The sequence below is a fragment of the Achromobacter spanius genome, assembly GCF_039673305.1.
Lineage (GTDB): Bacteria > Pseudomonadota > Gammaproteobacteria > Burkholderiales > Burkholderiaceae_B > Achromobacter > Achromobacter spanius_F.
Genome location: NZ_JBDJLJ010000025.1, coordinates 1 through 56167, shown reverse-complemented (window position 1 = coordinate 56167; position 56167 = coordinate 1). Strand labels below are relative to the sequence as shown.

Sequence of the window (56167 nt, the reverse complement as noted above, 5' to 3'; positions counted from 1 at the left end):
GGCGAACGCGGCGATCTGGCAGGCGCGCTCCACGGTCAGCGGCGTGTCGCAGACCCGGATTTCCACCGTGCCGAACTCGGGCTTGGGGCGGATATCCCAGTACAGGTCCTTTATGCTCTCTGCCAGGCCATAGGCCCGCAGCTGCGACAGGTGAGCCTCGAACTGGTACCAGTCCTTCACTTCGGGCGGCATGTGGCCGGCCAGCGGAAAGCTGTTGACCGCATTCAGGCGCGAGCACGAGAACAGGGTGTCCACGCCCTCGCAGTACGGCGACGAGGCCGACAGCGCGATGAAATGCGGCACATACGGCGACAGGCGGCGCAGCAGCCTGATGGAGTCGTCGCCGCTCTTGACGCCCAGGTGGATGTGCTGGCCGAAAACCGTAAATTGACGCGCCAGGTAACCGTACATTTCGGCCAGGTACTGGAAGCGCGGGGTGTCCGAAATGGACCGTTCCTGCCAGCGCATGAAGGGGTGGGCGCCGCCGCCCGCGACCGATACGCCGACCGCATCGGCCGCCTCGACCAGCGCATCGCGCATTTCGCGCATTTCGGCCAGCAGGCCCATGGGGTGCTCATGCACCGAGGAGTTCAGTTCGATCATGGACCGCGTGATTTCGGGTTTGACGCGGTCGGCAATGGGGTGGTTGGCCATTTGGGCCAACAGTTCGTCGGAGGCTGCGGTCAGGTCAAAACTGCGGGGGTCGATCAGTTGCAGCTCGAGTTCGATGCCCAGGGTGTTGGGGGCCGACGAAATGAACGGGATCTGTTCCATCTCGGACTCCTTTGAATGTTTGGATGAAGGTGTGCGCCGTTCGACCTTGAAGCCCGGCAACTTCCCGGGGGGCACTAGACGGCGGCTTGTGAACGCATGATAGCCGCAGGTTTGTGGCAATACGATTGAAAATCGTGACATTTGTGTGCAACATCGCGATGCATCCGGTTTTGCCCTCTGAAGAAAAGCGAGCAAGCGCTTACAACGTAGGGATGGCGCGGCCTGCCGGCCGGCGACCCGCGCGAAGCCAGTGCTGGAGGGGCTTTTGAAAGGGGGTGGGATAACCCTTTTTAGGGTTATCCCTTATGAAAAACCGGGCGAAACCGGCTTACTTGCGCCAGAAAATCGGCGTGAAAAGGACCAGCACGGTCAGCAGCTCGAGGCGGCCGATCAGCATGGCGAAGGTGCAGACCCAGATCTGGAAATCGGACAGGACGGCGAAGGTGCCCATGGGTCCGACCGGTCCCAGCCCCGGGCCCGTGTTGTTGACGCTGGCGAAGACGGCCGAGAACGCCGTGATGGGATCCAGGCCGGACAACAGCAGCAGGCTGGTGAACACGGCGATGGACAGGCCGTAGAACAGCATGAAGGCCAGCACGGACGACATCGTCCGCGTTTCGACCGCCCGGCCGTTGATGCGGACCGGACTGACGGCATGCGGGTGCAGCATCGTCACCAGTTCATTGCGGGCCTGCTTGACCAGCAGGATCGCCCGGATCATCTTGATCCCGCCCCCCGTCGACCCCGCGGATGTCGCGAACCCCGACAGCAGCAGCATCGTCAGCGGGGCGAACAGGGGCCATTGCGCGAAGTCCGTATTGGCGTAGCCGGTGGTGGTAGCCATGGAAATCGTGTTGAACATGCCGTAGCGCAGCGCCTCCAGCGGCTCGCTGTAGACGCCTTTGACGAGCAGGTATGCCGAGATCACCAACCCGACGCCCAGCACGACGACCAGGTAGGGGATGGCCTCCGGGCAGCGCAGGTAGGCGCGCGGGCTGCGCTGGCGGAAGGCATTGAAATGCGTGGCGAAGTTGATGCCGGCGATCAGCATGAACACCATGGCCACCATTTCCACCGCCACCGAATCGAAATGCGCGAAGCCGTCGTCCCAGGTGGAAAAACCGCCCAGCCCCATGGTGGTGGCCATATGGCACCAGGCCTCGAACCACGACAGCCCGGCAAGCCGGTAGGCCAGGAAACAGAGGATGGAAAACACAAAATAGACCGCGTACAGGGCCTTGGCCGTGCTGGCGATGCGGGGCGTAAGCCGTTCGTCCTTCATCGGCCCGGGCGTTTCGGCCCGCACCACCTGGTGCCCGCCGACGCCGAGCAGCGGGAGAATCGCGACGGCCAGCACCAGGATGCCCATGCCGCCGATCCAGATCAGCGTCGCCCGCCACAGGTTGATCGACGGCGGCAAGGTGTCCAGGTTGGTCAGCACCGTGGCCCCGGTGGTCGTCAGCCCCGACATGGCCTCGAAGTAGGCGCCGGTGAACGACAGCGGCAGTCCCGCGCCGTGGAAGTAGAGCAGCAGCGGAATCGCCGCCAGCAGCGGTAGGCCGGCCCACACCGCCGACACCAGCACGAAGCCGTCGCGCGCCCGCAATTCGCTGCGGTTGCGGCGGGTCAGCGCGGCCAGTCCCCCGCCGATGCCCACCGAGATCAGGAAACCGTCCCGGAACGCATCCCGCGCGCCGTCGGCCCCCACATAGGCGATGAACAGCGGGATCAGCATGGTGAGCGCGAACATCACCATGGTGAGGCCCAGGATGTACAGGGTGGCCAGGACGCGCTTCATGGGGGCTTATCCGGCCGCGCGGGGCCCGCGCAAGGGGACGGGAGCGCGGCGCATCAGAAGAAGGACGCCGAAACTTGGAACAGCTTTTCCACGCGCGGCATCTGCTGGCGCGAGGGCACGAAGACAATCACGTGGTCGTCGGTTTCAATGACGGTGTCGGCGTCCGGCAGGATGATTTCATCGCCGCGCACCAGCGCGCCGATGCTGGCCCCCTTGGGCAGGCTGATCTTGCCCACGGGGCGACCCACCACCTTGGAGGTGGAGCGGTCGCCGTGGGCGATGGCTTCCAGCGCCTCGGCCACGCCCTGGCGCAGCCGGTGCACGGCGGCCACGTCGCCGCGGCGCACGTGGCGCAGCAGTTCGCTCATGGTGGCCTGCGACGGCGAGACGGCAATGTCGATATGGCTGCCCTGCATCAGTTCGCCGTAGGCATGGCGGTTGATCAGCGCGATCACCTTGCGCGCGCCCAGGCGCTTGGCCAGCAGCGAGGACATGATGTTGTCTTCGTCGTCGCTGGTCAGGGCCAGCCACGTGTCCATGTCCTCGATGTTCTCGCGTTCCAGCAGGGCCTCGTCGGTGCCGCTGCCGTGCAGGACCAGCACGCTGTCGGGCAGCTGGGTGGCCAGGTACTCGCACCGCTTGAGGTCGTGCTCGATGATGCGGACGCTGTACTTTTCCTCGGCCAGCTGGCGGGCCAGGCGCAGGCCGATATTGCCGCCGCCGGCGATCATCACGCGGCGCACCGCCCGTTCGGCGTCGCGCAGCTGGCGCACCGCACGGCGCGCGTGGTCCGAGTCCACCACCAGCACCACTTCGTCGCCCGGCGCGATCACGGTGCCGCTGCCGGCTCGCAGCGGCCGGCCGCCGCGCAGCACGTCGACCACCCGCGCCTTCACATCGGGCCAGACGTCGCGCAGCTTGTCGACGGAGGAATGCGCCATCGGGCTGCCGGCCCCGACCCGCACCGTCACGACGCTGACGCGGCCTTCGGCGAACTCCACCACCTGCAGGGCTTCGGGAAATTCGATCAGGCTGTGCAGGTAGGTGGTGACGCTGCGCTCGGGGCTGATCAGCGCGTCGATGCAGAAGCCGTCTTCGCTCATGAGTTCCGGGTGCTCGGGGAACTCGGCGGAACGGATGCGGGCGATGCGGCGGGGAATGTTGAATAGCTGGCGCGCGATCTTGCACGCGACCATGTTGGCCGCGTCGGAGGCCGCACAGGCGATGAACAGGTCGGTATCGGCGGCGCCGGCGTTTTCAAGCACCGACACCTGCGAGCCGTCGCCCAGGACGACGCGCAGGTCGAAGTGTTCTTGCAGGAACTGAAGCTGGGCGGGGTCGGAATCGATGACCGTGATGTCGTTCTGTTCGGACACCAGGTTTTCCGCCACGCTGGTGCCTACGCGACCAGCGCCCATGATCAGGATCTTCATGTGCTGCGCTTGCGCGCGGACTCGATGCCCAATTGCTTGAGCTTGCGGTAGAGGTGGGTGCGTTCCAGCCCGGTCCGTTCGGACACGCGCGTCATGCTGTGGCTTTCCCTGACCAGGTGGTATTCGAAATAGATGCGCTCGAATTCGTCGCGCGCTTCGCGCAGCGGCTGGTCCAGCGAGATGCTGCCCAGTTGGCCGTTGGACGCGGCCGGCGCTTCGTTGGTGGACACGGCGGCCAGGGCCGGCGGGTCGAGCTCGTCTTCCAGGGCCACCACCGGGCTGGCGACGGCCGGGTTGGCGGCGGCGGGCGCCGGATGCGGCACGCGGCCGCGCGCCAGGCCCGCGGCGACCGTCTTGAGCAGGCGCTGCAGCGTGATGGGCTTTTCCAGGAAATCCATGGCGCCGATGCGCGTGGCCTCGACGGCGGTGTCGATGGTGGCGTGGCCGCTCATCATGATCACCGGCATGTCGAGCAGGCCTTGCGAGCCCCACTCCTTCAGCAGGCTGACGCCGTCGGTGTCAGGCATCCAGATGTCCAGCAACACCAGATCAGGACGCATGCGAAGGCGTGCAGCACGCGCTTGCGCCGCATTTTCGGCCAGTTCGACCGTGTGTCCCTCGTCGTAAAGGATTTCCGACAAAAGCTCGCGTATACCGACTTCGTCGTCAACCACCAGAATTCTGGCCATAAAGCATCCACCTATTGCGTAGCCGCATTATCCTTTTCTTGCGCGGTCGCGTCCATAGTATCGGCCCCGGGAGCCAGCCGGGTCAACAAGATGGAAATCCGCGCGCCTCCTTCCTTGCGGTTCGCAAGGTCGATACGCCCGCCATGCTCTTCGACGATCTTGCGCACGATTGCCAATCCTAACCCAGTCCCGTGGGACTTGGTGGTTACGTAGGGCTCGAACGCGCGCTGCATGACCTGCGGCGGAAAGCCCGGCCCGGTGTCCGCAACCGTGAAGCGCAGCGCCTGATGCTCCACGCGATCCGGCTGTTCGCTACGCATGAGCTGGGTCGTGACGCTGACCCGCCCCTGCCCGTCCAGCTCCGCGATCGCATCGCGGGCATTGGACAGCAGGTTGTGGATCACCTGGCGCAACTGGGTCGGATCGCCTTCGATGTCGGGCAGGTCCGCGCCCAGGCTCACATCGAGATTCAGGGCCTTTCCGGTGGCGCGCGGCGCGCCGTCGGGCTCCCAGCCATAAAGCGAAAGCACGTCCGCCACCAGCGCGTTGAAGTTGATGCGCTGCATGACGGCCGGCGGCGTGCGGGCATATTCGCGGAAGTCGTCCACCATCTGCTTCAGCGAGGCCACCTGATTGACGATGGTGTTGGTGGAGCGTTCCACGATCTGGGCCTCGGCCGGGGGCAGCTTGCCCTCGAGTTTCATGGCCAGGCGCTCGGCGGACAGCTGGATCGGCGTCAGGGGGTTCTTGATCTCGTGAGCCAGCCGGCGGGCCACTTCGCCCCAGGCGACCGTGCGGTTGGCGGAAATCACTTCGGTGATGTCGTCAAACACGACCAGGTAGCCGTTGCCGCGACCGTCCACCCGCAGATGCGTGCCGCGCGCGAGCAGCGTGAGCGGCTGGGGCGTGGCCAGGCCATCGCCCTGCGCCGGACTGATCTCGAACTGCTGCTGCCAGTGCTGGCGTTCGGAGCCGACCGCCGCATGGGCGGAAAACGCCTGCCGCACGATATTGGCGAACTCGAGCATGCCGTCCGCCGTCTCCAGCGGACGGCCGATGACCGAACGCAAGTCGGCGCCCAGGATGGTCTGAGCGCCCTGGTTGACGGTGGTGACGCGGAACGACTCGTCAAACACCAGCACGCCGGAGGACAGGTTCGACAGCACGCTTTCCAGATAGACGTTGGAGCGCTCGAGCTGCTGGCGGTTGCTTTCGACCATGCGCCGCGCCTCGTCGAGCTGCCGCGTCATGGCATTGAACGAACGGGTAAGCTGGCCGACCTCGTCGCGTTCGGGCGGTTCGGGCAGGGGCCGGTAGTCGCCCACACCCACCGCCTGCGTGCCGCCCGCCAGGCTGAGCAGCGGCCGCACCAGCCGCTTGGACAGGGACAGCGCCACCGCGATCGCGCCGAACGCCGCCAGCAACAGGGCCAGCGTCAGCGTGATGCCGTAGAGCTTGCGCAGGCCCAGCCGAGACAGCGCCAGTTCCTGGTAATCGCGAAAGCCCTGCTGCACCAGGTTGGCGTTGTGCGCGATCTGCTCGGGCACCGGCTGCAAGAGCTGCAGCCACCGCGGCTCCGAGGCCGGACCCAGCAGGTTGTCGTAGCGGTCGGGACCATTCAGCGGGATCACCACGCGCAGGTGCAGGCCGCCTTCCGCGCCCGGCGCGACCGGATCGTCGGCCTCGGCGGCGGAATAGCCGCGCGCCAGCCGCAGCTGGTTCATGACGGTGGACGGCGGCATGGCCGGCAGAAGCTGGCCGTACTGGCTGGTCGAGAACGCCACCATGCGTCCGCTGCCCGTGAACACCATGGCTTCCTGTACGCCATTGGCCTCGCGCAGGCGCGTCAGGGCCAGGGTCACGCCGCTGTCGGTGCTGCGGCTCAGTTCCAGCGCCATGGAGCGCGCGCGCACGTCCAGGTCCGCCAGCAGGGAATCCAGCGCCGCGCGGCCCAGGTTCAGGCCGGCTTCCAGCGCCGTGTCCACCCGCACGTTGAACCAGGATTCGATCGACCGCGACATGAACTGCACCGACACGGTGTAGATCAGGGCGCCGGGCACCACGCCGATCAGGGCGAACGCCAGCGAAAAGCGCGCCGTCAGCCGCGCGCCGAACTGGCGGCGCCGGATCTGCCGGGCCAGCCGCACCGTCAGCGCCACCACCCAGATGAAGAGGGCCAGGGCAAAGATGCCGTTCAGGACCAGCAGCGTGTCGTAGTAACGCGCAAAGCGCGAGGCGTTGCCGGTGGACCAGGCCAACAGGCCCAGCAGCGCCAGCCCGCTCACGGCGCCGACCATCAGGGCCAGCCGAAGCAAAAGCCTCATGAGGGATCTTTCTCCTTGTCGTCCAGCATGAACGAAAAGTCCATCCACGGGGTCGCCTGCGCCCACGAACTGCTATTCAAGGCATTGACCTGGAACGGCCTGGGCAACAGCGACGTATCCAGGCGCAGGCGCAATTGCCCGCCGTACTCCACTCCCGAATCGAAGTCGCCGGCATCGGCCACCCTCCAGTTGCGGATATGCCGGATGACGCTCATGGCGTCGTCCAGCGATGCGACCGGAAAGGACAGTTCCCCCACCCCGGCGCGCCACTGGCGCGTCAGCGCGTTGTAGACGACGCGCCAGGTCCGGGACGTATCCACCAGGGATTTGTCGAACCAGTACCAGCGCTCGCGCGTAATGGTGACGTCCGCCGTGAAATACAATGGGACGCCGCGCTGGGCGGCGTCGCGCAACTGCTGGTTCAGTTCGAATTCGATGTCCGCGTCGATCTCGAGATTGCCGTTCCGCAACACGGGCTCCACCCGCGTGACCCGAGGTTCAGAGGCGTGCGCCTGGCCACCCGGCGCAAAGGAAAGCAAGGCAGATACCAGCAACAACCCAAGAAATAAGCGCGAAATAATGGACATACGGCACCGGAACTACGTCATGCCCCTATTCTTCGGGATTCAGGACTGCTTGGCAAACAAGGCGTAGAAAAATCCGTCGTGTTGCCGCGCCGGTGTTGCATCGACCGCAACTGGCAGCAATTGCCCCGGGGCGTCCAGCCGCGTCGCCTCGGGATGCCGCTGCAGGAATTCCAGCGCCTGGCGCGTGCCTTCGATGGGAAACACCGAGCACGTCACATAGAGCAGGCGGCCGCCGGGCGTTACCGTGGCCCACAGCGCGTCCAGGATCCGGGCCTGCAGGGTGGCGGTGCGGCGCAGGTCGTTTTCGCGGCGCAGCCAGCGGATGTCCGGGTGGCGGCGCACGATGCCCGACGCCGTGCAGGGCACGTCCGCCAAGACGGCGTCGAAGGGCTTGCCGTCCCACCACGCGTCCAGATCGGCGGCATCGGCGGCCTTCAGCCGGGCACGGTCGCTGGCCAGTCCGAGTCGTTCCAGGTTCTGTTCCACCCGGGCCAGCCGGTCGGCGTCGGTGTCCAGCGCCAGCAGGTCGATGTCGGCCAGCTCCAGCAGGTGAGCCGTCTTCCCGCCCGGCGCCGAGCAGGCGTCCAGGACCCGCATGCCGTCCCTGGGCGCCAGCAGCTCGGCCGCCAGCTGCGCGCCGGCGTCCTGCACCGACCACCAGCCCTCGGCGAAGCCGGGCAATTGCGTCACGGGCCTGGGCGTGGCGAGCACCAGGCCGGACTGACCCACGGCCTCGGCCGCCAGGCCCGCGTCCTGGAACGCGGCAAGCACCTGTTCGCGGCTGGCGCGCCGGCGGTTGACCCGCAGGGTCAGCGGAGCCGGCAGGTTGGCTGACGCCAGGATCTCCTGCCATTGCCGCGGATAGGCGACGGTCAGCTGCTTGACCCACCAGCCGGGATGGTTCCATTGCGCCTCGGGGCTGTCGGCCACCGCGGCCTGCAGCGCGGCGCGTTCGCGCAGGAAGCGCCGCAGGCAGGCGTTGAGCATGCCTTTGAACGACGCGAGGCTGCGTGAACCGGACGCCGCGGTCACCGCCTGGTCCACGACGGTGTGGGGCGCATACACCGGCATGCCGGGCAGGGCCTCGGCCGCCTCGCCCTCTTCCTTGAGCAGGGTCAGCGACACCAGCAGCAGGGATTCGAAGAGGACGCTGGGATAGCGCTGCACCATCTCGCGGCCCACGGCGTCGGCCCAGCCCAGATAACGCATGGCATGGAACGAGACCGCCTGGGTGGCGGGGCGCAGGGAGGATTCGACATCCGCCAGGGCGTCCGTGAGCGAACGGCCGTCCAGCACGCCCTCCACCACCCCCGCGCTGGCAAGAAGAACGGACGAAAGCGGAGGAGCCAGATTGGGGGAGTCGGAACGCGTGGACATGGTGCGAAATCAAAGAGTAAGACCGCTATGGTAGCCCGGACCTGGACGGACGGCGCCGGGAGGGGCACACTGGCCCCTCGTCCCGGAGCCCTGCATGACCCTTGCCACGCTGCTGCTTTTCATCCTGGCCTCTGCCGTCACCATCATCACCCCCGGCCCCACCGTCCTGCTCGCCATGAGCAACGGTTCGCGCCATGGCGTGCGCGCGGCCTGCTGGGGCATGGGCGGCGCGGTGCTGGCGGACCTGATCCTGATCGGCGCGGTCGCCTGCGGCCTGGGCGTGGTGCTGGCGGCGTCGGAAATCGCCTTCCAGATCGTCAAGTGGGCAGGCGCGGCTTATCTGGCCTGGCTGGGATGGAAGCTGCTGCGCTCGGACGCGGCGCTGGCGATGCCGTCCGCGCAGGCGGGCGCCGAGCGTCCTGCCGGGCTGGCACTGGGGCTGCGCAGCTTCGTCGTCGCCCTGACCAATCCCAAGGCGCTGTTGTTCATGTCCGCCTTCCTGCCGCAATTCATCAACCCGGCCGCGCCGCTGCCGACGCAGTACGCCATCCTGGCCCTGGTCATGGCGCTGATGAACGTGGCCGTCATGCTTGCCTACGCGGCGCTGGGCGCGCAGATGGTGCGCGCCTTTCGGGCCGGAGGCCTGCGCTGGCTGAACCGCGTCTGCGGCGGATTGATGATCGGGCTGGCGGGGACGCTGGCGCTGTACCGGCGGGCCGCGCCCTGAGCCGGGACTCCGCCGGGCCATTAAGGGACACACCAACCCGGCCTCTACCGCCACATACGGCAATGCCGTATAATTTCGCGCTACCCCGCTATCGCCCCCTGGTGCGGCCGCCGGCCTGAATTCGGTTGGCGAGGAAACGCCGCGCCATCCATCCCATTGATTGAGTTATGAAGAAGGCTGTCCCGCCCGCCCGGTCCGTCCGGTGGCAGGCGTCGCATATCAGCGAAGCGCGCAATCGTGTCGGCCTGCCGCAGGCGGATTTCGCGGAGTTGTTAGGCGTGAGCGTGCGTACCCTGCAGGATTGGGAGCAAGGCCGGCGCAACCCCTCCGGCGCCGCGCAGACGCTGCTGCGGGTGGCCATCCTGCATCCCGAGACGCTGCGCGAACTTTCCTCCCAGGACGCTCCCGCCTGGCCCTGAACATTTGACGATGACCCCGCCGCACCCCGACTGCGCGTGCGCGAAACTACGGTGAATTAGATTGGAAGTTTTTGAACATTCGCGGCCCGGCAAAAGCGCCGGCGCTGCCGCCAGCAACGGCAACAGTTCGACCCTCGACGCCATCACGGCGGCCGCCCAGGAAGCCAACCCGGGGCGCGCTCCGCGCGTCGGGTTCGTTTCGCTCGGCTGTCCCAAAGCCCTGGTCGACTCCGAACGCATCCTGACCCAGCTGCGCACCGAAGGGTACGAAGTCACGCCCGAATACAACGATGCGGACGTCGTGGTCGTCAACACCTGTGGATTCATCGACAGCGCCAAGGCCGAGTCCCTGGAAGCCATCGGCGAGGCCATTGCCGAAAACGGCAAGGTCATCGTCACCGGCTGCATGGGCGTCGAGGAATCCGTGATCCGCGACGTGCACCCCAGCGTGCTGTCCGTGACCGGCCCGCAGCAGTATGAAGAGGTGGTGCGCGCCGTGCACGATGCCGCCCCCCCCAAGAAGGACCACAATCCCTACGTGGACCTGGTGCCCCCGCAGGGCGTCAAGCTCACGCCGCGCCACTACGCCTACCTGAAGATCTCCGAAGGCTGCAATCATCGTTGCAGCTTCTGCATCATCCCCTCGATGCGCGGCGACCTGGTCAGCCGTCCGGTGGGCGACGTGCTGAGCGAAGCCGAGCGCCTCGTGAAGGCGGGCGTGAAGGAACTGCTGGTGATCTCGCAGGACACCAGCGCCTACGGCGTCGACATGAAGTACCGCAGCGGCTTCTGGAACGGCCGTCCGGTCAAGACCCGCATGACCGAGCTCTGTAGGGCCTTGTCCGAGATGGGCGTCTGGACGCGCCTGCACTACGTGTATCCGTATCCGCACGTGGACGAAGTGATTCCGCTGATGGCCGAAGGCAAGATCCTGCCGTACCTGGACATCCCGTTCCAGCACGCCAGCCCGCGCATCCTGAAAGCCATGAAGCGCCCCGCCTTCGAGGACAAGACGCTGGCGCGCATCAAGCGCTGGCGCGAGATCTGCCCCGATCTCACCATCCGCTCGACTTTCATCGTGGGCTTTCCCGGTGAAACCGAAGAAGATTTCCAGTACCTGCTGGACTGGATGCAGGAAGCGCAGCTCGACCGCGTCGGCTGTTTCCAGTATTCGCCGGTGGAAGGCGCGCCCGCCAATCTGCTGGACGACCCCGTGCCCGACGACGTCAAGCAGGACCGCTGGGAACGTTTCATGGCGCTGCAGCAGACCATCTCGACCGCGCGCCTGGCCCTGAAGGTGGGCCGCGAGATCGACGTGCTGATCGACGAAGTGGACGAAGACGGGGCCGTGGGCCGCAGCGCGGGCGACGCCCCCGAGATCGACGGCTGTGTCTACGTCAGTTCCGACAAGCCCCTGAAGGCGGGCGACATGGTGCGCGTGCGCGTCACCGACTCGGACGAATACGACCTCTGGGCCGACGCGCTGTAAGCGCAATCAGAGATACGCCGGCAGGCGCGGCTTGCGCGCCTGCCGGCGTTTTGTTTTGACCTGCCTGCTCGGCAGGCCATCAACACCCCATCAACAGGCCATCACGTCTTGGCCAGGAAGTCCGACATATCGTCGGCATGTTCCTCTTCCACGGCGAGGATCTCTTCCAGCATCCGCCGCGTGGTGGAGTCCTGTTCGCCCAGGTATTCGATCATCTGCCGATAGCTGTCGATGGCGATGCGCTCGGCGATCAGGTTCTCCTTGATCATCTCTTCCAGCGATTGGCCCTCGACATATTCGGAATGGCTGCGGTCGAGCAGTCCCTTGGGCGACAGGTTCGGCTCGCCGCCCAGCTGCACGATGCGTTCGGCCAGCATGTCGGCGTGTTCCTGTTCCTGCGTGGCGTGTTCGGCGAATTCGGCGGCCACCGGCTCGGCGTTCAGGCCGCGCGCCATGAAGTAGTGGCGCTTGTAGCGCAGCACACAGACGATTTCGGTGGCGAGCGCTTCGTTCAGGAGCTTGAGCACCGTCTGCCGGTCGGCGCGGTAGGTGTCGGTGACAGCCCCGGACTCGATGTCCTTGCGGGCCTTGGCGCGGATCGCCTGCACATCCATCTCGAAGGGACGGTTGGCCTGCTGCGGGGTGCGGGTTGCTTGTTCCATATCGTTAGCTCCTCTAAGTCAGTGAAAGCAGCACGACGCTGGACTTCCAGTCGTTTTCGCATATTCAGTCTACCGACCGTGCTGGAACATGCTGTGTCCAAACATTGCCCGTTTGCCTGATCGCGCCGCCGGACCGCCCGGAAGGCTCCTGCGCAACCTTGCGTAAACTATCGGCTTTCCGAAAGTCCGCGTGACGCAATCTGTAACGCGGCCGGCAATTTCCCACCTGTTTTATGACTCTGAAGAATATTTGCGTGTATTGCGGCTCCAACCCCGGCACCCGCCCGGAGTACATCGAGCAGGCGCGCGTGCTGGCGCGGGAACTCGTCAAGCGCGACCTGGGCCTGGTGTACGGCGGGTCGGTGGTCGGCATCATGGGCGTGGTGGCCAATGAAGTGCTGGCCGGCGGCGGCCGCGTGATCGGCGTGATTCCGGAACTGCTGCTGAAAAAGGAACAGGCGCACCTCGGCCTGACCGAATTGCACATGGTGCAGAATATGCACGAACGCAAGGCCATGATGATGGAGAAGGCCGACGGCTTCGTGGCCCTGCCCGGTGGCGCCGGCACGCTGGAAGAGTTCTTCGAGGTCTGGACCTGGGCCCAGCTGAACATGCACCAGAAGCCCTGCGGCCTGCTGAACATCGCGGGGTACTACGATGCACTGATGCAATTCATCGACCACTCCGTCGAGGAAGCCTTCATCCGCCCCCAGCATCGCGACATGCTGGTGGTGGAGGAAGACCCCGCCCTGCTGCTGGACCGTTACGCCATTTACGAGCCGCCCAATGTCTCGAAATGGTTCGATCCGGTCAGGCAGCCCTGACCATCCTTTCTTCTGAGACCTGAACGGAAGCCCCCGCAATGTCCACCGATTCGTTGTTCCCTTCCTGCACCGAGTCCGTATTGCGCGATTATTTTCACGCCAAGGACGAGAACCGCCCGCACTACATGGCCCGCGCATTCGCGCCGGATGCCGCGTTGAAGATGGCGCTGCGCACGCAGGCCATCGCGTTTCCGCCCGAATCGCACGGCCTGGCCGCCATCACGGATACGCTGGTGCGCAAGTTCGGCCAGACCTACGACAACGTCTACACCTTCTATCTTTCGCGGCCCGAGGCCGGCGCCCGCCTGCCCGAATACCAATGCGACTGGATCGTCGGCATGACGGAAAAGGCCACCGGCAACGTTCGGGTGGGCTGTGGCAGATACGACTGGACGTTCCAGCCCGACCCCTACCGCGCCACGCGCCTGACCATTACCATCGAGACCATGGTGACCTTGCCCGCCGGCGACACGGCCGCGGTGTTCGGCTGGCTGCTGGGGCTGGACTATCCCTGGACGAACGCGGCGCGCGTGGTCGCAAGCGCGCCGCCGCTTGAAGGGCTGGCGCCGGTCGTGCACTATCTGCTTCATCCCCAAGGCATGTAGGGTCCGCGCGAGGCATCTTTTGGCGTGTGCAGGCCCTGGCCGGCACGCCGGCACTGGATTCAAGACTTGAAATACGACATTGCAGCATTCGACTTCGACGGGACCCTGGCCGACACCATGCCCTGGTTCAATTCCATCCTGAACACCGTCGCGGACAAATACGGCTTCCGCAAGATCGACGCGTCGGAACGCGAGCAGCTGCGCAGCCGCGAGGCGTCCGAGATCCTGAAGTTCCTGAACATCCCCCTGTGGAAGCTGCCGGCGATCATGGCGCACGTGCGCTCCCTGATGCAGGAGATCGATCCCAGCGTCCAGGTATTCGACGGCATCCCGGATGCATTGGCCCGCCTGAAGGCGAACGGCCTGCGCCTGGCGGTGGTCAGCTCCAATTCCGTCGAGAACGTGCAGCGCGTGCTGGGCGCCGAAACCGCCGCGCTGTTCGACGACTACGAATGCGGCACGGACCTGTTCGGCAAGGCCGCCAAGATCGACCGCCTGCTCAAGCAGCATGGCACCGCGCCCGAACGCTTCCTGCTGGTGGGCGACGAGATGCGCGACATCGACGCCGCCCGCAAGGCCGGCGTGCGGGTCGGGTCGGTCGCCTGGGGCTACAACCACCTCGAAGCCCTGCGCGACCGCGGGCCCGATGAGCTCTTCCTGACGGTCGCTGACCTGCCCGACGCCCTGGCGTAAAACCGGAACCCCGCCATGCATACCGATCCCGCTCATCTCGTCACCGACGCCAGCGCGCTGCAGGCGCTTTACGGCTCGCCCGGCGAAGCCTCCATGAAGAAGGAAGTGGACCACGTGCATCCGCACTACCGCGCCTTCATCGAGGCCGCGCCGTTCGCGGTGCTGGCAACCTCGGGGCCCGACGGCCTGGATGCGTCGCCGCGCGGCGACCCCGCGGGATTCGTGGTGGTGCAAGACGAGAAAACGCTGCTGCTGCCGGACCGCCGCGGCAACAACCGCGTGGACAGCCTGCTCAACATCATCGCCGATCCGCGCGTGGCGCTGCTCTTTCTGGTGCCGGGCGTGGGCGAGACCCTGCGCGTCAACGGGTCGGCGCGCATCAGCGTGGATCCGGCCCTGCTCGCGCGCTTCGAGATGGACGGCAAGCTGCCGCGCTCGGTGCTGGTCGTCGATGTGCACACCGTGTATTTCCAGTGCTCGCGCGCCCTGCTGCGCTCGCGGCTGTGGGATCCGCAGACCCAGGTGGCGCGCAGCGCGCTGCCCAGCGTGGGCCGCATCCTTTCGGACCTGACCGCGGGCACCTTCGACGGCGCCGCCTACGACCGCGACCTGCCCGCCCGCGTGGCCGGTTCACTGTACTGAGCCGGGAAGACGCTCATGGCTCGGAATGTGGAAATCAAGGCGCGGGTCGACAGCCTGGCGGCCATCGAGCCCCTGGCTGCCGCGCTGTCCGGGCAGGAACCGGTCTTCATCGACCAGGACGACACATTCTTCGCGTGCGCCAACGGCCGCCTGAAACTGCGCGCCTTCGCGGACGGCTCGGGCGAGCTGATCTTCTATCAGCGCGCCGACGACTCGGGCCCCAAGGAAAGCTTCTACGTGATCTCGCCCACGGACGCGCCCGACTCCCTGCGCGAGGCGCTGACGCTGGCCTACGGCGCCGCCGGCCGGGTGAAGAAGCATCGGACGCTGTTCATGGCGGGACGCACCCGCATCCATCTGGACCGGGTGGAAGGCCTGGGTGAATTCCTGGAGCTCGAAGTGGTGCTGCGCGAGGGTGAAAGCGCGCACGCCGGCATGGAAGAAGCCCGCACGCTGATGGCGGGGCTGGGCGTCGGGCCGGAACAGCTGCTGTCCGGCGCCTACGTGGACCTGATGGCTGGCGGCGGCCAGCCCTGACCCGCCTTCAGGCCGGCTGCCAGCCGCGCACGAACACATCCACCGGCTGGCGCTTGCCGCCGGCCTTCTGCAGTTCAAGCAGGCGCAGCACGCCACGACCAGTGGCGATGTCGATGCCTGCTTCGCCCGCCCGCAACACGCTGCCGGGCTCGGCCGCCGTGGCCTCGTCCAGCGCCTGCGCGCGCCAGACCTTCACCGCATCGGGCAGGCCCGGCAGGCGGATCGTGGCGCCGGGCACGGGATTGAACGCCCGCACGCGGCGCGCCAGCAATTCGGCGGGCTGGGCGCAATCGAGCGCGGCCTCGGCCTTGTCCAGCTTGGCCGCGTAGGTCACGCCCGCTTCAGGCTGCTTGCGGGGGGTCAGCGCGCCTTTTTGCAGGCTGTCCAGCGCCTCGACGATTGCCTCGCCGCCCGCCAGCGCCAGCGCATCGTGCAACTGGGCTGCGTTGGTCTCGTCCGAGATCGGAACAACCCGTTCGAGCAGCATGTCTCCCGTATCCAGGCCTTGATCCATCTGCATGATGGTCACGCCCGTGCGCGCATCGCCGGCTTCGATCGCGCGCTGGATCGGCGCGGCGCCCCGCCAGCGCGGCAGCAGGCTGGCGTGGATGTTCAGGCAGCCCAAACGCGGCAGGTCCAGCACCCATTGCGGCAGGATGAGGCCGTAGGCGGCCACTACCATGACGTCCGGCGCCACGCCTTCCAGCAGCTTGCGGGCCTCGGCGGCCTCGTCGGGATAGCGGCCATCCAGCCGCAGGCTGCGCGGCTGGGCGACGGGAATGCCCGCCTCCACGGCTGCCTGCTTGACCGGGCTGGGCGTGAGCTTCAGGCCCCGCCCCGCAGGCCGGTCCGGCTGCGTCATGACGAGAGGGATGTCGTGGCCCGCGGCCCGCAGGGCGTCGAACGCGATACGGGCGAATTCCGGCGTGCCGGCAAAGACGATGCGCATGTGAATGAGAGCAAAGAATGGCGGGACGGCCAAACAATGACGCGTGCCCGCAAACAAAGGGGGAGCGAGCCGGGGCGCCGCGGATCCGGCTTCGCCGGTCCGCCGGCGCCGCCCCCTGGGGGGCCCGCGCCAGCGGGTTGGGGGGGCCCCTCTACGCGCGGAGCGCTTCGCGCTCGGCCTTCTTCAGCTTGGTCTTGATGCGGTTCTGCTTGAGGTTGGACAGGTATTCCACGAATACCTTGCCTTCCAGGTGGTCCAGCTCGTGCTGCACGCACACGGCCAGCAGGCCGTCGGCGTCGAACTCGAACGGCTTGCCGTCGATGTCCAGCGCCTTGCAGCGGATGCGCGACGCGCGTTCCACTTCGTCGTAGACGCCCGGCACGGACAGACAGCCTTCTTCGTAGATCTTGTAGTCGTCGCTGCGCCAGGTGATCTCGGGGTTGATCAGCGTCAGCAGCTGATTGCTGTCCTCGGAGACGTCGATCACGACCACGCGTTCGTGCACGTCGACCTGGGTCGCGGCCAGGCCGACACCCGGCGCGTCGTACATGGTCTCGGCCATGTCGCGCACCAGTTGGCGGATGCGGTCATCGACCTCGGCGACCGGCTTGGCCTTTTTGTGCAAGCGCGGGTCCGGGTAGCGAAGGATGGGAAGTAAAGCCATTGAAGGGGTATCGCCAGTAGTGATGCTTAGCTAAGAGTTTAATTCATTAGAGTCTTGATTTCTAATAGTTTTCGGCTAAGTCGGGGATTGCGGGCATTGCTGCGGCACCGGTTTTGTCTCAGCCAGCCCCTGGACAAAATGGGCCCTTCGGGAAGCCGCGCAACAACGCGTATCCGTCCACCCGCCGGCGACGCACGGCGGCCCGGCGTGCGACACTCTCGGACCCCCGACGCCACTTACGCGCCTGCTCCATGCCGCTCACGCAATCCTCCGACGAACTGTCCGCCTGGCTGCGGCTGTCCCTGGAACCGAACATCGGTTCCGCCACCGCCTGCATGCTGCTTGGCGCGCTCGGACTGCCCGACCAGATCTATGCGCAGCGCGCCACGGCGCTGACGCGGCACGTTCCCGAGGCGCTGGCGCGGCAATTGGCCGCCCCCATGCCGTCCGACATGGCGGCCCAGGTGGAAAGCGCGCTGGAATGGGTCCAGGCGCCCGGCCGCCACATCCTGACGCTGGCGGATCCCACGTACCCGCAGAGCCTGCTGACGATCGCGGACCCGCCCATCCTGCTCTATGTCGCGGGCGACCCGGCCTTCCTGCAGGGTCCGTCGCTGGCGGTCGTGGGCGCGCGCAACGCCACGCCCGGCGGCCAGGAAAACGCGCGCGCCTTCGCCCGCCACCTAGCCGGACACGGCTGGCGGGTCATCAGCGGACTGGCGCTGGGCATCGACGCCGCCGCGCATGAAGGCGCGCTGGATGCCGGCCCCGCGGGCGCCGGCACCGTGGCGGTCATGGGCACGGGCATCGACCGCGTCTACCCGGCCCGCCACCGCGACCTGGCGCACCGCATCGCGGCGCATGGCGCGCTGGTGTCGGAGCTGCCGCTGGGCACCGGGGCCCTGCCCCAGCACTTCCCCAAGCGCAACCGCATCGTGGCGGGCCTGGCGCGCGGCGTGCTGGTGGTAGAGGCCGCCAAGCAAAGCGGTTCGCTGATCACCGCCAGGCTGGCGGGCGAAAGCGGACGCGAGGTATTCGCCATCCCCGGCTCCATTCATTCGCCGCTATCGCGCGGCTGCCATGCGCTGATCCGCCAGGGCGCCAAGCTCGTCGAAACCGCCAGCGACATCACCGACGAACTCGGCGGCGGCCCGGTCCCCGTCCCCGCCGCGCGCGCCGAGGCCCGCGCGCAGCTGCCCGCTCATCCTGTGCTGGATGCGCTGGGCTTCGATCCTCTGCATCTGGACGCCATCCAGGCGCGTTGCGGCCTGGACACGCCCACCTTGCAGGCGCAACTGGTCGAACTGGAACTGCAGGGTCGCCTCGCCCGCCTGGACGATGGCCGCTACCAGCGTTTGCCCTAGGCTCCGTCCGCGGGCCCCGGGGCCGCAGCATTGCCTCATGCGATGGCGCTAATATGGGCGATAGCGCCGCAGTCTTGTAGCGCCGGTCACCCCATACCGATACAGGAAGAGACATGGCATTGCCCTCCCGCGTAAAGATCGTCGAGGTGTCGCCTCGCGACGGTCTGCAGAACGAAAAGGAATTCGTCCCCACCGACATCAAGGTGGAACTGGTCAACCGCCTGGCCGCCGCCGGTTTCCCCAACGTGGAAGCCGCGTCGTTCGTGTCGCCCAAGTGGGTGCCGCAGATGGCCGACGGCGCCGACGTGATGGCGCGCATCGAACGCCGCCCGGGCACGATCTATTCCGTGCTGACGCCGAATATGAAGGGCTTCGAAGGCGCGCTGGCCGCGCGCGCGGACGAAATCGTGATCTTCGGCGCCGCCAGCGAAGCGTTCTCGCAGAAGAACATCAACTGCTCCATCGCCGAATCGATCGCGCGCTTCGAACCCGTGGTGCAAGCGGCCCGCGAAGCCGGCATCCGCGTGCGCGGCAGCATCAGCTGCGCGCTGGGCTGTCCCTACCAGGGCGAAGTCCCGGTCGAATCCGTGGTGGACGTGGCGCAGCGCTACCTGGCCATGCAGGTCGACGAAATCGACGTCGCCGACACCATCGGCGTCGGCACGCCCAAGCGTGTGCGCGAAGTGATGGCCGCCGTCACCCGCGTGGTCGACCCGGCCCGCATTTCCGGCCATTTCCATGACACCTACGGCCAGGCCCTGGCCAACATCCTGGCCGCGCTGGAAACGGACATCTCCATTTTCCACACCTCGGTGGCCGGCCTGGGCGGCTGCCCCTACGCGAAGGGCGCCACCGGCAACGTCGCGACGGAAGACGTGCTGTACATGCTGCGGGGGCTGGATATCGACACCGGCGTGGATTTCGATGCCGTTGTCGATATCGGGCAGTGGATGTCGGCGCACCTGAACCGCAAGGGTTCAAGCCGTGCCGGCAACGCCATCGCCGCCAAACGGGCTGCATGACCACAACCGACGACTCCCCCGCGCCCGAAGACCACGCGGCGCTGCTTCGCGCCATCGGCCCGCTGCCCCTGGCGGGCCAGGCATGGCCAGACTGGGTGCGGATCCTGACCTGGGTGCTCCTGGCCGTCCTGGGCGTGCAGGTCGTGACCACCGCGATCCGCGCGCCCTCGCAACCCTTCGACACCCTGCTGGCCGTCGCCGTGGTGCTGTGCTTCGTGGCGCTGCTGTTCGTTTCCTGGCACATGCAGACGTCCATCACCACCATCGACGAACGCGGCTTGCGCCAGACCTGGTTCACGCGGCGCGAGGTCGCCTGGGAAGACGTGCGCTACGCGCGCTTCGTGCCCATGCTGTTTTCCAAGCGGCTGGTGATTTTCACGCACCGGGGAAGGCCGGTTATCTTCCAGGGGGGCACGCGGGAATTGCGTGCCGCCTTTGTCAAGATTGCGCAGTTGTACAAATCTTCAGGCGTCTGACGCGCGGAGTTATCGGATGGGCAACGCGTACATCAGCCCGCCCTGCGTCCACTGCGCATTCAGGCCGCGCTTGATCTTGAGCGGGCTGCCCTCGCCCACGTTGCGCTCGAAGCTTTCGCCGTAGTTGCCCACCTGCTTGACGATGTTGTAGGCCCACTTTTCGTCCAGCCCCAGATTGGCGCCGCTGCCCGGCGTCACGCCCAGGATGCGCTTGATGTTGGGGTTGGCGCTCTTGGCCTGTTCGTCCACGTTTTTGGACGTCACGCCGTATTCCTCGGCTTCGATCATGGCCGACAGCGACCAGCGCACGATGTTCAGCCAGGCGTCGTCGCCCTGGCGCACGAACGGGCCCAGCGGCTCCTTGGAGATGATCTCGGGCAGCACAACATAGTCGTCGGGATTCTGCAGCTTGGAGATGCGGATCGACGCCAGGCCCGACGCATCGGTCGAGAACACGTCGCAGCGGCCCGACGCGAAGGCGTTGACCACTTCGTTGAAGGTCTCTATCACGACCGGCTTGTAGGTCACGTTATTGGCGCGCGCCCAGTCGGCCAGCGTGTTTTCGTTGGACGTGCCGGTCTGCAGGCAGATCGTTGCGCCGTTGATTTCCTTGGCGCTTTTCACGCCCAGCGACTTGGGCACCAGGAAGCCCTGGCCGTCGTAGAAGTTGATGCCGGCGTGGATGATGCCCAGCGCGGTGTCGCGCTGCTGCGTCACGGTGGTGTTGCGGGTCAGCACGTCGACCTCGCCGGACTGCAGCGCCGTGAAGCGCTGCTGGGAATTGAGCGGCACGACCTTGATCTTGTTCGCGTCGCCGAAGACCGCCGCGGCGATCGCGCGGCAAAGGTCTACATCCAGGCCCTGCCACTTGCCTTGCGCGTCGGGCGCGGAAAAGCCCGCAAAGCCCGTGGTCGTGCCGCAAGCCACGGCGCCGCGCTGCTTCACGACGTCCAGCGTCGCCGCCTGCGCACCCTGCGCCGCCGCCATCAAGAGCGCCGCGCCCACCAACCCTTTTGCAATGTTCATGACCTGGATTCCTGTTCTGCTACCGGGCGCGGGGACGCGCCGAGGCAAGAAGCTTATAGACATGAAGCGCCCCAGCCAAATAACAAGCGCTTATTTAGGTATGCCGCCGGCGCGCGCCGGCGGAAGTGCTCAAGGATAGCAACGGGCGGCGCGCACGGCGCTGCGCGCGGTCAAGCCGCCAGCGAGATCGACACCGGTTCGTTGGCCTGGCACGCGTCCAGCGCGCGGCCCAGCCGGATCATGCCTTGCGCGATCTGGCTTTCATTCATGGTGGCGAACGACATGCGCATGGCGAACAGGTCGGCCTGCGCCGCCTCGGCATAGAACGCCTTGCCGGGCACGTACACCACTTCGTGTTCGATGGCATAGGGCAAAAGGCGAGTGGCGTCCACGTCGCCCGTCAGGCGCGCCCAGAAGAACATGCCACCTTCGGGCTTGCTGAAGGTGATGCGGCCGTCGAGTTCGCGCGCCAGGGCGTCGGCCATGGCGTCGCAGCGCAGCCCGTAGGCGGCGCGGATGCGCGGCACGTGTTCATCGTAGCGGCCATTGGCCAGGTATTGCGCCACGACTTCCTGGATCCAGGCCGACGACGCCATGTCGTCGGCCGCCTTCGCGCTGACACAGCGGCGGCGGATTTCGGGCGGCGCGACCAGCCAGCCGATGCGCAGCGCGGGCGCCATGGTCTTGGACATGCTGGCCAGGTACACCGCCCAGTGGCGGGCTTCGCCTTCGGCCAGGGCCGCGATGGGCGGCACGGCGTTGCCGGCAAAGCGCAATTCGCTGTAGGGATCGTCTTCCACGATCAGGAAGCGGTGCTTGACGGCCAGCTCCAGCAGCCGCAGGCGGCGCTCCCGCGTGAGGGTGGCGCCGCAAGGGTTGGAGAACGAGGCGACCACGCAGACCATCTTGGGTTTGACGCGGGCAGCCAGCTCGTCCAGGGCGTCGACGTCGATGCCGTCGGGGCCGGAGGGCACTGTGTGGACCGTGGCGCCGGTGTAGCGCAGGGCCTGCACGGAATTCGGAAAAGCCGGCGATTCGATGATGGCGTGGTCGCCCGGCTGCAGCATGACGCGGGTCAGCAGGGCCAGGGCCTGCTGCGAACCGCCGGTCACGACGAGTTCGGTGTCGGCATTGCAATGCAGGCCGCGCGCCGCGGACAGGCGGGCCAGCTCATGGCGCAGGCTGGCCTGCCCGTCGATGTTGGAATACTGCAGGCAGGCGCCCAGCCGGGCCATGACCTGCGTCGAGGCGATCGACAGGCCGTCGACGTCGAACAATTCCTGGGCCGGGTAGCCGCCGGCCAGCGAAATGGTGCCCGGACGCATGGCGTAGGGCATGAGCGATCGGATGGGCGAGGCGGGGGGATTCAGGAATGGCGTGGCGAAGGCGTATTCGGGCGCTGCACTGGACATGGCGAAGGGGCTGGGAAGGAAGGGGGAACGTGTCGCCCGCAAGGGCGGCGCCGGACGGCATAGAACTTTGAAATATAAACAAATCTCCGCAAATTCTAAGCCTGCCGATTACGCAGGGTCAACGCCGGAAACAGGCCCCGTGGCGAAGCGATCCGGGCACGTCCTACACTATGGGACATCCTGTCCCTCCAAGAGAGCTGCATGACCGCCATAGACACCATGGCCGGGCGCCTTGCCCAGATCCAGCAACGCATCGCCCAGGCCTGCGCGCGCGCGGGCCGCCCCGCCGACAGCGTGACGCTGCTGCCCGTCAGCAAGACCTTCGGCGTGGAATCCATCCGCGAAGCCATGGCCCTGGGCCTGACGCGCTTCGGCGAAAACAAGACGCAGGAAATCCGCCAGAAGGCGGCCGCCCTGGCGGGCCAGGGGCTGCAATGGGTGCTGATCGGCCACCTGCAGACCAACAAGGCCAAGGACGCCGCCCGCGACGCCGCCGAGGTCCAGTCGCTGGATCGCCCGGACTTGGCCGAAGCGCTGCACCGTCGACTGCAAAACGAGGGCCGGACCCTGGACGTGCTGGTGCAGGTCAAGACCTCGTCCGAACCCAGCAAGTACGGCATGGCGCCGGAAGACGTTGCCGCCTTTCTGCGCCGCATCGCCGCGGAGTTCACTACCCTGCGCGTGCGTGGGCTGATGACGCTGGCCGTGAACTCCCCCGATCCCGAGGAAGTCCGGGGCTGCTTTCGCGCGCTGCGCGAACTGCGCGACCGCCTGGCGCAGGAGAACATCGCCGGCGTGTCGCTGGACCGCCTGTCGATGGGCATGAGCGGGGATTTCGAACTGGCCATCGAGGAAGGCTCGACGGAAGTGCGCATCGGGACAGCCGTCTTCGGTGCGCGCAGCTATCCGGATCCCCAGTAAGCCGGGGCGTGCGGCGATTGACGGGGCCCAATGCGCGGGCCCCTTTTTGCGTAGGCGCAAGGCATAATAGCGACGCAAAAATAATCGCGGCGCAAGTTGACGACGATCAACGACGCAAGCGCCGCGCTCTACATCCCGCACGAGGAGACACCCCATGCACAAGCACGCAAAGCGCTTGCTGGCGCTTGCCGCCCTATCGCTGGCCGCCACCGCGGCTTCCGCCCAATCGTGGCCCACGCAACCGGTCCGCTGGATCGTCCCCTACCCCGCCGGCGGCGGCACGGACGTCGTGGCGCGCACCGTGGCGAGCGGCCTGGAAAAGGCGCTGGGCCAGACCATCGTGGTCGAAAACCGCCCCGGCGCGGGCACCATCATCGGCGCCACGGCCATCGCCCAGGCGGAGCCGAACGGCTACATGGTCGGCACGGCGGACTCGGGCACGCTTGCGTTCAATTCCTCGCTGTACGCCAAGCTGTCCTACGATCCCGCCAAATTCACCTACATCGGCGGCATTGCCAAGTTCCCGCTGCTGCTGGCCGTGAACGTCAACTCACCCTACAAGACGGTGGACGACGTTCTGGCCGCCGCCAAGAAAGAGCCGGGCAAGCTGACCGCCTCCTCGGCCGGCGCGGGCTCGCCGCATCACCTGGCGCTGGAACTCTTCAAGCAGCGCACGGGCGCCAACATCCTGCATGTGCCTTACAAGGGCGCGGCTCCCGCCATCCAGGACCTCCTGGGCGGCCAGGTGGACATGATGTTCATCGATCTGGGATCGGGCCTGCCCAACGTCAAGGCGGGCAAGCTGCGCGTGCTGGCGGCCGCCACGCCGGAACGCGTGTCGGTGCTGCCCGACGTTCCGACCATGGCCGAGCAGGGCGTGGCCAATTTCACGGCATACGCCTGGCAAGGCCTGGTGGGCCCGGCCGGCCTGCCGGAAGCGGTCGTCAAGAAGCTGTCGGCCGACCTGGACGCCACCCTCAAGTCGCAGGCGGTGTCGCAGAAGATGCTGGAAATGGGCGTGATCCCCATGCCGATGTCGGCGCAGGATTTCAAGGCCTATGCCGACCAGGAGCGCAATGCCTGGGCGGACGTGATCAAGAAGGCGAACATCAAGCTGGAATGACGGCCTTCGGGCCATCCTGCTGCGCAAAAGCCGCGGTCGCCAGACCGCGGCTTTTTTACAGGGGCGCCGCCCGGCGCCCTACCGCAGGCTCAGCCCGCCACGACGGGAATCTGCCGAGGCTGGGCCTCCCGCACGCGCGGAATGCGCAGCGTGAGCAGCCCCTGCTTCAGGCTGGCGCTGATCTGCGCGCGGTCGAACTCCTGTCCCAGCCGGAATGCGCGGCGAAAGAGCGGCGCGCGCATTTCACCCAGCACCAGCCGCAGGTCGCCAGGCGTCTCGACAGAAGCTTCGCCTTCGATCTGCAGCACGTCGGACTCGACGTTGATGCGCAGCCTTTCCTTGGACACGCCGGGCAGGTCCGCCAGCAGCGTGATGCCTTCCTTGTCCTCGTAGATGTCCACGGCCGGCACGGTCACGCCGCGCCCGTCGCGCTTCTCAGAAACGGCCGCTTGCTCGGGCACGGTCAGGTCTTTGCGTTCATTCATGATCGATACTCCTATGCGGTTGCGTTGACGGGTCACTGCACGGTCACGGTACGCGGCTTGGCCGATTCGCGGCGCTTGATGGAAATGGCCAGGCAACCGTCGGTATAGCGCGCCTGCACTTGCTCCGGGTCCGCGTCGGCGGGCAGCTCGATGACCCGGACGTAGCGGCCCTGGACGCGCTCGCGGGCGTAGTAGCGCGCGCCTTCCGGCAGCTCCTGCGCCTTGCGCTCGCCGCTGATGGTCAAGAGGCTTTTCTCGATCGACACGGTCAACGCCTCGGGCTCCATGCCGGGCACGAACGCGACGACTTCAATCGAATCGCCGGAGACGCCGACGTTCACGGGCGGAAAGTACGCCTGCGGAGTCGCCCGCAAGGCGGCGGGCACGCCGGCGCTGCGCAGCACCCGCCCCATGTGTTCCTGGATGGCGTCGAAGGCAGACGCAAAGCCGCTGTCGCTGAAGGGAAAGTTGCTCATGAAGGTCTCCTCGAATGGAAAAAGGGACCGATACAGACCCGCACAATCGCCACCACCGAAACCGCAGGTCTGATCGCCTCAGTCTCAAGTATGGGAGCGGTTTTTTGGGTTTCAAGAGCCCGATCGCCACTGAATAATCGTGCCCGATCCCCGTCGATTTGCGCTGCGTTCCCGGTTTGCGCAGCGCAAAAAAAAAGCGCGACCATCGCTGGCCGCGCTTTCGATTGCGCTACATGCTTGTCAGACCAGGACCCGCTCGATCCCGCCCGCATTGGCGCGGCGCACGTAGTCTTCCATCCAGCCTTCGCCCAGGATGTGGCGCGCCATTTCGACCACGATGTAATCCGCTTCCATGCCGGTGTCGCCTTCATAGCGCGACAGGCCTTGCAGGCACGACGGGCACGACGTCAAGACCTTGACGTCGCCGGTGAAGCCATCGCTGCGGATCGCGGCATCGCCCTTGAGCAGTTCTTCCTGCTTGCGGAAGCGCACCTGGGTGGAGATATCCGGGCGGCTGACCGCCAGCGTGCCCGATTCGCCGCAGCAGCGGTCGCTCTTGACCGCGCCGTCGCCCACCAGCGCCCGCACCGTCTTCATGGGCTCCTGCAGCTTCATCGGGGTATGGCAAGGATCGTGGTACATGTAGCGCACGCCCTTGGCGCCTTCCAGCTTGATGCCCTTTTCCAGCAGGTATTCGTGGATATCGATCAGGCGGCAGCCCGGGAAGATCTTCTCGAATTCGTAGCCAGCAAGCTGGTCGTAGCAGGTGCCGCAGCTGACCACCACCGTCTTGATGTCCAGGTAGTTCAGCGTGTTGGCCACGCGATGGAACAGCACCCGGTTGTCGGTGATGATCTGCTCGGCCTTGTCCGTCATGCCGTTGCCGCGCTGCGGATAGCCGCAGCACAGGTAGCCCGGCGGCAGCACCGTCTGCACGCCGGCGTGCCAGAGCATGGCCTGCGTGGCCAGGCCCACCTGCGAGAACAGGCGCTCGGAACCGCAGCCCGGGAAGTAGAACACCGCTTCCGTGTCGGCCGTTGTGGCCTTGGGATCGCGGATGATGGGCACGTAGTTCGCGTCTTCAATGTCGAGCAGCTTGCGCGCGGCCTGCTTGGGCAGCCCGCCGGGCATCTTCTTGTTCACGAAGTGCACGACCTGCTCGCGCAGCGGCGGCTTGCCCACGGTGGCGGGCGGCGTGGCGGTCTGCTTTTTGACCAGGCCCGAGAACAGATCGTGCGCGGCACGCTGCACCTTGTAGCCCACGCCCACCATCGCCTTGCGGGTGGCGTTGATCGTGGCCGGGTCCTTGGCGTTCAGGAAGAACATGGCGCTGGCCGTGCCCGGATTGAACGACTTGCGGCCCATGCGGCGCAGCACGGCCCGCATGTTCATCGACACGTCGCCGAAATCGATGTCGACCGGACAGGGGTTGTAGCACTTGTGGCACACCGTGCAGTGGTCGGCCACGTCCTCGAACTCTTCCCAGTGCTTCAGGCTGACGCCGCGCCGGGTCTGCTCTTCGTACAGGAAGGCCTCCACCAGCAGCGAAGTCGCCAGGATCTTGTTGCGCGGCGAATACAGCAGGTTGGCGCGCGGCACGTGGGTGGCGCACACGGGCTTGCACTTGCCGCAGCGCAGGCAGTCCTTGATCGACTCCGAGATGGCGCCGATGTCGCTCTGCTGCATGATCAGCGACTCGTGGCCCATCAGGTTGAAGCTGGGCGTCCAGGCGTGGCGCAGGTCGGCGCCGGGCATGAGCTTGCCGGCGTTGAAGTGGCCGTTGGGGTCCACGCGGCGCTTGTAGTCCTGGAACGGCGCCAGTTCGGCATCGGTCAGGAATTCATACTTGGTCAGGCCGATGCCGTGCTCGCCCGAAATCACGCCGTCCAGGTCGCGCGCGATCTGCATGATGCGTTCGACGGCCGCGTGGGCCTCGCCCAGCATTTCGTAGTCGTCCGAGTTGACCGGGATGTTGGTGTGGACGTTGCCGTCGCCGGCGTGCATGTGCAGCGCGACGAACACGCGGCTCTTGAGCACGCGGGCGTGAATGGCAACGAGCTCGTCGACGATCTTCTTGTACGCGGCGCCCGAGAAGGCGCGCTGCAGGCCGGCCAGCACTTCGGTCTTCCAGGAAACGCGGATGGTGCGGTCCTGCACCACGTCGAAGACGCGGGCGCCCGGTTGTGCCGCCAGGCGGGCAGTCAGCGTGGCGTGAAGCTCGCCCAGGCCCAGGCCTTCGAGTTGCGGCAGCGCGTCGCCCAGCGGCAGGTCCAGATTGTCCAGCAGCCACTGCCAGCGCTGGCGCGTGGCGGCGATCAATTCGATCGCCTGGCGCGTGCGCTCGGCCAGCACCTCGGCGCGCGTCGTTTCAATGTCGGCGTCGTCGATCTTGCCGACCGGCAGCGGCGTGCACAGGTAGGCATCCAGCTCGCCCAGGAGCTTGAGCTTGTTGCTGGTCGACAGTTCGATGTTGATGCGCTCGATGTGATCCGTGTATTCGCCCATGCGGGGCAGCGGGATCACGACGTCTTCGTTGATCTTGAAGGCGTTGGTGTGACGCGCGATCGCGGCGGTGCGCGACCGGTCCAGCCAGAACTTCTTGCGCGCCTCGGGGCTGACGGCCACGAAGCCTTCGCCGTGGCGCGTATTGGCCAGGCGCACCACTTCGCTGGCTGCCGCGGCCACCGCGTCATCGTCGTCGCCGACGATGTCGCCGATCAGGACCATCTTGGGCAGCACGCCGCGCTTGCTCTTGGTGGCGTAGCCCACCGCGCGCAGGTAGCGTTCGTCCAGGTGCTCCAGGCCGGCCAGGATGGCGCCGCGCGCCTTGCCTTCGCCGTCCAGGTAGCCCTTGACCTCGACGATCGACGGGATGGCGTCGCGCGCCTGCCCGAAGAATTCCATGCAGACCGTGCGCGTGTGGCGCGGCATGCGGTGCAGGACCCAGCGCGCCGACGTGATCAGGCCGTCGCAGCCTTCCTTCTGGATGCCCGGCAGGCCGGCCAGGAATTTGTCGGTGACGTCCTTGCCCAGGCCTTCCTTGCGGAAGACGCGGCCGTGGATTTCCAGCGTCTCGGTCTTGAGCAGGCGTTCGCCGGGCTTGCCCTTGCCGTCGAACCACTTGAGCTCAAAGCGCGCCACCTCCACGTCATGGATCTTGCCCATGTTGTGGTCCAGGCGCGTGACTTCCAGCCAGTTGCCGTCGGGATCGACCATGCGCCACCAGGCCAGGTTGTCCAGCGCGGTGCCCCACAGCACGGCCTTCTTGCCCCCGGCGTTCATGGCGATGTTGCCGCCCACGCAGGAGGCCTCGGCGGAGGTCGGATCCACGGCGAACACGAAGCCGGCCGCCTCGGCCGCTTCGGACACCCGCTTGGTGACGACGCCGGCGCCGGCATGGATGACCGCGACCGGTTCAGTGAGGCCGGGCAGGATACAGGACTCGACCTTGCCCAGCTTGTCGAATTTTTCGGTGTTGATGACCGCCGACTTCCAGGTCAGCGGGATGGCGCCGCCGGTGTAGCCCGTGCCGCCGCCGCGCGGGACGATGGTCAGCCCCAGTTCGATACAGGCGGTGACCAGCGCGGCGATTTCGTCCTCGGAGTCGGGCGTCAGCACGACGAATGGATACTCCACGCGCCAGTCGGTCGCGTCGGTCACGTGCGAGACGCGCGACAGGCCGTCGAACTTGATGTTGTCGCGCGCCGTGATGCGGCCCAGCACCTTTTGCGCCTGCTTGCGCATCATGGCTGTCTGGTCGAATTCGCCCTCGAAGGCGGCGATGGCCGAACGCGCCCGCGCCAGCAGGCCGACGACCTTTTCGTCGCGGTGCGGATCGTGTCCCGCCTCGGCGGGCGCGCCGGGTTCGCGGCGCTTGTCGATTTCGCCCAGGCGGTGATGCAGGGCTTCGATGAGCTGCTTGCGGCGCTTGGGGTTGTCGAGCAGGTCGTCCTGCAGGTACGGATTGCGGCGCACGACCCAGATGTCGCCCAGCACCTCGTAGAGCATCCGGGCGGAACGGCCGGTGCGGCGTTCGCCGCGCAGGTCGGTCAGCAGGCTCCAGGCGTCTTCGCCCAGCAGCCGCCCGACGATTTCGCGGTCGGAGAACGAGGTGTAGTTGTAGGGGATTTCGCGCAAGCGCGCGGGTGCTGCGGGCGGCATCGCCCCGTTCAAGATGTGGCTGGCGAGTGGGGCGTTCATGGCGGCAAGAGGGGGCCCTTAAAAAGGTATTTTATGCCAGAGTCCCGACTTGACCCCTAATACCCCTCGAAAGCCGACCAAAAGCGCGACGAAGAAGGGGTTATGCGTCCCCGATTAAGTCGCCTGTCAGCGCTAGATCTTGCCCGGAAAGAACCAGAGCAGGCCGGCGGTCATGAACAGGTAGCGCATGAACTTGCCGATGGCCATGTAGAACACGCAGGGCCAGAAAGACAGCCGAAGCCACCCCGCCACCGCACACAGGGGGTCGCCCACCGCCGGTAGCCATGACAGCAGCAGCGCCGGCGGCCCCATGCGGTGCAGCCAATCATGCGCGCGCTCGTGCCAGCGACCCCGCATGCGCCCGCCTTCGGTCGCCTTGGGATGCGGATGGGGGTGCTTTTCCTTCCAGCGCTCGACCGCCTTTTCCGCGCCCAGGCCCATGGCGTAGCTGATCGCGCCGCCGACCGTGTTGCCGGCCGTCGCCACCAGGATGGCGGGCCAGAACATCTCGGGCGCAAGCTTGATGTACCCGAATACCGCCGGCTCGGAGCCCAGCGGCAGCAAGGTGGCGGATACGAGCGACACCGTGAAGATGGCCGACAGGCCCACCGAGGGCAGCGCCAGCACCCCCAGCAGCCAATGAACTGCGGATAAGAGACTTTCTTCCATGGTTGCGGCAGTGTAGCCGCGAGTATCCTGGAAGGCGACACGGGATTCCCTGCAATAATCCTGCCCACGTCCCCACTCTTGCCCACGCGCGCGGTCCATGTCCACTGATTATCTGAAACGCATCCTGACTTCCAAGGTTTATGACGTCGCGGTCGAATCCCCGCTCGAGACAGCGCCCCTGCTGTCCCAGCGGATGTCGAACACGATCATGCTCAAGCGCGAAGATACCCAGGCGGTGTTCAGCTTCAAGCTGCGCGGCGCGTACAACAAGATGGCGAACCTGAGCCCGGCGGCGCGCAATCGCGGCGTCATCGCGGCATCGGCCGGCAACCACGCCCAGGGCGTCGCGCTTGCGGCCAGCCGCCTGGGCTGCCGCGCCGTCATCGTCATGCCCACGACCAGCCCGCAGGTGAAGATCGACGCGGTCCGCCGGCTGGGCGGCGAGGTCGTGCTGGCCGGAGAAAGCTTCTCTGACGCCTACGCGCATGCGCAGATCCTGGAAAAGAAAGAAAAGCTGACCTTCGTCCACCCCTTCGACGACCCCGACGTGATCGCCGGCCAGGGCACCGTCGGCATGGAAATCCTGCGCCAGCATCCCGGTCCCATCGACGCCATCTTCGTGGCCATCGGCGGCGGCGGCCTGATCGCCGGCGTGGCCGCCTACATCAAGCAACTGCGCCCCGAGATCAAGATCATCGGCGTGCAGACAGAAGACTCCGACGCCATGCTGCGCAGCGTGCGCGCGGGCCGGCGCGTGCAATTGAACGACGTGGGCCTGTTCTCGGACGGAACGGCTGTCAAGATGGTGGGTGCGGAGACCTTCAGGCTGGCGCGCAAGTACGTCGACGATTTCGTGGTGGTCAATACCGACGCGATCTGCGCCGCCATCAAGGATGTCTTCCAGGACACGCGAAGCGTGCTGGAACCGGCGGGGGCCATGGCGGTGGCTGGCGCCAAGCAGTACGCGGCCGAACACCACCTGAAGGGCAAGAAGCTCGTGGCGATCGCCTGCGGCGCCAACATGAACTTCGACCGCCTGCGCTTCGTGTCGGAACGCGCCGAGGTCGGCGAAATGCGCGAGGCCGTCTTCGCGGTCACCATGCCCGAGCAACGCGGCAGCTTCCGCCGCTTCTGCGAACTGGTCGGCGAACGCAGCGTCACCGAATTCAACTACCGCATCTCGGATGCGGACCGCGCCCACGTCTTTGTCGGCATCCAGGTATCGTCGGCGTCCGAGCCTGACAAGATCGCGGCGAACTTCCGGCGCCACGGCTTCGACACCCTGGACCTGACCCACGATGAAATGGCCAAGACCCACCTGCGTCACATGGTGGGCGGGCGCTCGGCGCTGGCGCGCAACGAACTGCTGTACCGCTTTGAATTCCCGGAACGCCCGGGCGCGCTGATGCGCTTCCTGAATGCCATGAATCCCGACTGGAACATCAGCCTGTTCCACTACCGCAACCAGGGCGCGGATTATGGACGCATCCTGATCGGCATCCAGGTGCCGCCGGCGGACAAGAAGCTGTTCCGCAATTTCGTGGCGGAACTGGGCTATCCGCACTGGAACGAGACCGACAACCCCGCCTACAAGCTGTTCCTGTAGGCCAAATGCGAGAGGGCCTCCTTGCGGAGGCCCTTCCCTTCTGCGCTCAAGTCACGCCCGGCTGAACCCAATTAGGGGGGGGTTCGCTGTCACTCGGCGGCCCACGGAGAATGGGCCGCGCATTCAGCAAGGTCCAGCCGGACGTCCTGTTGCTTAGAAACGGTGGCGCACGCCGATCGCGACAGCAGTGTCGGTGGCGTCGTGCTGGAACGCGTAGTTGTCGCCGTAGGAGGCGTACGCGTACAGGTTGGTGCGCTTGGTGAAGTCGTACGTGTAGCCCAGGCTGTAGACGTTGAACGTGGCGTCGTCGCCCGTCAGCTTGTCGTTGCTGGCGGTCGCGCGCTGCCAAGAACCGAACACGGCGTGGCGGCCCAGCGGCACGGTGGCGCCGATCATGTACGAGTTGGCGCGGAAGCCGTCAGCCAGCTTGAACGAACCGAGCGTGTTCATGCCGTCGGGCGTGGTGCCCATGTTCTGGCCGATGAACCAGCCGTCGCGGGTCTGGCCGAAAGCGGCAGCCAGCTTCACGACTTCGAAGTCATACGAACCGCCGACGATGTATTCCTGGATGCGCGCCGCGTCCTTGCCGCCGACGCGGTTATTGGAAGGATTGAAGCGGTCATACGCGGCCGCCAGGTTCAGCGGGCCATTGACGTATTGCACGCCGGCGGTGATCACACGGTTGTTGTTGCCCGTGGCGAAACCGGTCTGCGTCGTGTCGCTGACGGTGTCGTCAGCGCTGAACGAATAGCCGATGCCGGCCTTGAAGCCGCTCAGGCTGGGGGTTTGATACAGCACCATGTTGTCCAGGCGCATCGTGTTCGCGCTGCCGAACGTGGTACCCATGTTGGCGGTGTTGTAGCTGATCGAGAACGGGTCGATCGAACCGAAATACTTGGACGCCAGGTTGGTCTGACGGCCGAATTCCAGACGGCCCCAGGAATCGCTGTCCAGGCCCACGGTGGCTTGACGGCCGAACAGGCGGTTGCTTTGCAGCGACTTGCCGTTCATGGGGCCGAAACCGCCTTCCAGGGTGAACACGGCGCGCAGGCCGTCGCCCAGGTCTTCCGTGCCGCGCAGGCCGAAGCGCGAACCGCTGCTCACGCCCTGCACGCCGCCGAAGCGGCTTTGCGAGTCGCCGTTGAACTTCACTTTTTCGTAACCGACACCGGCGTCGATCAAGCCGTAGAGCGTCACGGAGTCGGCGGCTTGCGCGGCGCCGGCAAAGCCGGTCAGCAGCGCGACGGCCAATAGCGTCTTCTTCATATAAGTCCCCAAAATGGCGAGATGGAAGGCACAGCGCAGACACGCCGCGCAACATTGCGGGGGCCTGCAAGCCGCTGCCGGTAACGCAGCGGCCCATGCACTAAATCTAGTGTCCAGCTTGCAGCCAGTCGTAGTAACCAGGATTTCGAAGAACTACTTTCCATGGTTGGGATAATGACGTCTTGCTTAAACCCCGAGCTCCAGGATGACTTGCGTTAACGTATTGAAAACAAATATGAATCATTGCTCGCAAAGAGGCGGCGCCCCGTAAAGATCATCCTCCAGCCCCTTTCGTATCGGCAAGAGTTGTCGATTCGTCCGGACAATTTTTGCGGCATAAATGCCACACAAGCGCGCACTGGAAGAAGTCCGGGCCAAAAAAAACCCCTCGGCGTCATGAGGGGTTTTTCGATGACCTCCGGGTGCCGGGACGTCCGGCGTGGGCTTAGCGGCCCTTGGGCGGGTAGTCCAGTTCACCGAAGGTGTACTCGCCGCGGGCCTTGGCGTCGGCCAGTTCCTGGCGGACTTGCTCGCGGGTCTTGCCGGCGGATTGCGACACGGTCTTGGGCGGGTAATCCAGCTCGGCCGAGGTGACCTGGCCGGCGGCCTTGGCGCTTTGCAGTTCCTGCTGGACCTGTTCGCGCGTCAGGCTGGTGTTCTGCGCGGCGGCGGGCGGATAGTCCAGTTCGCCGAACGTGACCTGGCCGGCTGCCTTGGCGGCCTGCAGTTCCTGCTGAACCTGTTCACGCGTCTTGCCATCGGCGTGAGCGGCGGACATGCCAACCAGGGTTGCGGTGACCATTAGTGCGGTAGCTAGTGCTTTCATTGAGATGACTCCATCCTAAACTTGCACACCGTCTTCTGCCAGGCTGGCAGGTGCGATATGACAATTTGATTGCTGGGACGAAGTATCTGGTTATTAGCGCCTAGTAAAAACCCTTATTTTGGGGAACATATTTGCACGGATGGGACAATTGCAAGTCGTATCCCGGCAGATCTGCTCACCTCTTCACCACTCCCCTCGGGGATCGAGCGCTGGCAAGCCTTGCAGGCATTCAGCCTCCAGCAAGCTCGGTAACGGAACATGAATTCCCCCACATGTTGGATGGTTGTGCAGCGTGGAGAAATAGACATTTCTGCTGGCGGGACAATAATTCCATTTATCATACAAATCTGCCAGAAATGGAATTTTGAGTCTCGAGGGCCCCATGGACATCCAGCTTAACGACATCGCGCTTTTCGTCGAAGTCGCCAAGCGCAAGAATTTCAGCCACGCCGCCGAGGCCCTGAACATCCCGACGTCCACGCTGTCGCGCCGCGTCAGCGAGCTGGAACGCAGCGTAGGCATGCGCCTGCTCAACCGCAGCACCCGCAAGATCGATCTCACCGAAGCGGGCGCCATCTACTTCGAGCGCTGCCGGCATATCGTGGAAGAGGCACGCATCGCGCATGACCAGCTGCTGGACATGGCCGTGCAGCCCAAGGGACGCCTGCGCATCTCGCTGCCCACCAGCCTGGCCCAACTGTTCCTGCCGGCCGTCATCCGGGAGTTCCGCGAGCAGCATCCCGACATCGAATGCGACTTCGATCTGAGCATGCGTCCGATCGATCCCATCAGCAATCCGTTCGACCTCATCCTGCGGTTCGGCCAACAGCCCGACTCCAGCCTGATTTCGCGCAAGATCGTGCTGATGGCCCACCAGCTGTATGCGTCGCCCGATTACCTGGCGCGCCACGGCGAGCCCCGCGTGCCGGCGGATCTGTCCCATCATGAATGCCTGCGCCCAACGATGCGCGAGGAGTCATCCTTCTGGATGCTTCATTCGGGCGACAAGGTGGAACGCGTGCAGGTGTCGGGGCGCTTGTCCGCGAACAACGTGGGCATGCTGGGCCGCCTGGCCGGACATGGCCTGGGCATCACGCCGCTGCTGGTGTTCGATGCGATGGAACGCGCCATCAAGCAGGCGGGCCTGGTCCGCGTGCTGCCCGAGTGGAGCCTGACGCCGCTGCCGCTGTTTGCGCTGCTGCCCTCGCGCATGCTGCCCGCCAAGACCAAGGCGTTCCTGGATTTCATCCAGCCGCGGCTATCGGACGCCTGAGGCGGGTCCGAGGCGGCAACCCGCCGCGGACCGATAAGGCGCGCTACTGCGTCGAGCCGGCTTCGTACTGACAGACCGTATAAAGCGGCGTGCCGGTGGCGGCCACCTTGGCCGAACCGCCAAGGTCCGGCAGATCGATGATGGCGGCCGCCTCGACCACATTGGCGCCCAGGCGCTGCAGCAGCTTGATCGCCGCCAGCATGGTGCCGCCCGTGGCGATCAGGTCATCCACCAGCAGTACGCGCTGACCGGTGCGCACGGAATCCGTATGCATTTCGACCGCCGCATTGCCGTACTCCAGCGAATACTCTTCCGCGACGGTGCGGTACGGCAGCTTGCCCTTCTTGCGCACCGGGACGAAACCCAGGTTGAGTTCGTAGGCCAGCACGCTGCCCACGATGAACCCGCGCGCGTCCACGCCAGCCACCAGGTCCAGGCGCTGGCGCATGTACCGGTAGACGAAGAGATCAATCAGAACCCGGAACGCACGGGGATCCTGCAGCACCGGCGTGATGTCGCGGAAGATGACACCGGGTTGGGGCCAGTCCGGAACGCTGCGGATGGTGCGCCGGATGTACTCGGCGTTGTCGGTCTGCATGTGGGCGGCCCTGAAGAATTGAAGCAAGGCGAACTATAACCGCGCAACCGAGCTTAAGCCAGGATTGCCGGCTGCGATGACAAGTCATGCAGGCGTCCGCCGCGCAACGCAAGGCAGCGATGCACCGCGCCCGCTGGCAGGGCAGCATGCGTGGCGAGCACAACGGTGCGTCCGCGCACGGCGTCTTCCAGGTCCGCAAAGAACGCGGCCTCGGCTGCGGCGTCCAGCCCCGCGGTCGGTTCGTCCAGCACGATCACGGCCGCCGGCGCCAGCAGCGCGCGCGCCAGGCACAGGCGCCGCGCCTGGCCGGCCGACAGTTGCGAGCCGGTTTCTCCCGCCCAGGTGTCCAGCCCGTCCGGCAGGCCGCGCACGAAATCGCCCAGCTTGGCCGCGTCCAGCGCCTTCCACAAGGCGGCGTCGTCGGCCGCGGGGTCGCCGATCAGCAGGTTGGTGCGCAAGGTGCCCAGGAACAGCGGCGCGTCCTGCGACAACAGGGCGATCCGCCGATGCCAATCCGCCTGCGCGCAATCGCGGGCATCCCGCCCGCCGAACAGCACGCGCCCGGCCTGCGGATCTTCCAGCCGCAAAATCAAGTGCAGCAACGTGGACTTGCCCGCGCCGCTGGCGCCCAGGATGGCCACCCGCTCGCCGGGCTCGACCCGCAGGCTTGCATCGTCCAGGACCAGCGGACTTTCCCCCGGCATGCGCGCGGGATAGGTAAAGCGAACGCGCTCCAGCTCCAGCGCGCCATTGCCGGGCAGCGCCAGCGGCGCGGCCGGGTCCTGCATGTCGGGGCTGCATTGCGTCACCTCGCGGATGCGCGTCGCCGCCGACATCGCGGACCCCATGCGGGACGCACCGCGCATGATGGGGCCGGCCACCTCGAAAATGCCGATGACGGCCAGCAGCAGGCCGGCCAGCACGGGGCCCTCGATGCGACCGGCCTCGTGCGTGGCCAGGCCGAACCACAGCAGCGCCAGCACCGCGATCCCCGCGGCGACCTGCAGGAACCACTGCCCCCTTACCGCCACCCGCGCCTGGGCGCGGCGCGCGACTGCGCTTGCCTCGCAAAGGCGCTCGAAATGCGCCTGGGTTTCCGCCTGCGCGTGCATGGCGACCATGTCCGCGTGGCCTTCCACCGCATCCAGCGTGGCGGCGCGCAATCCCGCCGCGCTTTCCTGCGCGGACGCGCCAGGCTTGCGCGCCGCGCGCACCAGCCAGAACGGCACGACCACGCAGGCCGCGAGCAAGGCCAGCGCGAACACCAGGGCGGCCGCGGGCACCCACAGGCCCAGCACGGCGGTCAGCACGGCGCCCGCCAGAATCGCGGTCGCCAGCGGCGCCAGCACAAACAGGAACACCGTGTCCAGCGCGTCCACGTCGCCCGTCATCCGCGCGACCAGGTCGCCGCTGCGATAACGCGCAAGCTGGCGCGGGGTCAGCCGGATCAGCGCCGCGAACACCACGGCGCGCAGGTCGGCCAGCAGGCGCAACGTGGCGGAATGCCCGACCACCCGATCGGCGTAGCGCGACACGATGCGCAGGAAGGAAAGCCCGCGCACCAGCGCGGAAGGCGCAAAAAGGTTGAACACGCCGCCCGCGCCGGCCAGCGCCGCGCCCGTCAGGAACCAGCCGGAAACGCCCAGCAGGCCGACGCCCGCGGCCACCGTGGCAAGCGCACAGAACAATGCGAGCAAAAGCCCGCATTTACGGCGCGCATACAGCGGCAGGAGCAACAACAGATTCTTCATGCCTCTTCCACTTTGCCGCCCGCCACGCGCACGACCCGCTCGAAACGGGCGGCGACCGAAGGCGCATGCGTCGCGAGCAGCAGCGTGCGGCCCGTGGAGAACGCCAGGATTTCGTCCAGCACCCGGGCCTGCGTGGCGTCGTCCAGGTGCGCGGTAGGTTCATCCAGCAGGATCAGGCCCGGATCGCGCAGGAACAGCCGGGCCAGCGCCACGCGCTGCGCCTGTCCGCCGGACAGGCCATGGCCCCGGCTGCCCAGCCGCGTTTCCAGCCCCTGCGGCAAGGCGTCCGAAAACTCCAGCACACAGGCGCGCCGGGCGGCGTCCCGCACTTGCACATCCGTGGCACCCGGACGGCCGAGCCGGATGTTGTCGGCGATCGACCCCTCCAGCAATTGGGGTCGCTGCCCGATCAGGGCCACGCGCTGCCGCAACGCGGGTTCGCTCCATTCGTCCAGGCGCAGGCCGTCGATGCGGATGTCGCCGGCGGCAGGCCGCAACCGCGCAATGGCTTCGATCAGGGTGGATTTACCGATGCCGCTGGGTCCCATCAGCGCCACGTGCTCACCAGCCGCCAAGGTCAGCGAGGCGTCGGACAGCACTGCCTGCGGACGGCCTGGCGCGTCCACGCGCAGGTCGCGCAACGCAAGTTCAGCAGCCCTGCCGGCTTGCGCCGGCGCGCGGCCCGGCAACGCCGAGTCCCCGGCGCCGTCCTGCGGCAAGCCATCGAACAGGACCGCGATCTGCGTGACGGCGGCAAGCGCGGTGGCGCGGTCGTGATAATGCGCCGCGAACTGGCGCAGCGGCGCGTAGACTTCCGGCGCCATCAACAGGCAGAACAGCCCGGCCTGCAAGGTCAGCGGCGTCCAGCGCACGTCCAGGAATCCCAGGTAGGTCAGGCCGATATAGACCGCCACGCCCGCAACGCCCAGCGCGGCAAAAAACTCAAGCACGGCCGATGACAGGAACGCGATGCGCAGCACCGACATCGTGCGCTTGCGCAGCGCATCGCTGGCAGCCACGACGGACTCGGCCTCCGCCTGGGCGCGGCCGTAAAGTTTCAGGGTAGACAGCCCGCGCAGCCGGTCCGCAAAGAAGCCGGACAGGCGCGCGAAGGCGCGCAGGTGGCGGCGGCTGGCGCCTTGCGCGCCCCACCCCACCAGCGCCATGAACAACGGAATCAGCGGCGCCGTGATCAGCAGCACCAGGCCGGCAATCACGTCCACGGGAAGCAGCAGGACCGAGAACGCGACAGGCAGCATCGCGGCGGCGGCCATCGCGGGCAGATACTTGGCGAAGAAGCCGTCCAGGGCCTCCACCTGGTCCACCACCGCGCTGGCCAGTTCACCCGAGGCCTTGCCCCGGCTCCAATGCGGCCCCTGTTGCACGAGCCGCTGGAACAGCGACAGCCGGACGTGGCGCTTGATGCGCTCGGACGCGTCCGCGCCCGCGCGCTCGCCCGCCCAGCTGATGCACGCCCGCAGCAGCATCAGCCCGGCAATGCCCAGGATGCCGCCCAGCAATTCATGCCGGGGCACCTGCCTGGCGATCGCCGAGTCGAGCACGCTGGCCAGCAGCCACGCCTGCACGACGAGCAGGGCGCCGCTGACGAGCGGCGCCGCCCCCGCCAGGATTAACGGAAAGCGCGCCGTCTTGGCAAGCGCCATCAACCACCGCGACTGTTCGCGCGGCGGTTTTTGCAGGGTTGCCGAGGGGTCGTGCTCGAGGCTGCTTGCGCCGCCGCTCACTCGTCGTCGCGGCTGGCGCGCGGGTCATGCGTATGACCCTCGCGCAGCTCGAACCACATTGCGTTGAGGATGGCGAACGCGCACGCCAGGCCCAGGCCGAGTATCCACGAGAAATACCACATGGTGGAGGCTCCTTAATCAGTACGAGTTGGGCGTGTCGCCCACCGAATCATGGGTGACCTTGCCGCGCATGACGCGATACACCCAGCCGGTGTAGACCGTCACGATAGGCAGGAAGACGGCGACCGCGATCACCATGATCCACAGCGTCAGGTGGCTGGAGGATCCGTCCCAGACCGTCAGGCCGGCCTTGGGATTTGTCGACGACGGCATGATGAACGGAAAGAGCGAGAAGCCCACCGTCAGGATGACGCCGGCGATCGACACCGAGGACGACAGGAACGCCAGCATGTTCGCGCGCACGCTCAGCAGCAGGGCCACCAGCACGGCGCCCGCCACGCCCAGTGCGGGCGCGATCCACATCAGGGGCCACTTCGCGTAATTGGCCATCCACGCGCCGGTCTGCACCGATACCGCCTTGAGCATCGGGTCGGACGGACCGGCCATGTCCACCGCGCTGGTGATCGTGTGGCCGGGCACGCCGCCCGCCACCCAGAAGCCGCCGGCAATGAACAGCGCCGCCGTGAGCAAGGCGCTCAGCCGCCCCCAGTTGCGTGCCCGCGACGAGATGGGGTCTTCCGTGCGCCAGGCCAGCAGCACGGCGCCATGCATGGCCAGCATCACCACGCTCAGCACGCCCGCCAGCAGCGCGAACGGCATGAACAGCTGGAAGAAGTGGCCTTCATAGATCGGCCGCAGCGATTCCGCGTCGAACGTGAAAGGAACGCCCAGGATGATGTTGCCCATGGCCACGCCGAACACCAGCGACGCCACCACGCCCGAGAAGCACAGGACGGCGTCCCAGCGGTTGCGCCAGCGCGTGCCTTCCATCTTGCTGCGGTACTTGAACCCGACGGGGCGCAGGATCAGCGCGATCAGCACCAGCATCATCGCCAGGTAGAACCCGGAGAAAGAGGCCGCATAGAGCAAGGGCCAGGCGGCGAAAATCGCGCCGCCCGCGGTGATGAGCCAGACCTGGTTGCCTTCCCAGACCGGCCCCACCACGTTGATCACGATGCGCCGCTCGGCGTCGGTCTTGGCCACCACCGGCAACAGCGCGGCGACGCCCAGGTCGAAGCCGTCCATGACGGCAAAGCCGATGAGCAAGGCGCCCAGCAGCACCCACCACACCACGCGCAGGGTGCCGTAGTCGAAAGGAATAAGGGTATCCATCTGCGTCTCTCCCCTCAGGCGCGCACGGCGGCGTGGACAGGATCGGCGGCGGCATTGCCCGGCGCCGGCCCATCGGATTTCGGTCCGGCCTTGATGGCATGCAGCATGACCTTCACGCCGATGATCAGCAGGATCGTGTACAGCACCAGGAAGATCGTCAGGCTGACGACCAGGTCCGTCATCGTCAGGCCCGATGCCGCGTAGTACGTGGGCAGCACGCCTTCGATCACCCAGGGCTGGCGGCCGTACTCGGCCACGAACCAGCCGCTTTCAATGGCGATCCAGGGCAGAGGCAGGCTCCATACCGCCACCTTGAGCAAGCCGGGACGGCTGTCCAGGCGGCCGCGCGAGGCCAGCCAGAATGCCACGCCAAAGAACAGGATCAGGTACATGCCCACGGCCACCATGATGCGGAACGCCCAGAACAGCGGCGCCACGGTGGGCACGGTGTCCAGCGCGGCCTGCTTGATGTCGGCCTCGGTGACCTTGCTGATGTCGGACTGGTGGCGCTTGACCAGCAAGGCGTAACCCAGGTCGGGCCAGGTCTTGTCGAACACCATGCGCGCGTCCACGTCCTTCGGATTGGCGCGAATCTTCTGCAGGGCCTCGTAGGCGACGAGGCCATCGCGGATGCGGTTCTCGGCGCGCAGGACCAGGTCATTGATGCCCAGCAGCGGCGTGGTGAGCGAACGCGTGCCGATGATGCCCATGACGTAGGGGATCTCGATCGCGAAGTCGTTCCTGCGTTCCGCCTGGTTCGGGATGGCGATCAGGTTGAAGGAAGCGGGCGCGGGCTCGGTCTCCCACATGGATTCCATGGCCGCGATCTTCATCTTCTGGTGTTCGGTGGTGAGGTAGCCGCTTTCATCTCCCAGCACGACGACCGACAGGGCGCCAGCCAGGCCGAAGCTGGCCGCCACCGCCATGGACCGCTTGGCCAGGTCGATGTGACGTCCCCGCAGCAGGTACCAGGCGCTGATCGACATGACGAACATGGCGCCGGCGACGTAGCCCGCGCTGACCGTATGCACGAACTTGGCCTGCGCGACGGGGTTGAAGATGACCGCCGCGAAGTCGGTCATTTCCATCCGCATCGTATCGGGATTGAAGATCGCGCCCACCGGATTCTGCATCCAGCCGTTGGCGATCAGGATCCACAGCGCCGAGAAGTTGGTGCCGAACGCCACCAGCCAGGTCACCACCAGGTGGCTGACCTTGGACATGCGGTTCCAGCCAAAGAAGAACAGGCCGACGAAGGTGGCTTCCAGGAAGAAGGCCATCAGCCCTTCGAGCGCCAGCGGCGCGCCGAAGATGTCGCCCACATAGTGGCTGTAATAAGACCAGTTCATGCCGAACTGGAATTCCATCACCACGCCGGTGGCGACACCCAGCGCGAAGTTGATGCCGAACAGCGTGCCCCAGAACATGGTCATCTTCTTCCAGATGGGGCGGCCGGTCATGACGTACACGCTTTCCATGATGGCCAGCATGAACGACAGGCCAAGCGTGAGAGGGACGAACAGGAAGTGATAGAGCGCGGTCGCGGCGAACTGGAACCGCGACAGGTTCACGACGTCGAGATCAATCATTGGGCTGCTCCCAAAGCGTTGACGCGCCGCGGCAACCGGCATGGTTCCCAGGCCGTCTCTCGCGCCATGTTAGGGGCGTTGCATACAACTTCATAGAGGTTTCCTGAAAAATCGAGGTGGAGCCCTTCAGCCCTTGCCCCGCAATTTGCCGGCAAAACCCAGCACCTTCTGAACCTTTGAACCCAGTTTCATCAGGCTCTGCAGGGTTTCGGGCGGCAGTCGTTGAACCTCATCGAACCACCCGGTGGACAGTTCGATGAGCTCCAGCATTTCGGTCATTCGTTGTTGTGCGTAAGCCTCGTCGGGACCCGACGGCGGCTCCAGCAGGGTGTCGCGCAGAAGGGTGAGCGTGGGGTCGACTTCGCGCTTGCGCTTTTCTTCCATCAGGATGCGGAAGATCTCCCAGACGTCCTTGGGGGTCTCGAAATAGTCGCGGCGGTCGCCCACCTGGTGCACCAGCTTGACCAGGCGCCACGATTGCAGCTCTTTGAGCCCCAGGCTGACGTTGGAGCGCGAAAAACCCAGCGCCTCGGCGATGTCGTCGGCGTTGAGCGGCTTGGGTGCGAGGAACAGCAGGGCGTAGATCTGGCCGACGGTGCGGTTCACGCCCCAACGGCTGCCCATTTCGCCAAAGTGAAGGACGAAACGTTCGTTTTGGGGGGAAAGCGCCATGATGAGTCAGCCAACAGGTAAGACGGCGGGGGCTGACCGAAACAGACAGTTACCCTGCTTTCAGAAATTTCTGAAATTATCGAACAAACGATGAGAAAGCGCAAACCACACTGGGGGCAGGGGCAAGGGCGCAAGCCTCGGCGATTCCGGCGTCAGGCAGCCCAAAATAGCCGTCGAACGTGACAGGGATACAACACAAATCGGGTGAAGGCCGCCCTCCCGCGCAGGCGTCGCGTGCGCCGCGCGACGTCCAAAGCGAGGCGTTGCGCCGGGGCGGCCCATGGCAAAAACGCCACCGGCCTGACGGCGGGTGGCGTTTATTGGGGCAAATGCGGGGACTGGCGGGTATCAGACCCGCCGGGGCGCGTCCTGCGAGGGAATCAGCCCGCCTTGACGGTAACGGCGGCGGACACGCGCTTGGCCTTGGCGCGGGCGGCGGCGACGTCCTCGGCGACGGCCAGGCCCACGCCCATGCGGCGCTTCACGAAGGATTCGGGCTTGCCGAAGAGGCGGATGTCGGTGCCGGGTTCGGCCAGGGCTTCGGCGACGTTGTGGAACGACACCGCGCCGGCGTCCACGCCTCCATAGATGACGCTGCTGGCGCCCGGCTGGCGCAGGCTGGGGTCCACGGGCAGCCCAAGCAGGGCGCGCGCGTGCAGTTCGAATTCATTCTGCGCCTGGGTGATCATGGTGACCATGCCGGTGTCGTGCGGACGCGGGCTGACTTCCGAGAACCAGACCTGGTCGCCGGCCACGAAGAGTTCGACGCCGAAGATGCCCAGCCCGCCCAGTTCGGACGTGACGGCCAGCGCGATGTCCCGCGCGCGCTGGAGCGCGGCGGGCGACATCGGATGGGGCTGCCAGCTTTCGACGTAGTCGCCGTCGACCTGCTTGTGGCCGATGGGTTCGCAGTAGCGGGTCTCGACCTGGCCGTCCGCGCCCCGTGCGCGCACGGTCAGCAGCGTGATTTCGTAGTCGAAGCGGATGAAGCCCTCGACGATGGCGCGGCCGCCCCCCACCCGGCCGCCTTCCTGGGCGTAGCGCCAGGCCGCAACGAGGTCGTCGGCGCTCTTGATTACGGACTGGCCCTTGCCCGACGAGGACATGACGGGCTTGATGACGCAGGGATAGCCGATGCCGCCGTCGATGGCCTGGCGCAATTCTTCCTCGGTGTCGACGAAGCTGTAGGGCGACGTGGGCAGTCCCAGGGTTTCGGCCGCCAGCCGGCGGATGCCCTCGCGATTCATGGTCAACTGGGCCGCGCGGGCGGTGGGCGTGACCCGTGCCACGCCCGCGGCTTCGAGTTCGACCAGCAAACTCGTGGCAATGGCCTCGATTTCGGGGACAATAACGTGCGGCTGCTCTTGTTCGATGATTTTGCGCAGGGCCTGCGGGTCCGTCATCGAGACCACATGCGCCCGATGCGCGACCTGATGGCCCGGCGCGTCGGCGTAGCGGTCCACCGCAATGACTTCCACGCCCAGCCGCTGCAGGGCAATGATGACCTCTTTGCCCAGTTCCCCGGACCCGAGCAACATGACGCGGGTAGCCAGGGGGGAAAGTGGCGTGCCAAGGACGGGGCTGGAAATGCTGGACATGGAGCGGGCCTGGAAAGGAAGTTTGAAAGCCGTTGAAAGACTCGCCAGCATGCCATACCCCCCTGCCCGGGGCAAACCAGCATACTGATATTAAAATCCGCCCATGACCGACCATCCCACCACATCGTCCGGCACCGCGCTGGCATCTGCGCGCAGAACGCTACAAATTGAAAGCCAGGGCCTGCAGGACCTGTCCGCCCGGCTGGACGACTCCTTCACCCAGGTCGTGGACCTGCTGCTCGCCTGCCGCGGCCGCGTGGTCGTGAGTGGCATCGGAAAAACGGGACACATCGCCCGCAAGATCGCCGCGACGCTGGCCTCCACCGGCACACCCGCGTTCTTCGTGCACGCAGCGGAAGCCGTCCACGGCGACCTGGGGATGATCACCCGCGACGACGTGCTCATCGCCATTTCCTATTCAGGCGCCGGCGAGGAACTCCTGACCATCCTGCCCGTGGTGCGCCGCATGGGCGCCGGGCTGGTCGCCATCACCGGCAATCCGCAGTCCGAACTGGCCCGGCAGGCCGATATCCACCTGGACGCCAGCGTGGCCCAGGAAGCTTGCCCGCTGAACCTGGCGCCCACCGCCAGCACCACCGCCGCCCTGGCCCTGGGCGACGCCCTGGCCGTGGCCTGCCTGGAAGCCCGCGGGTTCGGCCCGCAGGACTTCGCCCGCTCGCATCCGGGCGGCGCGCTAGGCCGCCGGCTGCTGACCCACGTGCGCGACGTCATGCGCCAGGGCGACGCGCTGCCGATCGTCATGGTGGACACCCCGGTGTCCCAGGCGCTGGAGGTCATGTCGGCCAAGGGCATGGGAATGACAGTCGTGACCGACGCCCAGCATCGCCCGCTGGGCATCTTTACCGACGGCGACCTGCGCCGCCTGATCGCCCGGCACGGCGATATCCGCAGTCTGACGGTCGAATCCGGCATGACGCGGTCGCCCCGCAGCATCAGCCCCGACGCGCTTGCCGTCGAAGCCGCCCGGCAAATGGACGAACAGCGGCTCAATCACATGCTGGTGATGGACAATGACGGCGCGCTGCTGGGCGCCTTGCATATGCATGATCTGATGGCCGCTAAAGTGGTATGACTATGACTCTTTCTGCTTCCGTGACTCACCCGGCCGAAGCGCTGGTGCTTGCCCGTATCCCCTCCACCGTGCGCGAGCGCGCCGCGGCCGTGCGCCTGATGGTTTTCGACGTGGACGGCGTGCTGACCGACGGCAGCCTCTACTACGGCGAAAGCGGCGAATTGCAAAAGCGCTTCAATGCCCTCGATGGCCACGGACTGCGGCTCCTGATGGAAGGCGGACTGAAGGTGGCCCTGATTACCGGCCGATCCGGCCCCATCGTCGCGCGCCGCGCGGCCGAGCTGGGCATTGCCGAGGTCATCCAGGGCGTGCGCGACAAAGGCGGCGCCCTGACCGAACTTGCGCAGCGATCCGGTGTCCAACTGAACCAGACCGGCTACATGGGCGATGACATCATCGACCTGCCGGCCATGCAGCGCGCGGGCTTCGCGGCCAGCGTGCCGAACGCGCCCGGCTACGTAAGCCAGGCGGCCCACTGGGTATCCACCCACCCGGGCGGCAATGGCGCCGTTCGCGAATGCTGCGATCTCCTGCTGGCCTCGCAAGGACGCCTGGGCGCGTTCCTGGCCGCGCCGGGGCTGTTGGGCCCCGGGGCCATCCAATGACTGCCCCGTCAATGAATACGCCCTTGCGGCGAACCCGATGAAAGAACGCTTTCCCTCACTGATTGCGCTGTTCCTGCTGCTGGTGCTGGTCACCAGCTCCTGGTGGGCGGCCGATTACGCGCAGCGGGCCATCCAGGTGGACCCGCCGCGCCGCGTCACCCATGAAATGGACGCCTGGTCCCGCAACTTCGTGATGCTGCGCACCGATCCCACCGGCAAGCCCATCAACCGGCTGGAAGGCGAGTACGTCGAGCACTTCCCGGACGACGACTCGTACCACATCACCGCGCCGCGCGCCGTGGGCCAGCGCGAAACCAATCCCATCACGGTGGCCGTGTCCAAGACGGCCGTCATGGAACAGGGCGGCAAGCGCATCGTCATGGACGGCGACGCCCATGTGCTGCGCCAGCCCGACGCCGAAAACGACATGCTGGACGTGCGCAGCCAGCAACTGATCATCCTGCCCGACGACGACGTCGTCTTCACCGACCTGCCCGCGGTCGTCCTCAAGGGACGTTCGCGCATGACGGGCAAGGGCATGCACTACAACAACAAGACGCGCCAATTGCAGGTTTCGGCATCGACCGACGTGGAAATTGCCGGTTCGGAAGGCAAACAGCAGCGCCGCACCGAAATTCCAGCCAACAACACAGACCAGAAAAAACCATGACCGACCTCCGGACTCTCCTCGCCCCGACGACTCGCCTGATCGGCGCCGTCCTGCTGACGGCCTCGGCGCTTGCGCCGGCTTATGCGGCGGACCCGGCGCCCAAGGCGGCCACGCCGGCCGAAGAGCCCAGCACGCTGATCCTGTCGGACACCCTGCACTATGACGACGTGAAGAAGCAAAGCGTCTTCACGGGCAACGTCAATCTCACGCGCGGCCTGATGACCCTGTCCTCGGACACGCTGCAGATGAACGAAGACGCAAAGGGCAACCAGTACGGCACGGCCACGGCCAACAAGGGCAAGGTGGTCACCATCCGCCAGGAACGCCCCGAGACCTTCGAACTCATCGAAGGCAAGGGCCTGCGCGCCGAATATGACGGCACCAACAGCACCTTCGACCTGATCGGCCAGGCCGTCGTGGTCCGCTACGTCTGTGGGAAACCGTTCGATACCATTCGGGGCGAACGGGTACGCTACAACGAGAAGACCGGCACCTACGAAGCCCAGGGCGGCCCCAACTCTGCCGCAGCGGGCGGTCGGGTGCGTTCGGTCGCGGAACCGCGCGCCAAGGCCGACGCGGCCGTCGCCGAATGCCGCAAGCAGCAGGCCGCCAAGAAAGGGCGCTGAAGCGCTCCCCATGCAACACCACTCGCAGCCACGATGAACCAACCCTCAGTGCCGACCCCAGTGACCTCCGCCCCTTCGGGCGTCAAGCAGGGCAGCCTGCGCGCAACCGGCCTGCGCAAGACCTATAACGGCCGGACCGTCGTGCAGGATGTGTCCCTGTCCGTGGTCAGCGGCGAAGTCGTCGGCCTGCTGGGCCCCAACGGCGCGGGCAAGACCACCAGCTTCTACATGATCGTGGGCCTGGTGCCCGCGGACGCCGGCCGCATCGAAATCGATGGCTCCGTCATCACCTCGATGCCGATCCACAAGCGCGCACGCATGGGCCTGTCGTACCTGCCGCAGGACGCCTCCGTGTTCCGCCGCCTGACGGTCGAACAGAACATCCGCGCGGTCCTGGAACTGCAAGTGGGGCCGGATGGCCGCACCCTGTCTACCGCCAAGATCAATGAGCAGATGGAGTCCCTGCTGGAAGAGCTCCAGATCGGGCACATCCGCAGCAACGCCGCGATTTCGCTGTCGGGCGGCGAACGGCGCCGCGTGGAGATCGCGCGGGCGCTGGCCACCAGCCCGCGCTTCATCCTGCTGGACGAACCCTTTGCCGGCGTGGATCCCATCGCCGTCATCGAGATCCAGCGCATCGTGCGCTTCCTGAAGGGCCGCGGCATCGGCGTGCTGATCACCGACCACAACGTGCGCGAAACACTGGGCATCTGCGACCGCGCCTACATCATCAGCGAAGGCAAGGTGCTGACGGACGGCCACCCCGAGGACATCGTGGGCGATCCCGCCGTGCGCCGCGTCTATCTCGGCGAACACTTCCGCATGTAACAGCCCCTGGGGAAGACCCCTAGGGCGCCCCTGGGCATTCGCGCATACGCCCTAGGTGCTCAGCCATAAAAATGCCATGTACTTGCGGTAGGTCAGCTTGTTTTATCGGCCTGAGTCTATACACTAGTACTAAACGAACCTGCTTATTGAAGGAGAACGCCTAACGAATCCATCGCGCCTTTTGCGCAACCTTTTTCCTCTTTTAGAAGGAGAGCACACTATGAACCTGAGCATCTGCGGTCGTCACCTCGACGTCACCCCGGCAATCCGGGAATATGTCATGAACAAACTGGCGCGAGTGCTGCGGCATTTCGATCACGTCATCGATACCCAGGTCATGCTCTCGGTAGAGCCCCTGCGGCATAGAGCCGAAATCACCATGCGTCTAAGCGGCAAAGACATTCATTGTGAAGCAACCGATGAAAACCTCTATGCAGCCATCGACCTTCTTGCTGACAAAGTCGACCGTCAGGTCATCAAGCACAAGGACAAGGTAAGAAGTCACTCAGCGGAGTCCGTGAAGCGGCAAGCGGCGAGCCTCTCGCCACCCCAGCAGTAACGCGCCTCATGACCGCTCGCCCTGAGAGACGAGCCAGACAGCGATCGCTCGATCCTGCCTAAGTCCCGGTGTCCCGCTAGACCTCGCGTCCAGCCGGGGCATCGGCAAACTCCCTCCCGTAGTTCCCATCCCCATCCGCTCCTGTCTCCGGCCCGCGCCGGCGGATTCGCGTTTTCCCCTGCAATAGCGCCATCTGTCCGGCTACCGCCGACGGAATGCCCACAACGAGGCGCTATCGGTCTATGCTGTCGCTCTGCCGCCCCCCTTGGCGCCGCCCCGCCGGGCTGCCCCGGAAGGCCGATTATTGCAGTGCGTCATATACCCATATAATGATCCGATGAATCATTTGTCGCGCATCCTACCCGCCGGCAACGTCGTGCTCGATATGCTCGCAACGAGCAAGAAACGTGCGTTCGAACAAGCCGGCCTGCTTTTTGAAAACAACCATGGCTTGGCGCGCGCGCTCGTGTTCGACAGCCTGTTCGCCCGTGAACGCCTGGGCTCCACTGCCCTCGGGCAGGGCGTGGCCGTTCCGCACGGCCGCGTGAAGGGTCTGGAGCAGGCGTTGGCGGCATTCATCCGCCTGGCCCAGCCCATCCCCTTCGACGCCCCCGACGGACAGCCCGTATCGATGCTGCTTTGCCTGCTCGTGCCGGAAACGGCCACCCAGCAGCATCTGGACATCCTGGCCGAACTCGCCCAGCTCATGTCCAACAAGGCGTTGCGCGAGGCCCTGGCCACCGAGCCCGATCCGGCCATCGTCCACAAGATGCTCACGACCGGCAAACTCTGAATCCACGCGGAAACGCTGCCATGCTCACGGTGCAGGAACTCGTCGACGACAACGCCGACAAAATCCCCTTTAACTGGATATCGGGCCAAGGCGCGGCAGACCGCGCAATTCCCGATGACGGCATGGCGGCGGCCGACCTGGTCGGCCACCTGAACCTTATCCACCCGTCGCGCATCCAGGTGTTCGGGCAGGAAGAACTGGCGTACTACACGCGCTTCGACCTGCGCCGCCGCATGCACCACATGGACGAGCTGCTGATCGGCGGCGTCCCCGCGATCCTCCTGGCCGACGGCCTGACGCCGCCCCAGGACCTGATCGACCAGTGCGACCAGCACCAGGTGCCGCTCCTGTCCACCCCGGTCGCCGCCGCGCAGCTCATTGACCTGCTGCGCATCTACCTGGGCAAGAAGCTCGCGCCCACGACCACCGTCCACGGCGTGTTCCTGGACGTGCTGGGACTGGGCGTGCTGATCACCGGCGAATCGGGCCTGGGCAAGAGCGAACTGGCGCTGGAGCTGATCTCGCGCGGACACGGCCTGGTGGCCGACGACGCCGTGGAGTTCTCGCGCACCGCCCCCAACATGATCGAAGGCCACTGTCCGCAACTGCTGCAGAACCTGCTGGAAGTGCGCGGCCTGGGCCTGCTCGACATCCGCACCATCTTCGGCGAAACCTCGGTGCGCCGGAAGATGCGGCTCAAGCTCATCGTGCACCTGGTCCGCGCCACGGCCCAGGACAAGTTTGAGCGCCTGCCGCTGCAGGACATCACCCAGGACATGCTGGGCCTGCCCGTGCGCAAGGTGATGCTGCAGGTGGCCGCGGGCCGCAACCTGGCCGTGCTGGTCGAAGCGGCGGTGCGCAACACGATACTCAAGCTGCGCGGCATCGACACGCTTGGCGAATTCATGGAACGCCAGGCCATGGCGATCCTCCAAAGCAGCAAATGACCCCGCATCGTCGCCCTGCGGCATCGTGAGCCTTTACGAGACCCTGGCCGACGAGATCGCCAAGTCGATCGCAACCGGCGTGCTGCGCGCCGGCGACAAGCTGCCCTCGGTGCGCGACGCCTGCTCGGCGCGAGGGGTCAGCCCCTCTACCGTATTCCAGGCCTATTACCTGCTCGAGGCCCGCGGACTCGTCCGCGCGCAGCCGCGATCGGGCTACTACGTCAACGCGCCGGCCGAGTCGCTGCCGCCCGAGCCCGGCGCCTCCTGCCCCGATGGCGAATCGACGGAACTCGCGATCAGCGAGCGCATCTTCGACATCCTGGACTCCGTCCGCAACCGCGACGTCGTGCCGCTGGGCTCGGCCTTCCCGTCTGCGCTCTTGTTTCCGCTGCCCCGGCTGGCGCAGGCCATGGCCGCGCATCTCAAGCGTCAGGATCCGCGCGATACGGTCGACGACCTGGCGCCCGGCAATCCGCGGTTGCGCAGGCAGATCGCGCTACGCTATCTGATCGGCGGCATCAATCTTTCCGCCAACGACATCGTCGTCACCAACGGCGCGCTCGAGGCCCTGAACCTGTGCCTGCAGGCGGTCACGCAGCCGGGCGACACGGTCATCGTCGAGGCGCCCACGTTCTACGGCGCCTTGCAGGCGCTGGAAAGACTGGGGCTGAAGGCGCTGGAAGTGCCGACTCATCCGCGCACCGGCATCGACCTGGCCGCGATGGAAGCGGCCATCGAGCGCCATGCGCCACGCGCCTGCTGGCTGATGACGCAGTTCCAGAATCCGCTGGGCAGCCTGATGCCCGACGAAAAGAAGCGGCAGCTGGTCGAGTTGCTTGCGCGGCATGACATCCCCCTGATCGAGGACGACGTCTACGGCGAGCTGTACTTCGGACCCGCGCGGCCGGTTCCCGCCAAGGCGTACGACACGCGTGGACTCGTGTTGCATTGCTCGTCGTTCTCGAAGTGCCTGGCGCCCGGCTACCGGATCGGCTGGGCCAGCGCGGGGCGCTACGCGCAGCGCGTGCAGCGCCTGAAACTGTCGTCCACGTTGTCCGCATCCGGGCCGGCGCAGGGCGCGATCGCCGAATACCTGGAACAGGGCGGCTACGACCGCCATCTGCGCCGGCTGCGCGAAACGCTGCAGACGCAGCAGGAACGCATGGCCGATGCCATCGCGCATGAGTTTCCCGCCGGCACGCGGGTGACGCGCCCGCAAGGCGGTTTTTTCCTGTGGCTGGAACTGCCTGCGGCCGTCGACGCCCTGGCGTTGCACCGCCAGGCGCTGGCGCGCGGCATCAGCGTTGCGCCCGGCCCGATCTTTTCCGCCAGCGGGCAGTTTGCCAGCGCGCTGCGCCTGAACTACGGACACCCCTGGGACGCCAGGACCGAATCCGCCATCCGCGTGCTGGGCGAACTGGCTCGCGAAGCCTGTTCCCCTGCGGCCCGCGCGCGCCAGCGCGACGGCGCCTTGCGCGGAACCCAGAGCCAGCCAACGCCACGGGCTCCCGCGCGCGGCACTTAGTTCAGCGTCGACGAGGCGCGTGCGCGCTTGACCTCAAGGGGCGTCACGCCGCCCGCCTGGTTGCCCCAGCTGCCGCGGATGAAGGACACCAGCATTGCGATGTCGTTATCGTTGAGCACCTGCCCGAACGGCGGCATGCCATGGGGCCGCGGATTCGCGGCGGTGGCCGGGGCATAGCCGCCGTCAAGCACCATGCGAATGGCGTTCACCGGCGAAGGCGCCGTCACGCTGGGATTGCCCGCCAGCGCGGGCCATGCCGATCCGCTGCCCTTGCCATCTTCCTGGTGGCATTGCGCGCACTGCTGCCGATAGATCTTGCCGCCCAGCTCCATGGCCGCCGGGACACCCCCGGCGCTTGTGGCGTCGGCGGCCGGCGTGGCAGGCAGGGACTTGATATAGACGCCGATGGCGAGCGCATCCTCGTCGCTCAGGTGCTGGGTGCTGCCCAGCACGACCTCCGCCATGGGACCGCTGACGGTCGAATGCCCGGAGATGCCGGTCTTGAGCAAGGTGGCGATGTCCTGCGCCGTCCAGCGGCCCATGCCCGTGCCCATGTCGTTGGTGAGCGGCGGCGCATACCAGTCCAGCACCGGGATCAGACCGCCGGCCAGCGCGTCCGACGTGCGCGTCGCGCCAAGGCTGTTGCGCGGCGTGTGGCAGGCGGCGCAATGGCCCAGGCCCTCTACCAGGTAGCGGCCGCGATTCCACTGCACCGACTGGCCGGGGTCGGGCTCCTGCACGCCCGGCTTGAAGTACAGGGCGCGCCATGCAGCCAGCAAGGCGCGCTGGTTGTACGGAAAGTCCAGCTCCGGCGCCCGGTTGGGCTGGCTGACGGGCGCAACGCTGCGCAGATAGGCGAACAGCGCATCGGAGTCGCTGCGCGTGACGCGCGTGTACTCGGTGTACGGGAAGGCCGGATACAGCAGCGTGCCATCCCGGGACTTGCCGTTGTGCAGCGCCTGCCAGAAATCGTCGGCCGTCCATGCGCCGATCCCGGTCTCGGTGTCGGGCGTGATGTTCGGCCCGTAGACCGTGCCGAACGGCGTGGGGATGGGCGTGCCGCCCGCCAGCGCCTTGCCGCCCCGGCTGGTGTGGCAGGCCATGCAATTGCCCGCCAGCGCCAGATAGCGTCCGCGTTCGATCAAGGCCGCGCCATCGGCCGCGGCCGCGACCGGACCGGTGGTGGGATCGTCGCGCGTGCCCAGCCAATACAGGCCGCCGGTTGCCACGACCGCCAGCAGCAGCAGAATCCCCAGGACTTTCTTCATGAGCTTCATCCTGCCCTCTGCTTAGCGTTGCGCCTGGCTGCCGCATTCCGCGGGCAGGCGGAGCGAATCCGCGGCGGCCGGCGCATAGGGCTCGGCGACGGGTTGCGACGACAGCCACGCCGCGAGGGCAGCGATGTCGGTGGGGGTGAGCTTGTGGGAAATGTCGGCCATGCAGTCCGGCGCGGCCGCGCGGCGCAGGCCGCTTTTCCAGCTTCCGATCTGCGCGCTGATGTAGTCGCGGGGCAGGCCGAGCAGGCCCGGAATGGCCGGCAGCATGCCGCTCAGGGACGCGCCGTGACAGGACGCGCAGGCAGGCAGGCCGCGCGCGGCGTCGCCGTCCACGGCCAGCCGACGGCCCGCTTCCAGCGTGGCGGCGGACACGTCCGCGCGCAACGGCGCGGGATACGGCACGTGCTGCTCGGAAAAGAATGCGGCCATCTCATGCAGATAGCCGTCGGGCAGGCCCGCCAGCAGGTGCGCCATGGGCCGGTATTGCCGCCGACCGTCGCGGAAATTCAGCAACTGGTGATAAAGGTAGTCCTGCGGCTTGCCAGCCAGCCGGGGGTAGTAGCCGTCGGCCCCCGCCCTGCCCTGCGCGCCATGGCAGGCCGTACAGGCGGCGACGCGCGCGGCCATGGTGTCCGGCTGCAGGACCTGCGCGGGGCTTGGCTGAGCCAGCGCCGGCGTCGCCATAAAGGCAACAGTTGCGGCGGCAAACCACCTGGAGATTGCCCAAAACCGCGGCAGTGAAACACTACGAAAGGAAATGAGGGCTAACATCTAGGTCGAATTCCAATCCCCCGAATCGCATGACGGCGGGGCGCGTAAAGTGAATCTGCACAGTATCCGGCCCCAAGCTTACGTCAGGGCGCGCAGACGGGTACAGGCGCAGATCCCGAGTTTATGGCCATATCAGATGCTATCCCGCCGGCATCGTCCTGGAAAAGCGTGCCACAATCATGTCCATGTTGAAAGTCGTCCTCGTCACCGGCATTTCCGGTTCCGGCAAATCCGTCGCGCTGCGCATGCTCGAGGACGCAAGCTATACCTGTGTCGACAATCTGCCGGTCCGTTTCCTGACCGAATTCATCGCCAACGCCCGCGATGACGGCATGGAGCGCGTGGCGGTCGCCATCGATGTCCGGTCCCCCGGCGAACTTGCCGAACTGCCCGACGTGGTCACCGCGCTGCGCGCCATGGGCACCAGCCTGCGCGTGGTCTTCCTGGACGCCAGCACCGCGACGCTGGTGCAGCGGTATTCCGAATCCCGCCGCCGCCATCCGCTGACCGATCGCCTGCAGCGCGGCGGCACGGCGCCGTCGCTGACCGACTGCATCGCCCTCGAACGGGAACTGCTTGCGCCGCTGCGTGAGCAGGAACACGTCATCGATACCTCGGACCTGACGCCGGGCCAGCTGCGCGCCTGGATACGCGACCTGATCAAGGCCGATCGGGCGCCGCTGGTGCTCACCTTCGAATCCTTCGCGTACAAGCGCGGTGTTCCCGGCGATGCCGACCTGGTGTTCGACGTGCGCTGCCTGCCCAATCCCCACTACGACCGCAACCTGCGCCCGCTGACGGGCCGCGACGAGCCCGTCGCCACCTGGCTGGCGGGGTACGAACAGGTGGGCCAGATGATCGACGACATCGCCGGTTTCCTGAACCGCTGGCTGCCGCAGTACACGCAGGACACGCGCAACTACCTGACGGTGGCCATCGGCTGCACCGGCGGCCAGCACCGTTCGGTCTATGTGGTCGAACAGCTGGCGCTGCGGTTTGCCGACCACGACCCCCTGCTGGTGCGCCATCGCACCCAACTGCCCGACGAATCCGCATGACGCTTTCCCGCCCCCTACACCTCATCCTCCTGGTGCTGCTGGCCATTGCCGTGGCTGGCTGCTCTTCCACCGGCGGACGCAAAAAGGGCGGCGGTTACTACAAGGACGACGGGCCGGACGACAATCCCCCGTCCAACCTGGACCAGGTTCCGGACGCGGTGCCCAAGCTGGAGCCCTACGCCAGCGGCGCGAACCGGCCCTATGTCGTGTTCGGCCAGCGCTACGTTCCCGACACCAGCGGGCAACCCTACAAGAAACGCGGCACCGCGTCGTGGTACGGCAAGAAATTCCACGGCAACTCGACGTCCATCGGCGAACCCTACGACATGTACGCCATGACGGCCGCCCACACCACGCTGCCGATTCCCAGCTACGCGCGCGTCACCAGCATGGTCAACGGCAAGACGATCGTCGTGCGGGTGAACGACCGCGGCCCGTTTCACAGCGACCGCATCATGGACTTGTCCTACGTGGCGGCCTACAAGCTGGGCATCATCGGCCCGGGCAGCGGCCAGGTGGTGGTCGAGGCCATCCCGCAGGACGAAATCCGCCGCCTGGCCTCGCAGGGCGCGCCCGCCGCGCCCGAACCCGAGCCCGCTTCGGCGATCGGCTCCACGCCCGTGCAGGCGCCCGTGGCCGCCGTCCCCGTGGCGCTCGCGGCCCAGCCGCCGGTCGCGCCCGCGCCGGGCACGGCTCCGGTCCGCCAGGCGCCCCTGGGCCCCGGCGGCCGCGTCTATGTGGAGGTGGGCGCGTTGAGCCAGCCGGGCAACGCGCAGTCGCGGGGGAGCCGCATCCACACGCCATTGAGCGCCGAAAGCGCGCCGCCCGCGG

54 protein-coding genes (1 of these 54 cut by a window edge) are annotated in these 56167 nt (G+C 66.5%); 26 read left to right on the top strand and 28 right to left on the bottom strand.

The features are described 5' to 3' along the window. The 7 genes from ABE485_RS19125 to rsmB form a co-directional block, all read right to left on the bottom strand. Positions 1 to 774, bottom strand: partial view of a YbdK family carboxylate-amine ligase gene (locus ABE485_RS19125; protein WP_346516842.1) — the 5' portion only. Its footprint begins 471 nt before the window's first position; only the first 774 of its 1245 coding nucleotides appear in the window; the start codon lies at positions 772 to 774; the stop codon falls past the left edge of the window. A gap of 328 nt (positions 775 to 1102) precedes the next feature. Continuing rightward, complete coding sequence (locus ABE485_RS19120; RefSeq protein ID WP_346516841.1) at positions 1103 to 2572, bottom strand: TrkH family potassium uptake protein; 1470 nt, start codon at positions 2570 to 2572, stop codon at positions 1103 to 1105. A gap of 53 nt (positions 2573 to 2625) precedes the next feature. Beyond that, positions 2626 to 4005 (bottom strand): Trk system potassium transporter TrkA, encoded by a 1380-nt coding sequence (gene trkA / locus ABE485_RS19115; RefSeq protein ID WP_346516840.1) that lies wholly within the window; start codon positions 4003 to 4005, stop codon positions 2626 to 2628. Continuing rightward, complete coding sequence (locus ABE485_RS19110; protein ID WP_346516839.1) at positions 4002 to 4694, bottom strand: response regulator; 693 nt, start codon at positions 4692 to 4694, stop codon at positions 4002 to 4004. Before ABE485_RS19110 ends, trkA begins: the two co-directional genes overlap by 4 nt. Positions 4695 to 4705: 11 nt before the next feature. Then, complete coding sequence (locus ABE485_RS19105; RefSeq protein WP_346516838.1) at positions 4706 to 7018, bottom strand: sensor histidine kinase; 2313 nt, start codon at positions 7016 to 7018, stop codon at positions 4706 to 4708. Beyond that, positions 7015 to 7605 (bottom strand): DUF4390 domain-containing protein, encoded by a 591-nt coding sequence (locus ABE485_RS19100; RefSeq protein ID WP_346516837.1) that lies wholly within the window; start codon positions 7603 to 7605, stop codon positions 7015 to 7017. The genes ABE485_RS19105 and ABE485_RS19100 overlap by 4 nt, the downstream gene beginning before the upstream one ends. A gap of 39 nt (positions 7606 to 7644) precedes the next feature. Beyond that, entirely contained in the window at positions 7645 to 8982 is a 1338-nt protein-coding gene (gene rsmB, locus ABE485_RS19095) for a 16S rRNA (cytosine(967)-C(5))-methyltransferase RsmB (protein ID WP_346516836.1), read from the bottom strand. Positions 8983 to 9076: 94 nt separating this feature from the next. Here rsmB and ABE485_RS19090 point away from each other — a divergent pair, with 94 nt between their 5' ends. From ABE485_RS19090 to rimO, 3 genes are all read left to right on the top strand, one after another. Continuing rightward, on the top strand, positions 9077 to 9709 hold the full coding sequence (locus tag ABE485_RS19090; RefSeq protein ID WP_346516835.1) for a LysE family translocator: 633 nt from the start codon (positions 9077 to 9079) through the stop codon (positions 9707 to 9709). A gap of 167 nt (positions 9710 to 9876) precedes the next feature. Continuing rightward, complete coding sequence (locus tag ABE485_RS19085) at positions 9877 to 10128, top strand: helix-turn-helix domain-containing protein (protein ID WP_346516834.1); 252 nt, start codon at positions 9877 to 9879, stop codon at positions 10126 to 10128. A gap of 142 nt (positions 10129 to 10270) precedes the next feature. Further along, positions 10271 to 11617, top strand: a complete 1347-nt coding sequence (gene rimO, locus ABE485_RS19080; protein ID WP_346516857.1) for a 30S ribosomal protein S12 methylthiotransferase RimO — start codon at positions 10271 to 10273, stop codon at positions 11615 to 11617. Positions 11618 to 11718: 101 nt separating this feature from the next. Here the strand turns inward: rimO and ABE485_RS19075 are convergent, their stop codons facing one another. Next, positions 11719 to 12279 (bottom strand): ferritin-like domain-containing protein, encoded by a 561-nt coding sequence (locus ABE485_RS19075; RefSeq protein ID WP_346516833.1) that lies wholly within the window; start codon positions 12277 to 12279, stop codon positions 11719 to 11721. A gap of 233 nt (positions 12280 to 12512) precedes the next feature. Here ABE485_RS19075 and ABE485_RS19070 point away from each other — a divergent pair, with 233 nt between their 5' ends. The 5 genes from ABE485_RS19070 to ABE485_RS19050 all read left to right on the top strand — a co-directional run bounded on the left by ABE485_RS19070 (position 12513) and on the right by ABE485_RS19050 (position 15580). Next, on the top strand, positions 12513 to 13103 hold the full coding sequence (locus tag ABE485_RS19070; RefSeq protein WP_008166916.1) for a TIGR00730 family Rossman fold protein: 591 nt from the start codon (positions 12513 to 12515) through the stop codon (positions 13101 to 13103). A gap of 38 nt (positions 13104 to 13141) precedes the next feature. Continuing rightward, positions 13142 to 13708 (top strand): hypothetical protein, encoded by a 567-nt coding sequence (locus tag ABE485_RS19065; protein WP_346516832.1) that lies wholly within the window; start codon positions 13142 to 13144, stop codon positions 13706 to 13708. 66 nt (positions 13709 to 13774) lie between these two features. Beyond that, positions 13775 to 14401 carry an HAD hydrolase-like protein gene (locus tag ABE485_RS19060; RefSeq protein WP_346516831.1) on the top strand — a complete coding sequence of 209 codons (627 nt, stop codon included), beginning with the start codon at positions 13775 to 13777 and terminating at the stop codon, positions 14399 to 14401. 15 nt (positions 14402 to 14416) lie between these two features. Next, complete coding sequence (locus ABE485_RS19055; protein ID WP_346516830.1) at positions 14417 to 15043, top strand: pyridoxamine 5'-phosphate oxidase family protein; 627 nt, start codon at positions 14417 to 14419, stop codon at positions 15041 to 15043. A 15-nt stretch (positions 15044 to 15058) separates the two neighbouring features. After that, a complete protein-coding gene (locus tag ABE485_RS19050; protein WP_346516829.1) occupies positions 15059 to 15580 on the top strand; it encodes a class IV adenylate cyclase in 522 nt (173 codons plus the stop codon). Between the two features lie 7 nt (positions 15581 to 15587). On the opposite strand, the gene fmt is transcribed toward ABE485_RS19050, so the two are convergent. Further along, positions 15588 to 16529 carry a methionyl-tRNA formyltransferase gene (fmt, locus tag ABE485_RS19045; protein ID WP_346516828.1) on the bottom strand — a complete coding sequence of 314 codons (942 nt, stop codon included), beginning with the start codon at positions 16527 to 16529 and terminating at the stop codon, positions 15588 to 15590. Positions 16530 to 16680: 151 nt separating this feature from the next. Next, positions 16681 to 17193, bottom strand: coding sequence for a peptide deformylase (gene def / locus ABE485_RS19040; protein ID WP_346516827.1), 513 nt, complete (start codon positions 17191 to 17193; stop codon positions 16681 to 16683). Between the two features lie 251 nt (positions 17194 to 17444). Between def and dprA the strand changes: the two genes are divergently transcribed. The 3 genes from dprA to ABE485_RS19025 all read left to right on the top strand — a co-directional run bounded on the left by dprA (position 17445) and on the right by ABE485_RS19025 (position 20055). Continuing rightward, a complete protein-coding gene (dprA, locus tag ABE485_RS19035) occupies positions 17445 to 18557 on the top strand; it encodes a DNA-processing protein DprA (protein ID WP_346516826.1) in 1113 nt (370 codons plus the stop codon). Positions 18558 to 18670: 113 nt separating this feature from the next. Beyond that, positions 18671 to 19579 carry a hydroxymethylglutaryl-CoA lyase gene (locus tag ABE485_RS19030; protein ID WP_346516825.1) on the top strand — a complete coding sequence of 303 codons (909 nt, stop codon included), beginning with the start codon at positions 18671 to 18673 and terminating at the stop codon, positions 19577 to 19579. Then, positions 19576 to 20055 carry a hypothetical protein gene (locus ABE485_RS19025; RefSeq protein WP_346516824.1) on the top strand — a complete coding sequence of 160 codons (480 nt, stop codon included), beginning with the start codon at positions 19576 to 19578 and terminating at the stop codon, positions 20053 to 20055. Before ABE485_RS19030 ends, ABE485_RS19025 begins: the two co-directional genes overlap by 4 nt. Positions 20056 to 20064: 9 nt before the next feature. On the opposite strand, the gene ABE485_RS19020 is transcribed toward ABE485_RS19025, so the two are convergent. Beyond that, positions 20065 to 21081 (bottom strand): amino acid ABC transporter substrate-binding protein, encoded by a 1017-nt coding sequence (locus ABE485_RS19020; protein WP_346516823.1) that lies wholly within the window; start codon positions 21079 to 21081, stop codon positions 20065 to 20067. 170 nt (positions 21082 to 21251) lie between these two features. Next, positions 21252 to 22493: a PLP-dependent aminotransferase family protein gene (locus ABE485_RS19015; protein ID WP_346516822.1), complete on the bottom strand. Its 1242-nt coding sequence runs from the start codon at positions 22491 to 22493 to the stop codon at positions 21252 to 21254. A 201-nt stretch (positions 22494 to 22694) separates the two neighbouring features. Between ABE485_RS19015 and ABE485_RS19010 the strand changes: the two genes are divergently transcribed. Both ABE485_RS19010 and ABE485_RS19005 read left to right on the top strand, forming a co-directional pair. Further along, positions 22695 to 23414, top strand: a complete 720-nt coding sequence (locus ABE485_RS19010) for a YggS family pyridoxal phosphate-dependent enzyme (protein ID WP_346516821.1) — start codon at positions 22695 to 22697, stop codon at positions 23412 to 23414. Positions 23415 to 23568: 154 nt separating this feature from the next. Then, a complete protein-coding gene (locus ABE485_RS19005; protein WP_346516820.1) occupies positions 23569 to 24537 on the top strand; it encodes a Bug family tripartite tricarboxylate transporter substrate binding protein in 969 nt (322 codons plus the stop codon). A gap of 89 nt (positions 24538 to 24626) precedes the next feature. Here the strand turns inward: ABE485_RS19005 and ABE485_RS19000 are convergent, their stop codons facing one another. The 4 genes from ABE485_RS19000 to ABE485_RS18985 all read right to left on the bottom strand — a co-directional run bounded on the left by ABE485_RS19000 (position 24627) and on the right by ABE485_RS18985 (position 30367). Continuing rightward, entirely contained in the window at positions 24627 to 25022 is a 396-nt protein-coding gene (locus ABE485_RS19000) for an Hsp20/alpha crystallin family protein (RefSeq protein ID WP_346516819.1), read from the bottom strand. Positions 25023 to 25054: 32 nt separating this feature from the next. Next, positions 25055 to 25498 carry an Hsp20/alpha crystallin family protein gene (locus ABE485_RS18995; RefSeq protein WP_346516818.1) on the bottom strand — a complete coding sequence of 148 codons (444 nt, stop codon included), beginning with the start codon at positions 25496 to 25498 and terminating at the stop codon, positions 25055 to 25057. A 240-nt stretch (positions 25499 to 25738) separates the two neighbouring features. After that, on the bottom strand, positions 25739 to 29698 hold the full coding sequence (locus tag ABE485_RS18990; protein WP_346516817.1) for an FAD/FMN-binding oxidoreductase: 3960 nt from the start codon (positions 29696 to 29698) through the stop codon (positions 25739 to 25741). 132 nt (positions 29699 to 29830) lie between these two features. Next, positions 29831 to 30367, bottom strand: a complete 537-nt coding sequence (locus tag ABE485_RS18985) for a YqaA family protein (RefSeq protein WP_346516816.1) — start codon at positions 30365 to 30367, stop codon at positions 29831 to 29833. Between the two features lie 97 nt (positions 30368 to 30464). Here ABE485_RS18985 and ilvA point away from each other — a divergent pair, with 97 nt between their 5' ends. Further along, complete coding sequence (gene ilvA / locus ABE485_RS18980) at positions 30465 to 31973, top strand: threonine ammonia-lyase, biosynthetic (protein ID WP_346516815.1); 1509 nt, start codon at positions 30465 to 30467, stop codon at positions 31971 to 31973. A 153-nt stretch (positions 31974 to 32126) separates the two neighbouring features. On the opposite strand, the gene ABE485_RS18975 is transcribed toward ilvA, so the two are convergent. Beyond that, positions 32127 to 33239, bottom strand: a complete 1113-nt coding sequence (locus ABE485_RS18975) for a porin (protein ID WP_346516814.1) — start codon at positions 33237 to 33239, stop codon at positions 32127 to 32129. A 445-nt stretch (positions 33240 to 33684) separates the two neighbouring features. Then, on the bottom strand, positions 33685 to 34065 hold the full coding sequence (locus tag ABE485_RS18970; protein ID WP_346516813.1) for a DUF4148 domain-containing protein: 381 nt from the start codon (positions 34063 to 34065) through the stop codon (positions 33685 to 33687). A gap of 382 nt (positions 34066 to 34447) precedes the next feature. Between ABE485_RS18970 and ABE485_RS18965 the strand changes: the two genes are divergently transcribed. After that, positions 34448 to 35338: a LysR family transcriptional regulator gene (locus tag ABE485_RS18965; protein ID WP_346516812.1), complete on the top strand. Its 891-nt coding sequence runs from the start codon at positions 34448 to 34450 to the stop codon at positions 35336 to 35338. 43 nt (positions 35339 to 35381) lie between these two features. Here the strand turns inward: ABE485_RS18965 and ABE485_RS18960 are convergent, their stop codons facing one another. The 8 genes from ABE485_RS18960 to purT all read right to left on the bottom strand — a co-directional run bounded on the left by ABE485_RS18960 (position 35382) and on the right by purT (position 44584). Next, a complete protein-coding gene (locus tag ABE485_RS18960) occupies positions 35382 to 35936 on the bottom strand; it encodes an adenine phosphoribosyltransferase (RefSeq protein ID WP_346516811.1) in 555 nt (184 codons plus the stop codon). Positions 35937 to 35989: 53 nt separating this feature from the next. Further along, complete coding sequence (cydC, locus tag ABE485_RS18955; protein WP_346516810.1) at positions 35990 to 37687, bottom strand: thiol reductant ABC exporter subunit CydC; 1698 nt, start codon at positions 37685 to 37687, stop codon at positions 35990 to 35992. Further along, on the bottom strand, positions 37684 to 39351 hold the full coding sequence (cydD, locus tag ABE485_RS18950) for a thiol reductant ABC exporter subunit CydD (RefSeq protein WP_346516809.1): 1668 nt from the start codon (positions 39349 to 39351) through the stop codon (positions 37684 to 37686). The genes cydC and cydD overlap by 4 nt, the downstream gene beginning before the upstream one ends. A 77-nt stretch (positions 39352 to 39428) precedes the next feature. Beyond that, the gene (gene cydX / locus ABE485_RS18945; RefSeq protein WP_043546919.1) at positions 39429 to 39554 is read right to left on the bottom strand and encodes a cytochrome bd-I oxidase subunit CydX; all 126 of its coding nucleotides are present in this window, start codon (positions 39552 to 39554) and stop codon (positions 39429 to 39431) included. Between the two features lie 16 nt (positions 39555 to 39570). Next, a complete protein-coding gene (cydB, locus tag ABE485_RS18940; protein WP_346516808.1) occupies positions 39571 to 40725 on the bottom strand; it encodes a cytochrome d ubiquinol oxidase subunit II in 1155 nt (384 codons plus the stop codon). A 14-nt stretch (positions 40726 to 40739) separates the two neighbouring features. After that, positions 40740 to 42314, bottom strand: coding sequence for a cytochrome ubiquinol oxidase subunit I (locus ABE485_RS18935; RefSeq protein WP_346516807.1), 1575 nt, complete (start codon positions 42312 to 42314; stop codon positions 40740 to 40742). A 126-nt stretch (positions 42315 to 42440) separates the two neighbouring features. Continuing rightward, entirely contained in the window at positions 42441 to 42986 is a 546-nt protein-coding gene (locus tag ABE485_RS18930; protein ID WP_346516806.1) for a GbsR/MarR family transcriptional regulator, read from the bottom strand. A 380-nt stretch (positions 42987 to 43366) separates the two neighbouring features. Then, entirely contained in the window at positions 43367 to 44584 is a 1218-nt protein-coding gene (gene purT / locus ABE485_RS18925) for a formate-dependent phosphoribosylglycinamide formyltransferase (protein ID WP_346516805.1), read from the bottom strand. Between the two features lie 103 nt (positions 44585 to 44687). Between purT and ABE485_RS18920 the strand changes: the two genes are divergently transcribed. From ABE485_RS18920 to ABE485_RS18880, 9 genes are all read left to right on the top strand, one after another. Next, positions 44688 to 45677 carry a KpsF/GutQ family sugar-phosphate isomerase gene (locus ABE485_RS18920; RefSeq protein ID WP_346516804.1) on the top strand — a complete coding sequence of 330 codons (990 nt, stop codon included), beginning with the start codon at positions 44688 to 44690 and terminating at the stop codon, positions 45675 to 45677. Next, complete coding sequence (locus ABE485_RS18915; RefSeq protein WP_346516803.1) at positions 45674 to 46282, top strand: KdsC family phosphatase; 609 nt, start codon at positions 45674 to 45676, stop codon at positions 46280 to 46282. The genes ABE485_RS18920 and ABE485_RS18915 overlap by 4 nt, the downstream gene beginning before the upstream one ends. A gap of 37 nt (positions 46283 to 46319) precedes the next feature. After that, on the top strand, positions 46320 to 46952 hold the full coding sequence (gene lptC / locus ABE485_RS18910) for an LPS export ABC transporter periplasmic protein LptC (protein WP_346516802.1): 633 nt from the start codon (positions 46320 to 46322) through the stop codon (positions 46950 to 46952). Then, positions 46949 to 47578, top strand: a complete 630-nt coding sequence (lptA, locus tag ABE485_RS18905) for a lipopolysaccharide transport periplasmic protein LptA (protein ID WP_008166853.1) — start codon at positions 46949 to 46951, stop codon at positions 47576 to 47578. Before lptC ends, lptA begins: the two co-directional genes overlap by 4 nt. Positions 47579 to 47611: 33 nt before the next feature. Then, entirely contained in the window at positions 47612 to 48406 is a 795-nt protein-coding gene (gene lptB, locus ABE485_RS18900; RefSeq protein WP_346516801.1) for an LPS export ABC transporter ATP-binding protein, read from the top strand. A gap of 220 nt (positions 48407 to 48626) precedes the next feature. Further along, the gene (gene hpf / locus ABE485_RS18895; RefSeq protein ID WP_006216296.1) at positions 48627 to 48965 is read left to right on the top strand and encodes a ribosome hibernation-promoting factor, HPF/YfiA family; all 339 of its coding nucleotides are present in this window, start codon (positions 48627 to 48629) and stop codon (positions 48963 to 48965) included. Between the two features lie 337 nt (positions 48966 to 49302). Beyond that, positions 49303 to 49758, top strand: a complete 456-nt coding sequence (locus ABE485_RS18890; protein WP_008166851.1) for a PTS sugar transporter subunit IIA — start codon at positions 49303 to 49305, stop codon at positions 49756 to 49758. 20 nt (positions 49759 to 49778) lie between these two features. Further along, positions 49779 to 50705, top strand: a complete 927-nt coding sequence (gene hprK, locus ABE485_RS18885) for an HPr(Ser) kinase/phosphatase (protein ID WP_008166849.1) — start codon at positions 49779 to 49781, stop codon at positions 50703 to 50705. Positions 50706 to 50730: 25 nt separating this feature from the next. Then, the gene (locus tag ABE485_RS18880; RefSeq protein WP_346516800.1) at positions 50731 to 52230 is read left to right on the top strand and encodes a PLP-dependent aminotransferase family protein; all 1500 of its coding nucleotides are present in this window, start codon (positions 50731 to 50733) and stop codon (positions 52228 to 52230) included. On the opposite strand, the gene ABE485_RS18875 is transcribed toward ABE485_RS18880, so the two are convergent. Together ABE485_RS18875 and ABE485_RS18870 are read right to left on the bottom strand one after the other, a co-directional pair. Then, positions 52227 to 53507, bottom strand: a complete 1281-nt coding sequence (locus ABE485_RS18875) for a c-type cytochrome (RefSeq protein ID WP_346516799.1) — start codon at positions 53505 to 53507, stop codon at positions 52227 to 52229. The genes ABE485_RS18880 and ABE485_RS18875 overlap by 4 nt on opposite strands. A 12-nt stretch (positions 53508 to 53519) precedes the next feature. Continuing rightward, a complete protein-coding gene (locus ABE485_RS18870) occupies positions 53520 to 54278 on the bottom strand; it encodes a c-type cytochrome (RefSeq protein WP_430795443.1) in 759 nt (252 codons plus the stop codon). Positions 54279 to 54463: 185 nt separating this feature from the next. Between ABE485_RS18870 and rapZ the strand changes: the two genes are divergently transcribed. Together rapZ and ABE485_RS18860 are read left to right on the top strand one after the other, a co-directional pair. Continuing rightward, positions 54464 to 55336, top strand: a complete 873-nt coding sequence (gene rapZ / locus ABE485_RS18865) for an RNase adapter RapZ (protein ID WP_171667525.1) — start codon at positions 54464 to 54466, stop codon at positions 55334 to 55336. Continuing rightward, positions 55333 to 56167 (top strand): septal ring lytic transglycosylase RlpA family protein (locus ABE485_RS18860; protein ID WP_346516797.1); only part of this gene is annotated, 835 nt, incomplete at its 3' end. The genes rapZ and ABE485_RS18860, both read left to right, overlap by 4 nt.

Bases quoted from the DNA above. Each gene is read 5' to 3' on its own strand.
- ABE485_RS19120 (WP_346516841.1), bottom strand. From the start codon at position 2,572: ATGAAGCGCGTCCTGGCCACCCTGTACATCCTGGGCCTCACCATGGTG.
- trkA (WP_346516840.1), bottom strand. From the start codon at position 4,005: ATGAAGATCCTGATCATGGGCGCTGGTCGCGTAGGCACCAGCGTGGCG.
- ABE485_RS19110 (WP_346516839.1), bottom strand. From the start codon at position 4,694: ATGGCCAGAATTCTGGTGGTTGACGACGAAGTCGGTATACGCGAGCTT.
- ABE485_RS19105 (WP_346516838.1), bottom strand. From the start codon at position 7,018: ATGAGGCTTTTGCTTCGGCTGGCCCTGATGGTCGGCGCCGTGAGCGGG.
- ABE485_RS19100 (WP_346516837.1), bottom strand. From the start codon at position 7,605: ATGTCCATTATTTCGCGCTTATTTCTTGGGTTGTTGCTGGTATCTGCC.
- rsmB (WP_346516836.1), bottom strand. From the start codon at position 8,982: ATGTCCACGCGTTCCGACTCCCCCAATCTGGCTCCTCCGCTTTCGTCC.
- ABE485_RS19090 (WP_346516835.1), top strand. From the start codon at position 9,077: ATGACCCTTGCCACGCTGCTGCTTTTCATCCTGGCCTCTGCCGTCACC.
- ABE485_RS19085 (WP_346516834.1), top strand. From the start codon at position 9,877: ATGAAGAAGGCTGTCCCGCCCGCCCGGTCCGTCCGGTGGCAGGCGTCG.
- ABE485_RS19075 (WP_346516833.1), bottom strand. From the start codon at position 12,279: ATGGAACAAGCAACCCGCACCCCGCAGCAGGCCAACCGTCCCTTCGAG.
- ABE485_RS19070 (WP_008166916.1), top strand. From the start codon at position 12,513: ATGACTCTGAAGAATATTTGCGTGTATTGCGGCTCCAACCCCGGCACC.
- ABE485_RS19065 (WP_346516832.1), top strand. From the start codon at position 13,142: ATGTCCACCGATTCGTTGTTCCCTTCCTGCACCGAGTCCGTATTGCGC.
- ABE485_RS19055 (WP_346516830.1), top strand. From the start codon at position 14,417: ATGCATACCGATCCCGCTCATCTCGTCACCGACGCCAGCGCGCTGCAG.
- ABE485_RS19050 (WP_346516829.1), top strand. From the start codon at position 15,059: ATGGCTCGGAATGTGGAAATCAAGGCGCGGGTCGACAGCCTGGCGGCC.
- fmt (WP_346516828.1), bottom strand. From the start codon at position 16,529: ATGCGCATCGTCTTTGCCGGCACGCCGGAATTCGCCCGTATCGCGTTC.
- def (WP_346516827.1), bottom strand. From the start codon at position 17,193: ATGGCTTTACTTCCCATCCTTCGCTACCCGGACCCGCGCTTGCACAAA.
- dprA (WP_346516826.1), top strand. From the start codon at position 17,445: ATGCCGCTCACGCAATCCTCCGACGAACTGTCCGCCTGGCTGCGGCTG.
- ABE485_RS19030 (WP_346516825.1), top strand. From the start codon at position 18,671: ATGGCATTGCCCTCCCGCGTAAAGATCGTCGAGGTGTCGCCTCGCGAC.
- ABE485_RS19025 (WP_346516824.1), top strand. From the start codon at position 19,576: ATGACCACAACCGACGACTCCCCCGCGCCCGAAGACCACGCGGCGCTG.
- ABE485_RS19020 (WP_346516823.1), bottom strand. From the start codon at position 21,081: ATGAACATTGCAAAAGGGTTGGTGGGCGCGGCGCTCTTGATGGCGGCG.
- ABE485_RS19015 (WP_346516822.1), bottom strand. From the start codon at position 22,493: ATGTCCAGTGCAGCGCCCGAATACGCCTTCGCCACGCCATTCCTGAAT.
- ABE485_RS19010 (WP_346516821.1), top strand. From the start codon at position 22,695: ATGACCGCCATAGACACCATGGCCGGGCGCCTTGCCCAGATCCAGCAA.
- ABE485_RS19005 (WP_346516820.1), top strand. From the start codon at position 23,569: ATGCACAAGCACGCAAAGCGCTTGCTGGCGCTTGCCGCCCTATCGCTG.
- ABE485_RS19000 (WP_346516819.1), bottom strand. From the start codon at position 25,022: ATGAATGAACGCAAAGACCTGACCGTGCCCGAGCAAGCGGCCGTTTCT.
- ABE485_RS18995 (WP_346516818.1), bottom strand. From the start codon at position 25,498: ATGAGCAACTTTCCCTTCAGCGACAGCGGCTTTGCGTCTGCCTTCGAC.
- ABE485_RS18990 (WP_346516817.1), bottom strand. From the start codon at position 29,698: ATGAACGCCCCACTCGCCAGCCACATCTTGAACGGGGCGATGCCGCCC.
- ABE485_RS18985 (WP_346516816.1), bottom strand. From the start codon at position 30,367: ATGGAAGAAAGTCTCTTATCCGCAGTTCATTGGCTGCTGGGGGTGCTG.
- ilvA (WP_346516815.1), top strand. From the start codon at position 30,465: ATGTCCACTGATTATCTGAAACGCATCCTGACTTCCAAGGTTTATGAC.
- ABE485_RS18975 (WP_346516814.1), bottom strand. From the start codon at position 33,239: ATGAAGAAGACGCTATTGGCCGTCGCGCTGCTGACCGGCTTTGCCGGC.
- ABE485_RS18970 (WP_346516813.1), bottom strand. From the start codon at position 34,065: ATGAAAGCACTAGCTACCGCACTAATGGTCACCGCAACCCTGGTTGGC.
- ABE485_RS18965 (WP_346516812.1), top strand. From the start codon at position 34,448: ATGGACATCCAGCTTAACGACATCGCGCTTTTCGTCGAAGTCGCCAAG.
- ABE485_RS18960 (WP_346516811.1), bottom strand. From the start codon at position 35,936: ATGCAGACCGACAACGCCGAGTACATCCGGCGCACCATCCGCAGCGTT.
- cydC (WP_346516810.1), bottom strand. From the start codon at position 37,687: ATGAAGAATCTGTTGTTGCTCCTGCCGCTGTATGCGCGCCGTAAATGC.
- cydD (WP_346516809.1), bottom strand. From the start codon at position 39,351: ATGGCGCTTGCCAAGACGGCGCGCTTTCCGTTAATCCTGGCGGGGGCG.
- cydX (WP_043546919.1), bottom strand. From the start codon at position 39,554: ATGTGGTATTTCTCGTGGATACTCGGCCTGGGCCTGGCGTGCGCGTTC.
- cydB (WP_346516808.1), bottom strand. From the start codon at position 40,725: ATGGATACCCTTATTCCTTTCGACTACGGCACCCTGCGCGTGGTGTGG.
- ABE485_RS18935 (WP_346516807.1), bottom strand. From the start codon at position 42,314: ATGATTGATCTCGACGTCGTGAACCTGTCGCGGTTCCAGTTCGCCGCG.
- ABE485_RS18930 (WP_346516806.1), bottom strand. From the start codon at position 42,986: ATGGCGCTTTCCCCCCAAAACGAACGTTTCGTCCTTCACTTTGGCGAA.
- purT (WP_346516805.1), bottom strand. From the start codon at position 44,584: ATGTCCAGCATTTCCAGCCCCGTCCTTGGCACGCCACTTTCCCCCCTG.
- ABE485_RS18920 (WP_346516804.1), top strand. From the start codon at position 44,688: ATGACCGACCATCCCACCACATCGTCCGGCACCGCGCTGGCATCTGCG.
- ABE485_RS18915 (WP_346516803.1), top strand. From the start codon at position 45,674: ATGACTATGACTCTTTCTGCTTCCGTGACTCACCCGGCCGAAGCGCTG.
- lptC (WP_346516802.1), top strand. From the start codon at position 46,320: ATGAAAGAACGCTTTCCCTCACTGATTGCGCTGTTCCTGCTGCTGGTG.
- lptA (WP_008166853.1), top strand. From the start codon at position 46,949: ATGACCGACCTCCGGACTCTCCTCGCCCCGACGACTCGCCTGATCGGC.
- lptB (WP_346516801.1), top strand. From the start codon at position 47,612: ATGAACCAACCCTCAGTGCCGACCCCAGTGACCTCCGCCCCTTCGGGC.
- hpf (WP_006216296.1), top strand. From the start codon at position 48,627: ATGAACCTGAGCATCTGCGGTCGTCACCTCGACGTCACCCCGGCAATC.
- ABE485_RS18890 (WP_008166851.1), top strand. From the start codon at position 49,303: ATGAATCATTTGTCGCGCATCCTACCCGCCGGCAACGTCGTGCTCGAT.
- hprK (WP_008166849.1), top strand. From the start codon at position 49,779: ATGCTCACGGTGCAGGAACTCGTCGACGACAACGCCGACAAAATCCCC.
- ABE485_RS18875 (WP_346516799.1), bottom strand. From the start codon at position 53,507: ATGAAGCTCATGAAGAAAGTCCTGGGGATTCTGCTGCTGCTGGCGGTC.
- ABE485_RS18870 (WP_430795443.1), bottom strand. From the start codon at position 54,278: ATGTTAGCCCTCATTTCCTTTCGTAGTGTTTCACTGCCGCGGTTTTGG.
- rapZ (WP_171667525.1), top strand. From the start codon at position 54,464: ATGTTGAAAGTCGTCCTCGTCACCGGCATTTCCGGTTCCGGCAAATCC.